The sequence below is a fragment of the Candidatus Zixiibacteriota bacterium genome, assembly GCA_036480375.1.
Taxonomy (GTDB): domain Bacteria; phylum Zixibacteria; class MSB-5A5; order GN15; family JAAZOE01; genus JAZGGI01.
Window position 1 is genome coordinate 1 of sequence record JAZGGI010000034.1, and the last position, 57,671, is coordinate 57,671.

The 57,671-nt window shown below is 44.4% G+C and carries 44 protein-coding genes and 2 pseudogenes (1 of these 46 running past the window's edge); 32 read left to right on the forward strand and 14 right to left on the reverse strand.

Translation table 11 applies throughout. The features are described 5' to 3' along the window. Window positions 1-217 precede the first annotated feature (217 nt). Window positions 218-2,260, forward strand: coding sequence for a DEAD/DEAH box helicase family protein (locus V3V99_10800; GenBank protein ID MEE9443140.1), 2,043 nt, complete (start codon window positions 218-220; stop codon window positions 2,258-2,260). Then, on the forward strand, window positions 2,241-2,492 hold the full coding sequence (locus V3V99_10805; GenBank protein MEE9443141.1) for a hypothetical protein: 252 nt from the start codon (window positions 2,241-2,243) through the stop codon (window positions 2,490-2,492). Before V3V99_10800 ends, V3V99_10805 begins: the two co-directional genes overlap by 20 nt. A 345-nt stretch (window positions 2,493-2,837) precedes the next feature. Here V3V99_10805 and V3V99_10810 read toward each other — a convergent pair whose 3' ends face one another. From V3V99_10810 to mazG, 3 genes are all read right to left on the reverse strand, one after another. Beyond that, complete coding sequence (locus V3V99_10810) at window positions 2,838-5,012, reverse strand: vWA domain-containing protein (protein MEE9443142.1); 2,175 nt, start codon at window positions 5,010-5,012, stop codon at window positions 2,838-2,840. Between the two features lie 83 nt (window positions 5,013-5,095). Further along, the gene (locus V3V99_10815) at window positions 5,096-6,076 is read right to left on the reverse strand and encodes a polyprenyl synthetase family protein (GenBank protein ID MEE9443143.1); all 981 of its coding nucleotides are present in this window, start codon (window positions 6,074-6,076) and stop codon (window positions 5,096-5,098) included. Window positions 6,077-6,178: 102 nt separating this feature from the next. Beyond that, the gene (mazG, locus tag V3V99_10820) at window positions 6,179-6,961 is read right to left on the reverse strand and encodes a nucleoside triphosphate pyrophosphohydrolase (protein MEE9443144.1); all 783 of its coding nucleotides are present in this window, start codon (window positions 6,959-6,961) and stop codon (window positions 6,179-6,181) included. 170 nt (window positions 6,962-7,131) lie between these two features. Here mazG and V3V99_10825 point away from each other — a divergent pair, with 170 nt between their 5' ends. The 8 genes and pseudogenes from V3V99_10825 (at window position 7,132) to V3V99_10860 (ending at window position 15,043) form a co-directional block, all read left to right on the forward strand. After that, a complete protein-coding gene (locus V3V99_10825; protein MEE9443145.1) occupies window positions 7,132-7,260 on the forward strand; it encodes a hypothetical protein in 129 nt (42 codons plus the stop codon). A 398-nt stretch (window positions 7,261-7,658) separates the two neighbouring features. After that, window positions 7,659-8,141 (forward strand): DUF5680 domain-containing protein, encoded by a 483-nt coding sequence (locus tag V3V99_10830; GenBank protein MEE9443146.1) that lies wholly within the window; start codon window positions 7,659-7,661, stop codon window positions 8,139-8,141. 471 nt (window positions 8,142-8,612) lie between these two features. After that, complete coding sequence (locus V3V99_10835; protein MEE9443147.1) at window positions 8,613-9,536, forward strand: TlpA disulfide reductase family protein; 924 nt, start codon at window positions 8,613-8,615, stop codon at window positions 9,534-9,536. Window positions 9,537-9,760: 224 nt separating this feature from the next. Continuing rightward, window positions 9,761-10,012, forward strand: a complete 252-nt coding sequence (locus V3V99_10840) for a hypothetical protein (protein ID MEE9443148.1) — start codon at window positions 9,761-9,763, stop codon at window positions 10,010-10,012. A gap of 75 nt (window positions 10,013-10,087) precedes the next feature. After that, window positions 10,088-12,472 carry a TonB-dependent receptor gene (locus tag V3V99_10845; GenBank protein ID MEE9443149.1) on the forward strand — a complete coding sequence of 795 codons (2,385 nt, stop codon included), beginning with the start codon at window positions 10,088-10,090 and terminating at the stop codon, window positions 12,470-12,472. Between the two features lie 74 nt (window positions 12,473-12,546). Continuing rightward, window positions 12,547-12,690: pseudogene (locus tag V3V99_10850) on the forward strand (transposase). A gap of 73 nt (window positions 12,691-12,763) precedes the next feature. Beyond that, window positions 12,764-13,789 (forward strand): DUF1028 domain-containing protein, encoded by a 1,026-nt coding sequence (locus tag V3V99_10855; protein ID MEE9443150.1) that lies wholly within the window; start codon window positions 12,764-12,766, stop codon window positions 13,787-13,789. Window positions 13,790-13,792: 3 nt separating this feature from the next. After that, window positions 13,793-15,043 carry an NAD(P)/FAD-dependent oxidoreductase gene (locus V3V99_10860; GenBank protein MEE9443151.1) on the forward strand — a complete coding sequence of 417 codons (1,251 nt, stop codon included), beginning with the start codon at window positions 13,793-13,795 and terminating at the stop codon, window positions 15,041-15,043. A 44-nt stretch (window positions 15,044-15,087) separates the two neighbouring features. On the opposite strand, the gene V3V99_10865 is transcribed toward V3V99_10860, so the two are convergent. From V3V99_10865 to V3V99_10890, 6 genes are all read right to left on the reverse strand, one after another. Further along, entirely contained in the window at window positions 15,088-16,833 is a 1,746-nt protein-coding gene (locus V3V99_10865; GenBank protein ID MEE9443152.1) for a M14 family metallopeptidase, read from the reverse strand. Then, window positions 16,830-18,842: a M14 family zinc carboxypeptidase gene (locus V3V99_10870; protein MEE9443153.1), complete on the reverse strand. Its 2,013-nt coding sequence runs from the start codon at window positions 18,840-18,842 to the stop codon at window positions 16,830-16,832. The genes V3V99_10865 and V3V99_10870 overlap by 4 nt, the downstream gene beginning before the upstream one ends. Window positions 18,843-18,967: 125 nt before the next feature. Next, window positions 18,968-20,605, reverse strand: a complete 1,638-nt coding sequence (locus V3V99_10875) for a hypothetical protein (GenBank protein MEE9443154.1) — start codon at window positions 20,603-20,605, stop codon at window positions 18,968-18,970. A 32-nt stretch (window positions 20,606-20,637) separates the two neighbouring features. Then, entirely contained in the window at window positions 20,638-22,302 is a 1,665-nt protein-coding gene (locus tag V3V99_10880; protein MEE9443155.1) for a hypothetical protein, read from the reverse strand. Further along, entirely contained in the window at window positions 22,292-23,077 is a 786-nt protein-coding gene (locus tag V3V99_10885) for an ABC transporter ATP-binding protein (GenBank protein ID MEE9443156.1), read from the reverse strand. The genes V3V99_10880 and V3V99_10885 overlap by 11 nt, the downstream gene beginning before the upstream one ends. Before the next feature lie 196 nt (window positions 23,078-23,273). Then, entirely contained in the window at window positions 23,274-25,889 is a 2,616-nt protein-coding gene (locus V3V99_10890; protein MEE9443157.1) for a TonB-dependent receptor plug domain-containing protein, read from the reverse strand. Window positions 25,890-26,169: 280 nt separating this feature from the next. On the opposite strand from V3V99_10890, the gene V3V99_10895 reads away from it, so the two are divergent. From V3V99_10895 to V3V99_10925, 7 genes are all read left to right on the forward strand, one after another. Beyond that, the gene (locus V3V99_10895; protein MEE9443158.1) at window positions 26,170-26,694 is read left to right on the forward strand and encodes a CBS domain-containing protein; all 525 of its coding nucleotides are present in this window, start codon (window positions 26,170-26,172) and stop codon (window positions 26,692-26,694) included. A gap of 41 nt (window positions 26,695-26,735) precedes the next feature. Continuing rightward, a complete protein-coding gene (locus tag V3V99_10900; protein MEE9443159.1) occupies window positions 26,736-28,265 on the forward strand; it encodes an SLC13 family permease in 1,530 nt (509 codons plus the stop codon). Between the two features lie 109 nt (window positions 28,266-28,374). Continuing rightward, window positions 28,375-29,682, forward strand: coding sequence for an NCS2 family permease (locus V3V99_10905; GenBank protein ID MEE9443160.1), 1,308 nt, complete (start codon window positions 28,375-28,377; stop codon window positions 29,680-29,682). Between the two features lie 169 nt (window positions 29,683-29,851). Further along, entirely contained in the window at window positions 29,852-30,412 is a 561-nt protein-coding gene (locus V3V99_10910) for a hypothetical protein (GenBank protein ID MEE9443161.1), read from the forward strand. A 78-nt stretch (window positions 30,413-30,490) separates the two neighbouring features. Further along, window positions 30,491-31,225 carry a dockerin type I domain-containing protein gene (locus tag V3V99_10915; protein ID MEE9443162.1) on the forward strand — a complete coding sequence of 245 codons (735 nt, stop codon included), beginning with the start codon at window positions 30,491-30,493 and terminating at the stop codon, window positions 31,223-31,225. A 133-nt stretch (window positions 31,226-31,358) separates the two neighbouring features. Further along, a complete protein-coding gene (locus V3V99_10920) occupies window positions 31,359-31,781 on the forward strand; it encodes a hypothetical protein (protein MEE9443163.1) in 423 nt (140 codons plus the stop codon). Beyond that, window positions 31,769-32,962 (forward strand): hypothetical protein, encoded by a 1,194-nt coding sequence (locus V3V99_10925; protein ID MEE9443164.1) that lies wholly within the window; start codon window positions 31,769-31,771, stop codon window positions 32,960-32,962. Before V3V99_10920 ends, V3V99_10925 begins: the two co-directional genes overlap by 13 nt. 25 nt (window positions 32,963-32,987) lie before the next feature. Here the strand turns inward: V3V99_10925 and gatD are convergent, their stop codons facing one another. Together gatD and gatE are read right to left on the reverse strand one after the other, a co-directional pair. Then, window positions 32,988-34,370: a Glu-tRNA(Gln) amidotransferase subunit GatD gene (gatD, locus tag V3V99_10930; protein MEE9443165.1), complete on the reverse strand. Its 1,383-nt coding sequence runs from the start codon at window positions 34,368-34,370 to the stop codon at window positions 32,988-32,990. After that, window positions 34,367-36,358: a Glu-tRNA(Gln) amidotransferase subunit GatE gene (gatE, locus tag V3V99_10935; protein ID MEE9443166.1), complete on the reverse strand. Its 1,992-nt coding sequence runs from the start codon at window positions 36,356-36,358 to the stop codon at window positions 34,367-34,369. Before gatE ends, gatD begins: the two co-directional genes overlap by 4 nt. Window positions 36,359-36,636: 278 nt before the next feature. Here gatE and V3V99_10940 point away from each other — a divergent pair, with 278 nt between their 5' ends. The 6 genes from V3V99_10940 to V3V99_10965 all read left to right on the forward strand — a co-directional run bounded on the left by V3V99_10940 (window position 36,637) and on the right by V3V99_10965 (window position 42,178). Next, window positions 36,637-36,846 (forward strand): hypothetical protein, encoded by a 210-nt coding sequence (locus V3V99_10940; protein MEE9443167.1) that lies wholly within the window; start codon window positions 36,637-36,639, stop codon window positions 36,844-36,846. A 190-nt stretch (window positions 36,847-37,036) separates the two neighbouring features. Beyond that, window positions 37,037-38,323 carry a hypothetical protein gene (locus tag V3V99_10945; GenBank protein ID MEE9443168.1) on the forward strand — a complete coding sequence of 429 codons (1,287 nt, stop codon included), beginning with the start codon at window positions 37,037-37,039 and terminating at the stop codon, window positions 38,321-38,323. A 123-nt stretch (window positions 38,324-38,446) separates the two neighbouring features. Next, complete coding sequence (locus V3V99_10950; GenBank protein ID MEE9443169.1) at window positions 38,447-39,904, forward strand: trimethylamine methyltransferase family protein; 1,458 nt, start codon at window positions 38,447-38,449, stop codon at window positions 39,902-39,904. Beyond that, window positions 39,904-40,611, forward strand: coding sequence for a vitamin B12 dependent-methionine synthase activation domain-containing protein (locus tag V3V99_10955; protein ID MEE9443170.1), 708 nt, complete (start codon window positions 39,904-39,906; stop codon window positions 40,609-40,611). Before V3V99_10950 ends, V3V99_10955 begins: the two co-directional genes overlap by 1 nt. A gap of 21 nt (window positions 40,612-40,632) precedes the next feature. Further along, window positions 40,633-41,265 carry a corrinoid protein gene (locus tag V3V99_10960; protein ID MEE9443171.1) on the forward strand — a complete coding sequence of 211 codons (633 nt, stop codon included), beginning with the start codon at window positions 40,633-40,635 and terminating at the stop codon, window positions 41,263-41,265. Window positions 41,266-41,290: 25 nt separating this feature from the next. Next, entirely contained in the window at window positions 41,291-42,178 is an 888-nt protein-coding gene (locus V3V99_10965) for a homocysteine S-methyltransferase family protein (protein ID MEE9443172.1), read from the forward strand. Window positions 42,179-42,246: 68 nt separating this feature from the next. Here the strand turns inward: V3V99_10965 and V3V99_10970 are convergent, their stop codons facing one another. Continuing rightward, window positions 42,247-43,200 (reverse strand): DUF4097 family beta strand repeat-containing protein, encoded by a 954-nt coding sequence (locus tag V3V99_10970; protein ID MEE9443173.1) that lies wholly within the window; start codon window positions 43,198-43,200, stop codon window positions 42,247-42,249. A gap of 406 nt (window positions 43,201-43,606) precedes the next feature. Between V3V99_10970 and V3V99_10975 the strand changes: the two genes are divergently transcribed. The 8 genes from V3V99_10975 to V3V99_11010 all read left to right on the forward strand — a co-directional run bounded on the left by V3V99_10975 (window position 43,607) and on the right by V3V99_11010 (window position 53,443). Beyond that, on the forward strand, window positions 43,607-46,981 hold the full coding sequence (locus tag V3V99_10975) for a C10 family peptidase (GenBank protein MEE9443174.1): 3,375 nt from the start codon (window positions 43,607-43,609) through the stop codon (window positions 46,979-46,981). Between the two features lie 137 nt (window positions 46,982-47,118). Beyond that, on the forward strand, window positions 47,119-47,619 hold the full coding sequence (locus tag V3V99_10980; protein ID MEE9443175.1) for a nitroreductase family protein: 501 nt from the start codon (window positions 47,119-47,121) through the stop codon (window positions 47,617-47,619). A 219-nt stretch (window positions 47,620-47,838) separates the two neighbouring features. Further along, complete coding sequence (locus V3V99_10985; protein ID MEE9443176.1) at window positions 47,839-49,488, forward strand: SpoIIE family protein phosphatase; 1,650 nt, start codon at window positions 47,839-47,841, stop codon at window positions 49,486-49,488. Continuing rightward, a complete protein-coding gene (locus V3V99_10990; GenBank protein MEE9443177.1) occupies window positions 49,488-49,676 on the forward strand; it encodes a hypothetical protein in 189 nt (62 codons plus the stop codon). The genes V3V99_10985 and V3V99_10990 overlap by 1 nt, the downstream gene beginning before the upstream one ends. Further along, window positions 49,633-49,872, forward strand: a complete 240-nt coding sequence (locus V3V99_10995; GenBank protein MEE9443178.1) for a hypothetical protein — start codon at window positions 49,633-49,635, stop codon at window positions 49,870-49,872. Before V3V99_10990 ends, V3V99_10995 begins: the two co-directional genes overlap by 44 nt. Before the next feature lie 191 nt (window positions 49,873-50,063). Then, the gene (locus V3V99_11000) at window positions 50,064-50,762 is read left to right on the forward strand and encodes a succinate dehydrogenase cytochrome b subunit (protein MEE9443179.1); all 699 of its coding nucleotides are present in this window, start codon (window positions 50,064-50,066) and stop codon (window positions 50,760-50,762) included. Further along, window positions 50,759-52,672 (forward strand): fumarate reductase/succinate dehydrogenase flavoprotein subunit, encoded by a 1,914-nt coding sequence (locus V3V99_11005; GenBank protein MEE9443180.1) that lies wholly within the window; start codon window positions 50,759-50,761, stop codon window positions 52,670-52,672. The genes V3V99_11000 and V3V99_11005 overlap by 4 nt, the downstream gene beginning before the upstream one ends. A 9-nt stretch (window positions 52,673-52,681) precedes the next feature. Beyond that, window positions 52,682-53,443 (forward strand): succinate dehydrogenase/fumarate reductase iron-sulfur subunit, encoded by a 762-nt coding sequence (locus V3V99_11010; protein MEE9443181.1) that lies wholly within the window; start codon window positions 52,682-52,684, stop codon window positions 53,441-53,443. A 448-nt stretch (window positions 53,444-53,891) separates the two neighbouring features. Here the strand turns inward: V3V99_11010 and V3V99_11015 are convergent. Further along, window positions 53,892-54,158, reverse strand: a pseudogene (locus tag V3V99_11015) (transposase). Window positions 54,159-54,622: 464 nt separating this feature from the next. On the opposite strand from V3V99_11015, the gene V3V99_11020 reads away from it, so the two are divergent. Continuing rightward, complete coding sequence (locus V3V99_11020; protein ID MEE9443182.1) at window positions 54,623-56,998, forward strand: ABC transporter permease; 2,376 nt, start codon at window positions 54,623-54,625, stop codon at window positions 56,996-56,998. 249 nt (window positions 56,999-57,247) lie between these two features. On the opposite strand, the gene V3V99_11025 is transcribed toward V3V99_11020, so the two are convergent. After that, window positions 57,248-57,671: the 3' end of an Ig-like domain-containing protein gene (locus V3V99_11025; GenBank protein MEE9443183.1), read on the reverse strand. It continues 1,733 nt past the right edge of the window; 424 of the gene's 2,157 nt are visible here — the last part of the coding sequence; the start codon falls outside the window, past its right edge; it ends in the stop codon at window positions 57,248-57,250.

Consider the following 57,671-nt stretch of genomic DNA (forward strand, 5'->3'; position numbering starts at 1 on the left):
AAATGTTCACATGTGGGAACCTGCCCGAAAGAGCGCTGCGCTTATTTTTGGATGGGCTGCAGATCGTGCCGATAGATGATTTGTAGAAGTTATCCTTCCCAAGTCTGAAGACTTGGGGCACCCGGGAGAAGTAATCACATTTCTCAATTTTTGAAATAATAACTTGACACATTTATTGTCATTTACTATCATTTGCTATCACAAAGGAGATTTATCAATGGATAATATTGAAAAAGAATGGCTTTCTATAGAGGAAGCAGGAGCGTACTTAAATCTGGGGAAAACCGTCATTTACGAATTAGCGCGCGAGGGACGAATTCCCGCTAGCAAAATAGGAAAAAAATGGACATTCGAAAAAAAACAGCTAGACGAGTGGCTTAGATCGAATCAGCCAGTTGAATCATTTTTCGTTTCTTTAGATGCAAACATTGACTCTAATTTAAATTTACGCGAACCGCAAATTGAGGGCTACATTTCCACATATGAGTTTTTTCAAGAGGGCCAATCCAAAGCAATTATTCAAATTCCTGTGGGTTGTGGTAAATCTGGTTTAGCTTCAATATTACCAATTGGATTAGCCAGAGGTAGAGTTCTGGTCATTGCACCAAATCTTACAATAAAAAACACCCTATACGAGTCAATGGACATTACCAATAGGCGAAAATGTTTTTGGCGCAAGGTTAAAGTCTTGTCTAATTCTCAAATGTCCTCTGGACCCTTAGTCTGTACCTTAGAGTCCGGCAATATATCGGTGGCTGAAAAAGCACATATCATAATAACCAATATCCAACAGCTAGCAACTAACGGCGATAAATGGTTAGCTCAATTCCCTGATCGCTTCTTCGACATGATAATTATTGATGAGGCGCATCATAGTGCGGCTTCCAGTTGGAAAAAAGTTCTTGACAAATTCCCCGACTCTAAGGTAGTACATTTAACTGCGACGCCATTTCGTAGCGACCGTCAGGAAATAGATGGCAAATTAGTGTATCGTTACTCATTCAGAAGCGCAACACTAAAGGGATACATAAAACGACTAAAGGCAAGTTATATAGCACCCAAAGAAATTGAAATATCTTTTTCAGATGACGAAAATAGAATATATACACTTGAGGAAGTACTTGAGTTAAAAGAGGAGGAATGGTTTAGTCGAAATGTCGCACTTGCGAAACCATGCAACCAACACATTGTTGACAATAGTCTTGCCAAGTTGGAAGACCTGCGGATAACAGGTACTAGACATCAACTTATTGCTGTAGCATGTTCTATAAACCATGCCAAGGAAATCCGTTCTTTGTATATCGAACGTGGCTACAATGCCGAAGTTATTCATAGCAAACTTACTACTGACGAAAAAGATGATATTATGAGAAACCTCTATAATGGCACTCTTGACTGCATTATTCAGGTACAAATGCTTGGCGAGGGTTTTGATCATCCTAAACTAAGTGTTGCAGCTATTTTTCGCCCATTTCGCACCTTGGCACCTTATATCCAATTCGTAGGTCGAATTATGCGTGTAGTTGTACAAAACCGCCCATCGCATCCTGACAACAATGGTCACATTGTTACACACCTTGGCATGAACTTGGATCAACGCCTTAAAGAATTCAAGCAGTTTGAAAATGATGATCAAGCTTTCTGGGAGAAAGTTATCAGCGGTGCAGAACCTGAGGTACCCAAAAGTGTGCGGGAAGGTTCGGCAAGACTGTCTGCAGATGAAAGCGATGTTGTAATTAGTGGCGAGATCGTCGATGCACTATGGGAAGAGGATTTTGCCGATATGGATGAAAAGTATATCATAGAAGATTTACGTGAAAAGCTTAAGTCTTTAGGATTGGATCCTTCAATAGCGGAAGAAATTATAAAGCAGGCCAAAGGCAAGACAATTTCCCAGCGGAATGCTTCTGAAGCGTTTCCAATATTACCCCAAAAGGAATGGGAAACACTGAAACATCAAGTTTATGAACAGGGTAAACGCCTTGCCAAGATTCTCTTGAATAATATAATGCTTGAAATGACAGGCGTTGAGATTCCCTACAAATACACTACCTTAAAGATAATGGGGCCAAATAACTTCGTTTCTGCGGTCATGATGGTGAATAATGAGATAAACAAACGTTTGGGCAAAGAGCGGGCGGAGTGTAGTTCTGAGGATTTTAGATCAGTACTTGACCCAAAGGTTCTAGATGAAATACTTAAGATTCTGGTTAGAAGAGTTCATAAAGCAAGGAGTGATTATGAGCAAAGGGAAACCTAAGGGTCCAACCCCTTCACTTATTTCCGGTACTAATGGCACACCAAAAAGAGCAAGCGTTAAAAGAAAATCGGCTTGCAAACGCTGTAAGACAACGCTAGAAAAGGGTACTACGTGCATTGATATTCCTCAATCTGGACGTGGAGTTTCTAGCAAAAAGCGATATTGCAATGACTGTTTTAAAAATATACTTGAGAAAACAAAGAGCGATTTAGAAGAACTTAGTTCATTGTGATACGTGGCCTGTCCGAAAATTAAGCGAAGCGTATTTTCGGGCCGGGTCCCACATAAAGCATTTACAATTATTCAACCAATCTAACGTGTTTTCGGAATTCATCCTCATATATAAGATGAATCATATTGCAAATACACAATCATCAGTAAGGGCTCGTCGCGACAAGCCCGCCATATATGTCGCAACGAATCTTCGGTTCGCTCGCGAGCGAACCCTACGGGGAAAAAAACAGGCATGCGCCTGTCGTAATCACCACCGACTTGATATGACCAGAAACGTTAATCTGAGGAAACAAACCCATTTTAGAAGCGAGTAGTGCCGGATCCCTGCGATCCCGCCAATATTCTACAACAACTGCTTACTTTTGCGAATAAACCATTCCAGAGAAAGCGAAACAATTATGATAATTAAAAGAACCAAATGATCCCAGAGGCGAATATCGTCGGTTTCCGTGACGCGGGTCGGATAAGCATCAACAGCGTCGATAATCGGCTGCAAATCCGAATACGGCGCGAATACTCCCCCGGAATTGACCGCCGCCCGCTCCAGATTGGTCCAGTTCACGTCGGCAAAAGCCGTCTCACGATCAATATCATCGACGGCAAAGCGGCCCTCAAACCGACCCAGCCTGACGTTTTCGGCCATCAATTCGGCCCGGAAGGAATACTCCCCCGGCGCCAGGATACCGGCTTCCGAACGATACGCGCCAACTTTCGTAATATCTTGAATAATTCTCGCCCGCGTGGTATCACCGGATGCCGAAACGATAATCAATTCACCGGATGCGTTTTCAATCGGCCGGAACCCTTCGTCATGAGCCGCTCCGGAGAAAATAACCTCTTCCCCGTCCTGGAACACCTCGGATTGCGGTTCAAAATTAATCCGGTCGGTTTCATCGCCGATCGTCAGCCATCTGATAGAGGAGGAAAACAATTCCTGATAAACCGAGGCGTCGCCTCCCACCCCGAACGGATAAAACGACCAGTGCCAGAACGGCAAAACGGCCGAAGCAAGAATTTTCCCGGCGCCCATCCGCCGCAGGGCGAAACCGCATCTGCGGTCACGACTGTATTCGCCTTCGGCATAGGCCAAAGCCACGCCCGTAGAACGAACGGAATCTACGATTACGACCGAAGCAAAAGGCGGCTGATTTGCCCAGGTGTTTTCAATCTCTTCCCGCGAATCTCCCAGCTTAGCCGCCGGATGAAGAATCATCTGCGGATCGGGAATCATCAAATATCGACCGTAATTTATCTGAGCCTCAGATACCGCCAGCGGCATCAGAGATTCGATGCGGCTTCGCGAACAGCTTTTGGCGTACTCCTCGCCCATGAGGACAAACAGTCCACCGCCCCGGTCGGTGAGATAAGAAACGAATTTATCATAATGTTGCGACAATCGCCCCAGATTGGGATCAATCAGGATAACGGCATCATAGCTGTTGAGTTTTTCCGTCGTGTTGGGGAATCTATCCCCCAGTCTGTCCCCTCCGGCGGCATCAATAACCGAGACAACCTCGATATCTTCCCGGCCCCGCAGATAACGATTCAGAAAAGCGTATTCCTGATTCAGGGACGAACTGTACAGAAGGACATTAACTTTGCTTTTGAGAACTCGTACGGCAAATTTCCGGCGATTATTGAGCCGATTTTGCTCACCGGAATCGCCTGTAATCTCAAGATCAAGGATCATTTTCCCCGGCGCCGCCGGAGTAAACGTCAGCGACTTTTCGGCGGTCTTGCCGGAACCGGGCGGCGGTGCCGAAGCCTGAACGAGGGTTTGATTACCTTGCAATAGTCGTACCTGAAGCGATCCGGAAACCTGTCCCTGCTGCGAAATGATGGCTTGAATTTCAGTCTGGCGACCGGCATAGATTACGTTATTGTATTGCACCTCGTTGAGCGCGATATCGTTTTTCTCAATTGAATCGCCGACCGCAACGGTATAAATGGGACGATCAAAACCCCGCGCCAAATCGGCCAGATTTTCTCCATCTGTCCCACGGCCGTCTGAAAACAAGAAGATATAATCATGCCGGTCGAGTGTGGTTGATTTTCGTAGTTGATTGAGAGCCGTCCCGAAATCGGTTTTCCCGCCGTTAAGATTAATTCCGGTCCTGGTGACATCAAGAGATTCAGCAAATGAATAATATTCCAAATCGAGGCTGTCAAATAGAATGACAAGTTCATTGCGAGTCAGAATTTCATCGACTAATTCCCGTTTTGTCTTATCGGAATTGATATTAACCGGTTGATCCATCGAATTGGAACAGTCAATAATGACGGCAGCCCTCTTATTCTTTTGATATCTTTCGGTTATTGTTAGAACCGGTTGTGTCAATACCAGAAACAGAGCGATTAGCGCGGTGACTCGAAGCACAATCAATATTGATTTAGATAAAAGAGAAAGCGGAGGAGTTGTTTTGCGATAATACAGGTAAGTTATAATTAAAAATATCGCACACAGTAAAATGCTTAACCAAAGATATGTCCCCAGAAAATCTATGCTATAATCGGTCATAATTATTTCTTATACGCACCAGCTGCATATCGGTTTAGAATTGATTATTAAGTGAATATAATTCTTGAAGGGAGCGGCGGCAATTAATTATCACGGGCAACGGTAAAATCAAGAATTTGTTTGAGGGTTTTGCGGTAAATATTATTTTTCATTTTATCGCATGAATTACCGGCTCGCTGGGAAAACTTATGCGCGGCACGGTAGGCATAATCAATACCGCCCCGCTCGGTGACAAACCGGAGAATTTTATTTATTCCGCGCTTGTTAATTCCGTTGTTGAGTGATTTTGTTATTTCACGGCAGGTCTTTGCTGATGAGTTGGACAGCGCATATATCAAAGGAAGAGTTACCTTGCCTTGAATTAAGTCACTTCCGACCGATTTCCCGGTTTTCCGGGTATCACCGACATAATCGAGCAAATCATCGGCGATTTGAAACGCGATTCCAATATTTTCGCCAAAACTGTAAAACCGTTTTCTTTCTTTGCCGTCGGCCCTCTTCAAAATCGGACCGGCTTCACAAGCCGTCGCGAATAAAGAAGCGGTTTTATCTGAAATGATTTTCAAATAATCTTTTTCGCTCAACTCGTAGTTGGCCACTTCCTCAACCTGTCGAAGTTCTCCATAGCTGACTCGTTCGGTGGCATAACTTATAGATTGTATTAATTCCTGCGATTTTGTTTCGACCAGTATTCGAAAGGCTCTTGAAAAAAGGAAATCACCCATCAAAACCGAGATTAGATTCGTCCAGCGATGATTAACCGAATCCTGTCCCCGGCGAATGTCAGATTCATCGACGACATCGTCATGCAGCAGAGTCGCGGTATGAATTAATTCAATGGCCAGAGCGGCGTCAATCATTTTCGGGGAAGTGTACCCCCCTCCGCGGGCGGATAAGAATAGAATAACCGGACGAAGCCGTTTCCCCCGGGCGGACATGATATGTTTTATAATACCGGATATCAACCTGGAATTGGCCGAAAGAAATTTATATAGCCTTTGGTCGAAGGCTTTCAAATCCCGAACAACGGGTTGAACCATCTCCTGTAAATTGGCATTGGTCATATCATCCTCAGTCGGGCATAATAATACGCGTCCATAATAAAGTCAAACCGATTCGATAAGTTTTGACATCGGTTTATTTATTCTTATTACGATTAAAAGGCCTCAACTTTTGGCCTGGTTCCAAAGTTTTTCCATTTCCTCTAAATTTGTCTCCGAGAACTTTCTCCCCTGAGACTTAAGAGTTTTCTCAATAAATCCAAATCGTTCGATAAATCTATCGACAGTGCGCCTCAGAGCGTATTCGGGGTCAATTTTCAATTTGCGTGACAAATTAACCAACGCGAAGATTAAATCGCCCAGCTCATGGGTCATGCGTTCTTTATCGTTTTCATTAAATTCTTTTTCAAATTCGGCGGATTCTTCTTTAAGCTTATCAAAAATATCTTTGGCATTGTCCCAATCGAAACCGACTCCGGCCGCTTTTTCGCCGACCCGATAAGCCAGCAGAAGCCCCGGCATTGACCGAGGAATTCCGGAGAGAACCGATTCTTTTTCATTACTGTCAACTTTGATCTTTTCCCATTGATCGCGAACCTGATCAGGATTTAGGTCGCGTTTTTCGCCAAAAACATGAGGATGTCTGCGAAGTAACTTCACGCAAATATCCGAAGCGACATCGTCGATATTAAATCGCTTTTCCTCATCCGCGATCTGGGTGTGAAAATAGATTTGAATTAACAAATCTCCCAATTCTTCCCGGAGCCTACCCGACGATTCACTTTCGATAGCTTCGACGACTTCGTAAGTTTCCTCAATCAAATAGGGCAACAGGCTTTTATGCGTTTGCGCCTTATCCCAGTTGCAGCCGTCTTCGGCTCTCAGGCGGGACATTATCTTCCGTAACCGCTCCAGAGGCGGTAAATTATCAAAATCGTTATGCGCCAATGTTCTCTCCTTTAATGCCGATAAGCCTATACAATACGTATAATCGAACAAAAAGCCAAATCGAATTTTTATTTGCTGACTGTTCCGACAAAGTGATAATGTCCTAAATGAGCAAAATAGAAATGTCCTCATGAGAGGCTATAATGGGTTCCCAAAATTTAGGGAGGATTATGGCCGGCGAGGATATTGTCAGGATGAGTTTGAGGGAATTGGGGAGGTTGAAGGTGGTTCATATTAAGGCAAAGCTTCGAGAAAAACTAATAAAGATTAGAGAGCAAGCTGGTATTGAAAAAAACTGACAACTCTCCATTCTCTTTGTCACACGTTTGCCAGTCAGCTTGTGCTGAACGGGGTTGATTTGCCAACAGTACAGAAGCTCATGGGCCATTCTGATATCCAGACAATGATGATTTACGCCCATCTTTCTCCAGATCATCTTTCTAATACGGTGAATAAGTTGGAGTTCTGATTTGAAATGACCGTCAGGCTCATAACCCGAAGGTCAATAGGTCATATTCTTCGTTTATATGTAGGTTTACACGGTTGATTGCCATCAAGAGATATTATTGATTTAGGTTGGATTATCTACTCGCAAGGAGTTTATTGATTCTGAACAAGATTTATTTATTCTTGCATTTTGATAAACAGATCGGGAATAGTGCGTGTCGTAGATTAGATCTTGGAAAGGATCAACCATATGGACAAAATAGCTCTCATAGCGTTCATCGCCAAAGCACACAGACATACTTATGCGGCCCCAAAAGAAGTACGGAAACGACATTTATGCGAGATTCCGGTATCGCAAGGCCATACAGATCATGAGTATTCAGAGTGTGACTTGAGATATCATGATTCTTATGCGGGAAGTACTTGGGCTCCCGAAAGAGAGGTTGTCTTCTATAAAGAAGATCCTATCTGGTGTATGGCATATCAAGGACAAAATAATTCGGAGTATGGTGAACAGTTTTTTCAAGAACAGGCATTCCCTTTTCTAAAAAGAGCTTTAATGAATTTTGAGGATGATATTCCATTTCGGGGGCCAAGAGAGTTCTCTGAGGGTGATTTCAAGTATACTTTTGAAATGCATGGAGATTACGATTATTTCAAAGGCCAAGAGAGAATTTTCTACAAGGGAGACAGTGTCTTTTTTCAAGATGTTATGGGCTCGTTAATACGATAGGCGTGCTGTTATGGTCGCCAACTTCCCCTATCGTGTGGGCGCACGTCTATGTTAACATACACCTCCTTCTAACATTTTTCAACATAATTAGCCAAAACAAGAGATAATGCGAGAAAACACCAGACAAAAGGTTCAAGCTAAGTTGTTGCTGTTATTACCTGTTAGTATCTGGTGCTTTCTACTGTTTGGACCTATGTACAGGCTCATAACCCGAAGGTCAGGGATTCAAATCCTGCCCCCGCTACCAAACTTAAGCCCCTGAAGTTCAACGGCTTCGGGGGTTTTATTTTGAGTGGGATTTCCTTCCAGATAAGAGGGCAGAACCAATGAAGGGTTTTGCTAAACTCTAACTAAATGAAACTCCAAGAACACCATGTCGTATAAGAGAAAGATCTATCAACTCGCGACAGCAATGAGGACGAATGGATGAGCATTAATGGTCATATGAAAGCAAGAGTGAATCTTGTATTGGTGGTATGTATCTCTATTGCCTGTTCCTGCAGTGGTGACACGCAGTCACCCAAGACCAAACAGCAGGCGGAAGATCGGATAGTTCAACTGCTGGCCACTCTTGATCAAAACTGGGATAATGACGAATATCAGTTGGTTCTAACCAATCTGGAAGAGATGCTGGCGCTTGCCAATCGATACTCTATTCGTCAGGATCGTATTCTGAACTGGACTGACAAAAAGCAGTTTATGCTACAGAAGTTGGGTAGGTATGATGAAGCCCTGACCGTCGCATTTGAATTGGAGGAGCTTTCACAACAGCTGGAGAGCAGAAGGTCCCCCTGGAATTATTTGAAAATTGCAGACAGTTACCTGGGTATGCAAGATCTGGACAGCACCATAGCTTGGATCGAAAAGGCAGTCTATGATCGGGGATTTATCAAGTACAGGATCTTCGAAGATGAGAAGTGGGAGCAACTGCAATCATACGACAACTTCCAAAAAGCGATCAGACATATGAAAGATATAATCGGGCTGCAACACCCGGCCAAGGATTTTACAGTTTCCTTACTGGACGGTGAAGAATTCGAGTTGTCCGCCAAAAAAGGAAAGGTAGTTCTAATTGATTTCTGGGATGTTGCCTGCCCGCCCTGTATTAGGGCCATGCCGGAATTAAGGGAATTACACAATCAATATAGCGAACAGGGCTTGGTAATCATTGGCATTAGCTTAGATACCGATAAAGAACTCTTGCGTGGATTTCTTGAAGAAAACGACATTCCCTGGAAGATCACCTGCACTTATGATGGTTGGAAGGATGCAACGGCAATTCTTTATGGTATAAGTTCTACTCCCTCCACATGGTTGATCGACCGCGAGGGCGTACTACAGTATCAAAACGTGAGCGGAGAGGAACTAAAGAACGCAGTGGAAGAGTTGATTTAGAGATGACACTTCGTGTATGGCTTCAAACAAATTGGATAATTGACACCGAAATCTTACATACACCTCTTTCTAACATTTTTCTAACATAATTAGCCAAGATAAGAAATAATAAGAGAAAACACCAGACAAAATACTTAAGCTAAGTTGTTGCTATTATTGCCTGTTAGTGTCTGGTGCTTTCTACTGTCTGGACTTCTGTACAGGCTCATAACCCGAAGGTTGTCGTGGAAGAGAGACTTAATGGCTCTTTACATATCAGCCGCGGTGGGGGTCAGTCTGAAGTACCGGGAAATCTTAGAAATACCGAAAAAAATAACTCCTTCCAGGAGCAATCGGGGGTCCGGAAAATCCCATCTCCCGGCCATGAATCATCCCTGGAGGAGGTCGCCAAATTTGAAATCTATTGCACGAATGAAGATGGGTGCTCAATTAACAAAACAGGACATTTCTATTTGGCCTTAACAGGAAACGAGTAAATTATTGACCATTCGAAGAAATTCTTGTATACTCATAATACTAAAAGGAACAAACCGCGTTTTTGAAGCCCCTATATGCGAAATCTCGGAGTAATATGTATTCTCGGAGTGCTGCTTTTAAGTACTCCCGGTAGGCCCGAATCGGGACTACAGGTCCAGCCTGGAGGTCTCATTGGTACCGTAGTCGATACCCTCACGGGAGAACCGCTTTCCTGGGCCACGGTCAAACTGGTCGGTACCCAGAGACAGCTCAAGGCCGATGCTTCGGGCCGATTCGAATTTGCTAACTTGGCACCGGATTCCTACTCGCTTAGGGTCAGTCGCGTTGGCTATGAGTCCAGAATCCTGACGAACCTCACCCTAGCATCCAACCAAATCACCCAGATTACAGTTGAATTGACGCCAAAAAAGGTTACGGTCAAATCGATAGTCGTTATTCCCGGTAGCTATTCCATCATGGGCGAAGAACCGGTTGTACATCAGACGCTTTCGCGGGCGGAGATCGCCACTGTTCCCCAGGTGGGCGACGATTTTTTCCGGGCGGTCAGAAGACTGCCCGGCATGTGCGGCACCGACTATTCCTCCAAGTTCGAGATCCGGGGAGGCGAATTCGAAGAAGTTCTGGTGACTCTGGATGGCTTGGAGATATCCGAGCCGTTCCACATGAAAGATTTCGATGGGGGTGCGGTCAGTGTTGTTGACGTGGCCACCGTGGAAGGTGTGGATCTCATGACCGGAGGCTTTCCAGCCAGATATGGCGACAAAATGAGTGGTGTTTTCAATATCCGTTCAAGGAGTATTCCGGTCGACAAAACCAGAATCTCAGCAGGATTCAGCCTCTCAAACTTCCGGGCTCTGGCTGAAGGCTCGTTCGGCAACGGACGAGGCACCTGGCTGATGTCAGCGCGTCGGGGATTTATCGATCTGGTGCTCAATCTAGTGGGGGCAGCCGATGATCTGAAACCTCGCTACTACGATTTCTTTGGAAAGGTCGCCTACCAGGTGAATCGCAATCATGTTCTGAATTTTGACGTACTGCACGCCCACGATGATCTGAACTTCTTGGAAGATGATATGGATACTCTGATTTCCGATTATGGAAACACTCACGCCTGGATAAATCTTCATTCGATGTGGCACCGGCGATTGATGTCCAGGTCAATCGTCTCGGTAAGCAGACTCAACCACAACCGACGCGGCCAGGAGATCGATGACAATTTCAACCTTCCGGAGCACATCATCAGCGAAGAGGAGAGCAGTATCTGTATCGGCCTAAAAACGGACTGGCAGTACGAGGCCTCAGATCAGTTTAACCTGGAGTTTGGATTGCACGGTCGGTCTCTCCGGGCGAGACAGGACTATACCAGCCGGAGCTTCACCTACGAACTCAGATGGCTGGGTGATCGTTGGGGGCCTTACCTGGCCCAGGTCGATACTACCCTAGTCGGTTTGAAACCGTACGGCCGCAAATTCGCAGCCTATTTCTCCGGTCGGTTCAATATCGACAAGAGCCTGATCGCCGAGGCCGGCTGCCGCTACGACTATGCGTCGCATACCGGCGACGCCCTTGGTTCTCCCCGGGTTGGCCTGATCTACCAGGTTAACCCTCAAACTTCTCTTCGAGCGGGATGGGGCAAGTACTACCAGACCGAGGGTATTGAAGAGATATCCATCGTTGATGGTGAGGATCGGTTTCATCCTGCCCAAAGAGCCGACCAGTATGGAGTCGGCTTGGAGCACCAGTTCGAGAGCGGCACCCAGCTCAGGGTGGAAGGCTACCTCAAGAAATACAGCCGTCTACGCCCCGATTATCGAAATTCGCTGAGCAGCCATGAGCGGTTTCCGGAGCGCAGATACGATCGGCAGGCAGTCATGCGGGAAAGTAGCACCGCCCGAGGAATTGAGATTTACCTCAAACGCGATATTGGTAGTAGGCTTTCCTGGTACGTCAGCTATGCCCATGCCAAAGTTGAAGACAGTGTTCGGTCCATCTACTTTCCGCGAACCGGAGTCGAGGATACTTATGATCAGGTCCTGAAGTCGCCTCGTGACGTGCGCAACACGTTCTATTTGGATCTGATCTACAGGCCCGGACCGTCATGGCAGCTAAACCTGGCCTTCCAGTATCACACCGGGTGGCCTTACACCAGTCTTCATCTGGAGCGCGTAGAGATCTCACCGGGTACGGTGATCAACTACATAGTGCCTGATAAGGAATGGAATGCTCGGTTCGAGCCGTTCCATCGACTTGATTTCCGACTCAACCGGTTTTTCGATCTGGCTGGAGGTCGACTCAATATGTTCCTGGAAGTACTGAATGTCTACGCGCGGGAAAACGTCCGTGGCTACAGCTACTTAGTTAGCGGTGAAGGCGATGACGCAGTATTGCTTGTTGAACCGGAAGATTTCTGGTTCGGAATCTTGCCCTCGCTAGGGGTTTCGTACGAAGTCGAGTTCTGATCAGGTTATCCGGCCAGATGATCAATCGCTTGAGGTGGATCGAATTTCACAGCCCATCTGTCACGAAACGTCATGCTGATATTTATAAATCGCGATGGCCGATAGAATTGTTCTTCAAATGGATCAAGCAAAACCTGAAAATCAAATCATTTTTAGGAACACCCCCCAATGCTGTTCTGATCCAAATCTGGATAACCATGTGTTACTATCTGTTATTGACCCGTATCACAATTATCGCTATTTTAACCGGACAATAGTGAAAAAAGATATTAATTATGATTGGAGGTTATCATGATAAATGGAGCTCAAAAAATCAAAACAACAGTAATATATATTTTATGCGCCTTGTTTTTGGCAATCATATTCAATGGTCTTATTCTGGCCGAAGAGAGCAGGAACGCGATAGAATTGCCTCAATCGGTTTCAACTTTTTCCATAGTCGCCTGTGATCCCGCCACCGGCGAAATCGGCGTCGCCGTGGCATCTAAATTCTTTGCTGTCGGCAGCGTCGTACCCTGGGCCAAAGCCAACATCGGAGCGGTCGCCACGCAATCTTACGCTAACACCTCGTTCGGATACAAAGGACTGGAATTGCTGGGATTGGGGTTCACTCCGAATCAGACCATGGAAATCCTGCTTAAAGATGATGATAATCCGACCCAGCGTCAGGTCGGAATCGTATCCCCCGATGGCAAATCAGCTACCTACACCGGGGAAAATTGTCTTTTCTGGGCTGGGGGAAGAAATGGCCTTAACTATGCCGTTCAGGGCAACATTCTTACCGGCGAGGATGTCGTTTTGGACATGGAAAAAGCATTTTTGGAAACCGCAGGAACCCTGGCCTCCCGCATGTATGCCGCATTGGTTGCCGGTAATGAAGCCGGCGGGGATTCCCGGGGCAAACAATCGGCGGCGATGTACATCGCCAAAGAAGGCGCCGGGTACGGCGGATATATTGACAACGCCATTGACATCAGGGTTGACGATCATCCGGAACCGTTTAAAGAATTGGGGCGCCTCCTGCAAATGGCGGAAATGAATTATGACTGGAATGTCGCCTGGACCGCGTTTTCAGAAAAGAGATTTGACGATGCCCTCCCCCCGATGGAAAGAGCCGCAAAATATGATCCGGCCTATGCCGAAGTATTTTATGATTTGGCCGTTATTCGACTTGCCGCAGGAGATACCGAAGGGGCCTTGAAGGCTTTGAAGACCGCGCTGGAGCAAAATCCCAAATTGAAAAAGCAGATGGTCGTGGACGGCGATCTTGACGCGCTAAGAGACAACCTGGATTTCAAAAACCTGATCGCTCCCTGATATATGGATCGTCGAAAAATTATTATTATCGGTGCCGGGGCATCGGGTCTATTGGCCGCTGGAACCGCGGCCTCGTCTGGCGCGGATGTTGTCGTGCTGGAAAAAATGCATCGCCCGGGGCGTAAGCTTCGCATTACCGGTAAAGGCCGATGCAACCTGACCAATATCGCCGATATACCTGATTTCATTTCACATTTTGGAAAAAACGGGAAATTTCTGCGTCAGGCTTTCGCCCGTTTTTTTTCTTATGATCTGATAAAACTCCTGACCGAATTAAACGTTGTCGTTCAAACCGAAAGAGGTGGCCGAGTCTTCCCCGCCGGAAATGACGCCCGACAAGTTGTTGACGCCCTGACCGAATGGGTAAAATCTAAAGGCGCCGTAATAAAAAAGAAATATCCCATAAACGAAATTATTATTAAGGGCCATCGTGCCATTGGTGTTTCCGGTAAGACAGATATGCTTGCCGACGCTATAATAGTGGCCACCGGCGGCAAATCTTATCCGGCAACAGGCTCTACCGGCGATGGGTATGACTTCGCCGCGTCGGCCGGACATACAATCGTTCCGCTTCGTCCCGCTCTCGTGCCTATCGAAACTAAAGGCAATACGGCCGCGCGTTTGCAGGGCCTGAGTTTAAAAAACATATCCGTTTCGGTTTATATTGACGGCCGAAAAAAATATTCAAAATTCGGAGAAATGATTTTTACGCATTACGGCGTGTCCGGCCCGATAATTCTATCATTGAGTAAATATATTGTTGATGCTCTGCGGGATAAAAAAGAGATTGAAATATCAATCGACCTTAAGCCGGCTCTTGATGAAAAGAAATTAGACAATCGTCTATTACGTGATATTAAGCAAGGCAGTAAAAAACACTTCCAGAATATGCTTAAGGGGTTACTGCCTCAAAAACTCATCTCCCCATTTTGTGAATTGACAAATATCGATTCCGATAAGACAATTCAACAAATAACGGTCGAAGAGAGAAAACGATTAAGAACACTTCTGAAAGATTTTCGCCTCAAGGTTTCCGGTCACAAATCCTACGATGAAGCGATTGTAACAGCTGGTGGAATTGCTCTCAAAGAAATTAATCCGCTAACAATGAAATCGCGAATAATAAGTAATTTGTATTTTTGCGGTGAGATTCTCGATCTTGACGGAGAAACCGGCGGCTATAATTTGCAGGCCGCCTTCTCCACCGGATATTTGGCAGGTATATCAGCTGCATCTTTAGCGACTGAAAAATAAAAAAAGGCGGGTACTAATCCGCCTTTTCCTGAAATTATTCTATTTTACAAATCAATATTCAGAGTTTGATTCCTGGCCTTTACGGCGTCAAATGTCACCGTAATTTTCCCGTTGCCCTTGACAATCCATTCAATATTCCGAGTGCCAAACGACGGAACATTGGAAAACAGTATCCAGGGACGATGATCGACATAATTGACTCGATCGTAAAGTAAGTCGGAAACGAATCCGCCGGCTACGATTTCAACACCCCGACCCTCTATCTTGAAAATATCCTTGCGAGCCAGATTGCTTCTCATTGCCTTATTCGACAAAGTCGGAATGGCCTTGGCATTATTGACGGCCACTCGCACACGCTTCAAGCCATCACCTAAATCCTTAACGTCAATCAATTCAAGCGAAATTTCAGGTGTATTCTGAGCCGTGAAAATAACCATAGCCGCATTTCTATGCGCCTGTTCCAATAATTGAAAAGGCGGCGTGATACGACTGGCATAAGTTCTCCAACCACCGATTTCAATTTCACCAAATTGCGGATGATCGAATTTCTTCCATTCCTTAAATAAATTCCCCTGATAAACCCGGTCGCTGAAAAGTAATTTCTCCCGATCCCGATTCGTCTCGTAAGTACTACCCCAGTAATCCGGAGTTTCTTTTTGCACTTCAATTGGGCGATATGTCATTTGTTCGCCGCCCATATAAAGTTCGCCCACAAAACCAAAGATACCAAATCCCGAATACATAAATTCATCAAAATCACCATGGGTTGTATACATATCCACACTACCTATGATATAACGATACCCGGGAACAATTTTCTCGCCTTCTCCTCCCAGATAATCATAAACGGCAACGTCGCGCGGCGAATACATCCCCGCCAGTTTGGAACCGGGACCGCGTACCCACATCCCGCCGGAGTTATGAAAGGCAAAGTCAAAACAGATATTTGGTCTGGTCAAAATAAAATTTGTGATAGCTTCATTTGGTTTGGCCGACATGGGAAAATCACCGGCGCCGCCCTGAACATACGGCGGCTGCCATTTGAAGCCATAATTGCGATTCATATCAAGATATCCGGGCGTGTCCTCATTGATGCGTCCATCGCCATCATTATCGATTCCTTCCCGGCCAAGCCGGCGCCATTCGCCCTTTTCCCCGGGCTTAATACGCACCATAACTCGGGGATCATCGGGATGTGTTTTCCAATTCCCCTGGGGATCGCGAATCCGCATCCGGAGAATTTCACCGTCACCGTCGAGATCGTCATAATCATCCTCATCCGCCAGCCCATCGCGATCATCGTCGTAGGGTACGATAGCGCTTCGGCCAATACCATAATTCTTATGTTGAGACATCAGCCGTTCGCGATTATCCACATTGACAATGGGAACGATATAAAAGACTCTGGAGTCGACCAGTTCCGTGATGACTTCATTAGAACCGTAAGAATCAAGTAGATACCAGGCGAGGTATAAGCATACTTCTGTAGCCTGTATTTCATTCCCGTGAATAGCGCCGTCAACATACACGGCCGGTTTTTCCAGATCATTACCGGTTTTGGAATTGTTAATTGTAAACAGCCATATATCGCGCCCTTCTTCACTTTTGCCTATCGAGCGCAGCTCGGTAAAATCAGGGTAGGCCTTATTTAGCTGCTTTAGGGCATCATAAATCCCTGCCGCGTCATTATAATGATCAAAAGATAAATCGACCTTTCCGGCTATTCCCGCGGAGGCCAAGAGAGAAACAGCGCCGCATATAAGTAATATCCTCAATAATTTCGAAATCATTGGGCGCCTCCTTTCAGGGTTATCGACCGGGAATCTTCGCCGAGGCTGGGTCCCGATGCTTTCAATGCAATACTCTTTCCGCCGGGCGCCTTGATAACCCACCTTACCTTTTCATAACCGCCAGAACCGGCCATTATATCCAATCCGGTGCGAGCTTTCCCCTGCAGCAATTCAATATCTTTATTATTGATAGTAACCACCACCGGAATCGGGCGGCCGCAGCGTTTGCCTTGATAGGTTGGATAAGGCAAAAAACCGTTATTGACGACCCATGCCTCAACTTTCCAAACCTCGGATGACAATTTTTCGATATCCACCTTTTCAATCTTAATCGAAGGTGTCATCGACGCCAATTTTCGTAAGAAAGGCAGTTGCCTGGCAATAAGCTCATCTACCTTGTCAGCCGGAGGTAGAACGGTCGAATAAGGAATCATTCCCCCTATTTCCACTTTACCCAGCGTCGGATGGTCATATTCGGTCCAGGCAACAAAAGCGTCTGGATTAAGAGCATAAAGAGCTTCTTCAGTATCGGAACCGCCGTCATCATCATCATCATCCTTTTTCATCCGGCTAAGCATTTTAGCCATTCGTTTGGTATCCATCCGGCCGCTTTCCAATCCCTTGATGATTCTTTCAGCCGAATATTGATCCGGAGCGCCTGCTTTCTCAAGAATTTCCGATATCTTCTCTTCGCCCAACTCGATAAATTCCTCATTCGACATCTCTTCGATATCATCGGGAGTTATCGCGCCGCTGTCGGCCTCATCCTTTTTCTTTTCGGGTTTAAGCAAAGTCCAGAAATCCATACAGAACGTCGGCACCCCATACTGGTAATAAGCCCATTCTTCGACGCTACCATTGGAGAACTTTGGCTTATCCAAACTCTTGGCGTCAAGCTCAGCCTCTTTGAGAAAATCTTCATACTTCTTAGTAATCTCTTTCCAATATGGAATATCGTTTTTATTGGGATTAACCGCCGCTCCCAAACCAAGAAACCGCACGACATCATCCTCGGTCATATCATCATCTCCAAAAGCCGACTTTGCCATCTCGACTATTTCAGCCATTTCGTATTTTTGTTCCGGATCGACCCCCACTCGGCGAGCCATCCATCCCGGCAATTTATGCTTCCCTCCGGCAGCTTCAGTCCGATTGGAACTGACCGGAACGGCATGAAGTGTGTTGCTTCGACCCAGGACAATTACCATCGCTATTTCAGGATGATCAAAAGCGAATCTCAGTATTGCGCGCGTCTCGGCTTCGGAGGCTGCGAAAAAACCGTCGGTCTTGGTATAATGTTGGAATTTATGCGGGAAATTATGCCCCGGGTTGACGCCTCCCGGCCCATCCTCATTTATTTTACCGTCTTTGTCATTATCCAAACCTTCAGGAAATAAACGGTACATGCCGATTTCACCCTTTTCCCCCTTTGCTTTCTTCATGAACAGCGGATTGCTCGAAACCGGAATCCATCTGCCCTCCGGATGTTTCTGGCGCATTTTCGTAATAAATCCATCACCATTCAAATCCTCGGGGCCGTCCTCGTTAGTCGCATCATCCTTATCATCGTTAAATGGTTTGGCATTCTGGAAATTGGTATAACGAGGATTGTCAAAGAAACTGGCATAACCGTCGGGATTACCCATTGCCACTATATACCAGGCATGAGCGTTTAGTTCTTCTTTCCAATCCCCAACCAGTAACTCGCTCAATTTGACGGCCGCCTCGGTTGCGATCGGATAATTCGCTTCCATATTCGCGACTACCAAAATTGCCGGTTTTGTTTTCTTGTCCGCATTTAATTCCAATAATAGAAAATCTCGGCCCCCTGGTGTCACGGCCAGATTGTGCAATTCAGCCACATCCTTATTATCCCTGGCGATTTTCTGAAGTTCAGCACTGACAGCCTCCGGGGCACGATATGCGTACTCTTCAGCCGCCGACAAAATACTTCCAGGGAGACAAAGGCAAAACATCGCAATTACGCTCATAAACTTTAATTGCCTCATTACACCTCCATTTGAACAAGTGTGCGATTTTGTGAGAATTTATTGTTGTTAAATACGAATTATTTTCAGCTTTGGCAAGGGAATGACAGAAATTAGTTTCCAATTCGAGAAGTGACAAAAACTTATCAATCTATAAATTCCCACTCGGTATAGAACTTTCTGATACGACGATTCCGACCATGGGATATCAGCCAGTTGATAACCGCAAAGCAACCGACCAATACCCCCCAATGCCAATATTCTTCAAATCCCTTTATTGATATCCAGGCAATGGGCCCGCCAAAAATCAAAAGGCTGGTCAATAACGATTGCATAAACTTACCCATTTCGCTACCGACCGCGCTTTCGCTGGCAAAAGGCGGCTTGATGCTGAATACCTGTGACATTGAAAGACTCGTGAGTGAAATCAATGTCAATGCAATCGTCATCAGTAAGGCATGCAATAAATTCCCCAACATAATTGTGTACAGAATAAGCATAATTATCGCGACCGGGATAATCGTAATCGTCGCCGCGATACGCCCCATGGATAAAATCAGGCGTAAACGATCAAGTGGAGTGCTAAAAAATATCCACGACGCCCGCCATTCTTTCGAAACCGTAAAAATCGATAAAATCATGCCCGGCGCGATAACTGCCACAAAGCAAAATAAAGCGGTTGTCATGCCCTGGGTTTCCGGGAGAGGATTAAAAGGATCCTTGACGTTCGTTCCGGCAATGATATAACTCAGGATCATATAAAAAATTATCAAAGGGAGAAATCCTAAAATCCCCATCCGGAATTGAACGTCATGCTTGAAATTTGCACGGGTCAATTTAAGTAAGGCTTTATCTTCAAAATGAGATACTCGCAATATATATTTCCCCAATATTCCAATTTTTTTTCCCGAAGAAGCATCGGTCGATTCCCATCTACTGTCGGATAATGATTCGGCATAGGTTAGTGATAAATAAGAAAAGGCGAACTTCGCTATAATCAGAGTAAGAATCACTGCCAGAATTCCCAGTCCGAACAAATTCCAATCCCAATTCTGAAAAATTATCTTATACAGGCCCGCGAACCAAAAAGACGGCAAAAACTTTATCCACGGAATTGTATTGATATCAAAACCGGCTTCAAATTTTTTAACCATTCGTGGGATAATATTCATGCCCAAATACACGCTTAAAAGCATGATCATATGAAAATAACCTATCCAACGCTCAAGTTTCTTTTTATGCACTATCTTTATGATCCAGGTATATAAATTCATCATCACCAAGGCGGAAAATACGGTACAGGTCCAGAACTGAATCAATATCACCGGCACTTCGGGAAAAATTCCATGCCGGAAAGCCGCGAATATGGTCGGAATCACTGATACCGTCAGAGATAACATCGTAACGTATATCAAAAGATGCGTCAGTTTTGCCGTAAAAAACGTTTTGGAGTTTACCGGATGTGGCGCCAGTACGGCATGATCGGTCGGTGAAATAATAATATTGCTAAATTCCAGTAACACCTGAAGCGAAATAAATATCATCACTCCCGTTGAAGCCAATACCAGGCTGCTGAAGAAATCAGGAATGGAAACAACCAATAATCCCAAATATAGTGATATAAAACCATTGACGATTAACAGGTACACCATGCCGGGGATTTTTCTTTTTTTCTTTGATTTACGAATGGCATTAAACGGATTGGTCCCGCCCCGCCAATCGAGTTTCAAAGATACTCGCAGCATTGCTTTCAGTTGATGTCTGTCTAAAAATTGTTTCGACATTCAATCAGTCTCTTAATTAGTTAGACTACTTCTTAGCCCAAAAACTGCCATGCCAATATTTTCTTTCTAACTCTGCGGCTTCTTAAATAAACCAGAATTTGTCGTAAGACCATTAAACCAATCAATATAAAGAACCAGTTTAAATAATTGGCGTAACCTACTCTGATAAAGATTATTAATGGAACGGTTGAACCGATAAGCCAAATCATAAACGGTCCCATAACGGAACCTATCAAACCTCCTGAAGCGGGTTTCGACGAAAAGGGAAGCTCTACGACTATTAGATTGAGAAAGGCCAAAGCGCATAATCCGTATGCAACCAGATTGATAGTATGCAGAAAAGCATGAAAGGGATTCCCAATCAATATTATGTAAATCGCATATTCCAATATAGCCAGCGGTAAAATCGAAACCAGCATAACCAAATGAGAAACTGAATTAACGAGTTTCATCCGATCAACCGGAATTGAAAAAAATACCCACGAAGCCTGCCAGTCTTTGGAACCCACTATTGCCGAACCAATCAAAAAGGGCAATAGTCCCATGGCCAGGGTAAACAGTATATGCAGCATGTTGGCTCTGTTCTTATCCACGGCAAATAGGTCCGACGTTTCCCCTCCATGCAACACTAACCCCAAAAGCAGATAAATTATTGGAATCCAGACGGCCGACAGGATTCCCAGCCGGAATTTTATATCATGCTTATAATTAGCCCGGGTAAGGGACAGGATCGCCAAATCTTCATGGGTCAATACTTTTCTCAGCCAGCCGACTCGTGATTTTCTTCTTGCTTTTGGTTCCTCTACAGATTTAGTCCATTCAGCGCGGCCAATCGATTCGGCGTAGGTTATTGATAAATAAGAAAGAGCTATCGGTGTAAGAACCAGGAGCATTCCATATCCGGGTAGGCTCCAGAGAAAATTGCCTATTGACCATCCATCGATGAGCATAATAACCGGTGCGGCGAACCAGTAAGAAGGAAAATATTTTATATTTCCCTGCATAAATCCAAGAATATCCAAATGACGGAACTCTTCATTTCCGCTCATGTTCGTCATCATCGTGATCCACGACAGCGATACGAAAAGCACCATTACCGTTTGCATATATCCCAGCATCCGTTCGAGACGGCGCCGATCCACAAATTTCAAAACCAGAGTATAAGCAATCATCATTAAAATCGACATGAAGAAGACCGAAAGCCAAAAATTTAAAATCAGGACGATCACATGCCACCAGATTCCAAACCTTAAAAAAGCAAATATGGCCGGTATAATCGACGCCGCCAGAGACAGCATTGTGATGTATGCCACCAAATGGCATAGTTTGCTATAATAAAATGTTTTTGAGTTAACCGGCTTAGGAGCGATGATATTGTAATCATCGGGAGCGACAACGATATTACCAAAATCCATAAGTATCTGAAGGCCGATCAGAAACATCATCCCCGAGGCGGAAATAACCAATCCCGAAAAATAATCAGGCGTCCGCAAAAATACAATACCCATAAACAAGGACATCAAACCGGTTAAACCTAAAACGACCAGCATACCCGGAACGCTTTTGTTTTGCTTTCCCGTGCCGTAACCGACAAAAGGATTACTTGCCCCACGCCAATCAAGCTTCAATCCCGTTTTGAACAAAACCCAGAATTGATGCTTATTTAATTTTCGCGATGTCGGACTGTTATTTTGCATGGTTGTCGTTGGAATTGGATATGATGTTCATAATGTCTTTGGCTCGGCTATCAATATCTTTTATCCCCGTTAACACGTTGAAGGCTCGGTCGAGGCTTTCATGCCCCGTTTGCTTGATTATCTCTTCCGGCGTTCCCGCGGCCAACTCTTTGCCGTCCTTGACAATTAAAATTCTATCAACCAGACGCTCCACAACCTCAAGTATATGCGAGCAAAATATCAGGGCCTTTCCTTGCCTGGCTTGATGGCGGAGAATTTCTTTGAATATTGAAACAGCGTTGGCATCGAGTCCCGAAAAAGGTTCATCGAGAATAATCACATCCGGATCATGAAGCATCGCCGAAATAATTAAGATTTTTTGCTTCATCCCCTTCGAATATTCGCGAATTAATTTATGGGATGACTCCCCCAGATCAAGAGCTTCCAAAAGCCTGTCAGCTTTTTGATGAATTTCTTCTTCCGGGAGGTGATGCAGATTGCCGATAAATTCGAGATATTCGTAACCTGTCAGATTTTCATATAGGGCGCAGCTTTCCGGAACGTATCCAATTTTAGCCTTGTAAGAATTATCTTCCGCCGAAATCTTTTCGCCGTCGAATATAATTTCGCCGGCATCGGGCTTAAGCATGCTCAGAATCATCTTAATCGTCGTCGTTTTCCCGGCTCCGTTGGGACCCAGAAGGGCGAATATCTCACCTTTTGAAACTTCAAAAGATAATTCATCGACCGCTTTCAATTCCCCGAATGATCTCGATACCCGTTCAACCTTTATCATAGAATTCATCCTCCGCATCAACTTTCAATTTTATATCAATAAATACTCGCCCGCTCAAAGTACTTTACGCCGAGGCTACTAATTTGTTTCTTTCCGGCGATTTGATTAGTAGATATACTAAAAAAAATGGGGCGATATTCAACAAATATCACCCGGTTTAGTATTTTTTATTTTGATTTTCTATTTGAGTTATTATCTAAAACGAAGTTCTCAATCCAAAATATATAATCCTTGGCTGACCGTAATTTAAAGGATTTCTTTGTTTCAGATTATAACGATAAACGAATTCTTCACCATAAGTAAGCCCCGTAGATGAGTCAATTATCCAGTCTATTTCGGCCCGTTCTATTCCCTCATCGGTTGATAAATACCCGGTATTATTCGGCTCACCGGTTCCGCTATAGACATGAACGATGTTTTCCCGACTGAAGAGATTTTTCACAAGCACAAACGGCGTCATCTCAATATCCCAGAGTTTGAATGTTTTTTCCAGTTTCATGTCAATATAATATTGACTGGGTTTATTCTCAGAGTTCATTTGATCGGTTGGTTGAATCCATATGTTAGTGAATCCCACCGCATCGTACGGTAACATTGGTGTATAAGGAGTCCCGCTATTGTACTGAATGGCTACAGTCAATTGAGAATTCTCAAACGGCTGTGAGTTTCCAATTTTTAAACCTTCATTATTATGGGTTTTTAGGCTTATAATTGCATTTAAATTATGCCGTGAATCATAATCAAGAAGAATTGTTTGGATTGGTGTAGACGCGGGATTTTTCCAAGCAACATTTTCTGTCAATTTGGCAAAAGATTTTGGCCCTTCCAATTTACTATATGAATAGCCAATATTTATACGAAAACCCCACGACACCTTTATAGAAGCAGAGAAATCAATTCCTTTTGAAGTAGCATGAATTGAATTGTCAGTATTGGATACAAAATCATAGACATTGGGTACAGCTGGCGCTTGATGCAAATATGCAATTTCATTAAAAAACCTATTCCAATATCCCAAACACTTTACCATAATTTCGGGTCTGATATAATATGTAATCTCCAACCCTCGTTCAGTAATCTTCCACGATTTTAAATTTGGATTTACAAATGGATAATATGAACCCGCTAATACTCTCCGCCACAAAAAATCCAATCCCAAATATAAATTACCATATTCCGGTCGCTGATACCGAATGGCATAATAGAACCGTGGATGCAATTTCTCAGATATGGAATATCCTATCATAAATCGAGGCGATATCTTTGTTACGCTTTTTGTTTTATAAAAATCATCTTCGTCCAACAAATGATAGTCGGTGCCACTTGGGTCAAAGGGCCTTTCGGGATCTAGCATTGAGTACGAATTATAATCATAATAATCCGTTCGAATCCCTAGGTTGGCATAGAAGTTTTTTATTATGATTTTATTTTCAATGTATAGCGCTAGATTTAGAGGTTTCTTCATTTCGTTGACATAACTCAATTCATTAATTTCATTGCCATAAACATCATACCCGTAGCGATTAATTCTATGCATAGTTGATATTGATTCCTGATCTTGCGTAGCATTTAAATTATTAAAATACCGGACCGAGTAGCGATTATATTCAAACCCAATCTTAGCTGTATTCCAGGAATTCATATGCCGTTCAAAGGAACCTTTTAGCCCAGTATGAGTGGTTTTATGGCGCAGAAAGTCTTCCCAGTAAGAGGGGAAAAATCCCAGCAATGTATCTACCGGAGTACCAGAATAATCGGGATACAATTCACCGACGAATATTGTATCGCCCTCCCTGAAAAGAAGAAAAATGTCGGCATAAGGATTGGCCAATTCTACAGATCGCAGCGTATCGTTCAGCATAAAATCTAACGTTCTATAATATGACGCATAATCATCATATATCACACCATCGCCGCAAAACCGTTCGCTGACAAAACGATATCCCTGCACCGAATATTCCGTCGATTCATTCAGGCAATGCGACAGTTTTATCGAATAACTCTTATTGTCATCTTCGTATCGGGGAGTATGCTGAGGTTGGAGCAAAAACTCAGGCCGGTATTCCTGCCACTCATCCTGCATTATATCCGCAGTCGCGGTAACGTGAATATCCGATGTCGGGAAATAATCAATGCGGCCATGATATGACCAGCCATTCTGCCAATTATTGGGCAAACGCTTATCTCCGCTCGGCGAGAATTTTTCGGTCATCACCGAAGGACTGCGGTCAGCCATAAACCGCCGTTCGATAAGTCCCCAGAACCTGACATTTTTTGATTTTGTAAGAGGTCCGTTCAAACTAACCGTGTACCAGTTGCGGTCATATCCTCCTCCGCCCAAATTATCTGACATTGATTCGACCATGCCGCCTATAGTCTCCCCGCCCATAGGAGATTCGATGCTGACAAATCCGGCGTTGACGTTGCCGTATTCAGCCGATATTCCTCCCGTCATCAGACTCATTGAACCGATCACATGCGGACTTATTGTCGCGGTAAGGTCCCCCAAAAGCTCATTGCGAACCGGTACGCCATTCAAATAATACCCGAAATGAGTATGCCGCGCCCCTCGAATATGAAGTTCATCCCGATTCAATCCTGTGGAAGGAACGCCAACAACTCCGTTCTGCAAAAGGAGAATATCCTCCAGTGTACGTACCGGAAGAGATGAAATATCTTTTGTTAACTGATTAATCGCCAGTGAGTCTTCTTCACTTTCGTCAGCAATAGTATCAATGGATAGCGCAAAAATAATTCCCCATAAGATTAACAATGAAAATGTTATTCTGCCAGAGCCCCCGCTCGAATTCACTCGCAAATTAAACCTCCCCGAAATAACTCCCGTCTTCAAATAGTTACAACATAAATAAAATTTATCTAAAAGCAACCTCTGCCCAAAAGAAATTTAATTATTCTGCCAAAAACCACCCTCCAATCTTTGTTGACCTGCATCATACGACTTGCTATATTGGTCGCTTAATGGGAGAAAGCTTTTTTATGTGGGACAACAAAAGTAAAACCCGTATCACCCGAGCGGATTGTTTTCTTACGCTTCTTTATATACTGAGAGAACTTAAAAACAGGAGTGCGCAATGATATCTAAACGCGCCGGGGAAATTATGATTCCCCTTGAAAATTACCCCCATATTCCCTACTGGTTCACACTCAGGCAGGCGGTTGCGGAACTGGAGAAATCCGAATTGACTCACAAAGACCGCACATCTCTTCCGCGGGCCCTGCTGGTATTTGACGAAAAATATCAATTACTCGGAATTGTCCGTCGGAGAGATATCTTTCGCGGTCTGGAACCGAAATTTTTGAGAACTATGGCCGCCCCTAAACGGGGCCAATTATTTGACGTCGCAATCGATCCCGACCTGGTCGATTTATCTACCGGCAAAGTGGCCAAAGCCATGCAGGAACAAGCTGAGCAGCAGGTCAGCGAAGTGATGCAGCCGATAGTGGCGACCGTTCATTTCGAGGATCACCTGGCCAAAGTAATTTACAAAATGGTCAGTCACGAAATGACGATGTTACCGGTTCTCAAAGATTCCAATGTGGTTGGTGTTGTCCGCAGCGTTGATGTATTTCACGAAATTGCGAATATTTTGTTGTAGAGGCACCGAACGTTCAATAACGTAATCTCGCAGGAGCTGCCATGAATGACGAGTTGAAACCAAAAGGAAGAGCGCCCCTGGGCGCAGGCCTGCCCGAAGCGCCGCCAGACATTCACGTCGTCGGTGTTGCTCGCCGAATAGATTACCGGCGCCTTGCTTTTATCGCTCTGGGAATAATTCTCTTTACCGCAATATATATGTCACCCGACTGGCCCAATGCCGTCAGTCCCCAGGGAGAACAATTCGTTTTGTCTCGTGAAGGCAAAGCCGCTTTGGGTTTGTTTTTGCTCGCCGCCACCTGGTGGGTTTTCGAAGTCATACCTATCGGTATTACCAGTATCGTGATCGGGGTTGTTCAGGCAATCTTTTTGATAAGATCCGCCAAAGTCGCCTTTAAAGATTTTATGGACCCGTCGGTTTGGTTTATCATCGGTTCGGTGGTTATAGGGATGGCCTTTACGCGATCCGGCCTGACCAAGAGGATGGCCTACAAAATGCTATTGGTAGTTGGTGAAAAAACGAGCATGATATACCTGGGCACTTTTGTTATGACGGCCGCTCTGACTTTAATCATGGCCCATACTGCCGTCGCCGCCGCCATCTATCCGCTGTTGATGGCTATTTACGCTCTATACGACGATAGTAACCGACCTACCAAATTCGGCAAAGGCCTATTCATGGGCATGGCTTTTGTCGCTGGCGCGGGAAGTATCATCACCCTGTTGGGCGCCGCCCGTGGAGCGGTGGCCATCGGATTTTTTCGCGATATTACCGGCTACGAAATTACCTTTTTCCAGTTAACATATTATATGCTTCCCATCGGCGCTCTCATGGTCTTTCTGCTATGGGGATTTTTTATGATATTCCTGAAACCGGAACAAAAAACTATCCCCGGCCTTCGGGAACGAGCCGTGAATCTAAATAAGCACTTGGGCAAAATTACCCGTACCGAGAAACTAACACTGGTGATCGTGGGACTGACAATTCTTACTATCAGCGTTCGGAAATTTATACCCGGACTTGAAAATGTTGACAAAAGCGCCATTATCCTGACATCCACGGCCCTCTTTTTCCTCTTCAAAATATTAACTATTGATGATCTTGAAGAAATCCCCTGGAATATCGTGCTGCTGTTTGGCGGAGCTATGAGTATCGGTTTTTGTCTGTGGCAAACCGGAGCCGCCGAATGGCTCGCTATTCAATGGCTCGTTATCCTTCAGGACTTGGGATGGTTCGCTTTTGTCATAGGCATAGCGTTCTTTGTATTGATAATGACAAATCTAATCATGAACGTCGCCGCCATCGCTATTACCATGCCGGTCGCCCTGACCGTGGCGCCTTATCTCGGCGTCGCCCCGGAAGTCGTCCTATTCGCTTCCCTGGTAGCGGCCGGAATGCCTTTCTTACTTCTCGTTGGAGCCGCACCTAACGCAATCGCCTATGAAAGCAAGCAATTTACCAGCGGAGAATTTTTCAACTATGGTATCCCGGCCAGCATCTTACTAATGATTGTCATAGCTCTTTTTGTGAGATTCGTGTGGCCGGCAATGGGAATGCCGGTAACGTTATAGGCGCATTAGTTAAAGCAATACTTAAGGGTCGGCCATACCGACCTTTTTTAATGCTTGATATAGAGCTCATATCTATTTTAATTATTGATAGTGATAGCGGGGATATCAAATGGATTTTATAAAATCATACTTCAAATTCGATGAGCTCGAAACCAATTACAAAAATGAAATCATCGGCGGGGCAACGACATTTATTACAATGGCCTATATTATTATCGTTAATCCCAAAATTCTCGAGGCAGCCGGTATCCCTTTTGGCCCCTCAATGGTGGCTACGATCCTCAGCGCATGTCTGGGAACTCTGGCGATGGGCGTCTATGCACGGCGGCCGTTTGCGATCGCTCCCTATATGGGTGAAAACGCCTTTATCGCCATTACCGTCGTAAACATTCTCGGTTATAGTTGGCAGACCGCCCTCGGGGCCGTATTTATTGGCGGCGTTATCTTCACTTTGTTAAGTATCCTTGGAATTAGAGGCTGGTTAGCTCGCTCTATTCCCAATTCATTAAAAATCTCTTTTGCGGTGGGAATTGGGCTTTTCCTCACTTTCATAGGCCTTAACCAAACCGGTATCGTGACTTTGGGCGTTCAGGGCGCACCGGTTCATGTTGGTGATTTATCCACGATATCGATTCTTCTGGCCATTATCGCGTTTCTATTAATCGGCTTTTTATCCCTGCACAGAATACCCGGTGCGATGCTGATAGGCATTATTCTTGTGTCGGTCGCCGCTTTTAGCCTGGATATTGCCGAACTCCCGGATACCTGGATAAGCATGCCCCCCAGCCTTGAACCGATATTCCTGAAACTTGACATTACCGGGGCTTTACAATGGGGATTCTTTTCAGTAATCCTGACTATAGTCGTGATGGATTTCGTTGACACTACCGGAACATTGTTGGGCTTGGCGTATAAATCGAATCTTCTCGATGAGAAAGGAAATCTGCCGGAAATTGAAAAACCGATGATATGCGATTCACTGGCTACCGTTACCGGTTCATTACTGGGAACTACCACGACCGGCACGTTTCTTGAGTCGGCCAGCGGAATCGAAGCCGGAGGCCGTTCGGGATTCGCATCGGTAATCACGGCCATGCTGTTTTTATCGGCATTGTTTTTCGCTCCCCTATTCACCGCAATTCCACCCTGCGCCTATGGAGCGGCTTTAATATTTGTCGGACTCTTAATGCTCACTCCGGTTACGAGACTTCCGGTAAATGATCTTAGCGAACTCATCCCGGCTTTTTGTGTAATTGCGCTCATGAGCTTCACTTTTAACCTTGGAATCGGTATTACGGCTGGATTTGTGGCCTATCCGCTCGTGAAGATTCTCGCCGGGAAATTCCGCGATATCAAACCGGGCATGTGGATTCTCGGCGCGATTTCACTCTTATTTTATATAATGTATCCCTATTGAGAGAAATATCGTAAGCTCTTATTCCCCTCGTAGATATGCCCGATTGAAGAATATTTTTATCTTGCTAAAGAGAACTAAAATAGTATATTATCCGCATAAAAAGAGATCAGGCCGGCCCAAATTAAGGGCCGTAATAGAAATTGAGCAAATACTTTTCGGAGATTAAATCATGGCAAGAACATTCATTATCGCGATGTTCTCATTTTTTCTTGTCTGTGGAGGCGTGATTGCCGATGACTCCCGGTATGCCTCAGAAGTTTCTTACAACGAAACCAGGGATAAATCAACAGAAGTGCTTATTGCCAAAGATTCGCCGTCAAAAAAATCACTCAGCGCAGATTATGAAGGTACTCTTCGAGTTTATATAGTTGAACCGATTTCGCGCTGGAGAGACTACAATTACACATCATATAATTATGGATTTCTCGGTTTTGCCATTTTTGATACGATATCAATGCCGTATCAAAGCAGTCTTACGGATACCATTGTGTGGAACGGAGCCTTACGCGGATATGGCGATATATTTTATGCCAATATTAAGGTCGTGGCCGCTGTATTTAATGATAGCGGCGTTTTCAAAAATTCTGATCCTCAAACTGGCTATGGCCCGTTTAACGCCTTTTACGCCGATGCCGTTACGGGCGCCTATCCCGGTCAAACAGGAACAGATGGACCAAGTGGCAGCTATTCACACTCCGTCCTTGTCGAAGAGGGTACGGCCACCACGTGACCGACCTGCCCCTACGCTCGTGCAGCGTTACAGAATATAGAATCCGCTGGATATTATATCTATCACGTAGCTTTCGTCGTGAACAAGAACAGTGCCGCCAGCAATTACATGAATGGTCTGTATAATCTTTATTGGACACCGACTATTTTCTTTGACGGGGGGCATGATTTTGTTGTCGGGACAAGCCAGTCAGCAATGCAATCTGATATTAACACAGCCGGTCAGCGAGAAGTTAATGACATCGATCTTTCGGTCAGTCTTGAGTGGCTTGGGGAATCGAATCTTGAAATAATTGTCTCCGTTACCAACAACCAGTTCATTAACCAGACACCGGAAAGACCGATGGATATAACCGGACCGGACATCGGAATTACTTACGGAACTTATGATATAGCAGCCCAGACATCCGATCCTGACGGGCAGGATCTTTGGTATAAGTTTGACTGGGGCGACGGCAACGTTTCCGATTGGACGGGGCCGGTAGCATCGGGTCAACAGGCGAACGGGGCTCACGCCTGGAATATGGCCGGGAGTTATAATTATCGTATCAAAGCTAAAGATGAAATGGATGCCGAGAGTTATTGGTCGCCGAATCAACAAATAACCGTTTACAATCGTGGTGACGCCAACAGTGATGACGGCGTGAGCGTTGGAGACGTTGTTTATATAATCAATCATGTCTTCAAAGGCGGTCCTCCCAGCGATCCCGAGGGAAGGGCCGACACGAATTGCGATAATAGTGTTAATGTGGGAGACGCGGTCTTTTTGATAAATCATATATTCAGACAAGGCGACCCGCCTCATTGTTTATAAAAAAAATCTGTTTTTCTATTCAGGGATTGGTGTCGAGCCAATCCCTGATTCTTTTTGGAACAGGTATTGCCAAAACCGCAGGCATTGGATACGTTAACGAAGCAAAAATGAATTATTGACGCGGGATGTTTTAATGAAGTCGTTTTTGATAGTTATCATGGTAACTGGCCTAATTCAAATGGGAATCCCGATATATGCCGAAGATACAGTGGAAACGCTTTATATGGATTATGTCGATTTTGACGGTGATGGAATAAACGATAATATCCGAGACAATGACGGAAACGGCATCCCGGATGATTTTGAAAGGAAGAGCTCTGAAAACAAAATTGCCCCGAGCATTCTTGGCCAATCATTAAATCAATCCCTAAATAATAATGCCTCCATTGATTTGTACTTAAATAATCGTGAAGCTTTTGGCGCCCGCGAATTTCATGTCCTGTGCCATTCCAGTCATCGAGTAGGATTCACATCCGGTCAGGGATTCGGAGTCGGTAACGGTATTGGACTGGGTAACATTGCCAGCGGCTGCGCGGGAGGCGTATGCGGTATTTAGCATCAATTCTCCCCGCTCTGCTTTCGATTTTTGTTTTTTTTCCTCTGGCTGTTCAGGCGCGAATTTCGTTCGATTTTTCCGCCAGTACCAAATCAAGCAGTAATCTGCTTCAGGACAGCAGTACGACCTACGATGCTTTTTCAATAACTTCCGCGACAGTTGAATATATTCCTCTTCCCTCACTGAAAGTATCTATTTCGGGAAGGCAAACTTATTACCGGGAAACAATTGGTCTGAGTAATATTTTTGGCAGAATTAACGTCACATACATTCCCCTATCTGAAAAATCACGATTTTCCCTTTACCTTAACGCCAACATAAACGGACGAAAATATCATAATGATTTTAGTGGAGTCGATAATAATTTTGGCGGGGCAGTATTAATCGCAGGCTATCAGCTCAATCCCCGCCTCTATATTCGAGGCGGAATATCTTATCGCTCCACCGTTTATATCAATACCGACAGCGATTACAAGCGTGATCTTGATTTTATTCTGGGATTGAACGCTATTCTTCCGGGACAAACCAGTTTTGATTTTGAGGCGGGGTTCGGACGGACCAATTATTCTTTTAAAGACGCCAATTTAACAGGAGACGGATGGCCGTTATCCCGACCCGATTTGCCCGAGCCTATTCCCTATGATGATATGTGGATAAAAGACATACCGGATACCAAAGACAACCTGTGGTTGTTGTATTTTTCGCCTCGCCTATCCCGTTCGCTCGGCAAGAAAAACGGCGTAAGTATAACTTACACTGCTCAGAATTTCCAAAATTACCGGGGCGGATTCCTGTGGGATATTTCAACCGGATACTTATCTCCCTGGGCTACCGTCTGGGAAGGTCAAAGCGTGTTGGTTAATATTAAATCGTTTGCGATACGCAGACTAATTATAAACACCGGTTACGGCTATTGGAATAAACAATTCCTGACTACTTCCAATCGTTACAACGAACAGGGTGATGATCGAACCTATTGGGAAGTACGAACCGAAGACAAACATCGAGAGGATATCGTCAATCGTTTCTTTTTTAGCGTTCAGTTACCGGTCAAATTAAACCATGAATATTTAATCGAACCGGTATTCAATATTGAACATTCCAATAATAACTCGAATAAACTCCTTTACGATTTCAATGATTATTCAATAACGACCGGCGTGTCATTAAGATTTAAGTAGTTTTTCTCAGGCCGAATAAATTTCACTAACGAATATTCGACTTCAAAAAATCTCGTATTTCCGGGGTACCACCCTGGTATATTAAATAACCGTCATAAGGTTCCCGCTCGGTGATATCTCCGCAAATAGGCGATAACATGATTTTTTTAACTTCTTCCAGATCATCGGTTTGCCCCATGGCCCAGCCAAGTTTGATATACGCTACTTCAGGAAGCATATTTTCGGTAGGAATTATTCCCTTACTCATCAGGTCGCGTCCGGTGTCATAAACGAACATATGGACATAACCCCACAGCGTCTGCACTGTCATATAAATCGCGACGCCGGCTTTGGTAGCCCGCTCAATTGCCGGATAAACCGGCTTATTGACATGCCCTAATCCGGTCCCGGCAATAACGATCCCCTTATAACCGTTATCCACCAGGGAATCAATTATATCGGGATGCATGTTGGGATAATAATAAACCATCGTTACGCGCTCTTCAAAAACCGGCATGACGTTAACATTTCTGTCTTTTCTTCTGCGATTATAATCATTGCGAATAGGTGTTATTTTATCGCGATCGACTGTTGCGATAGGAATATCGCCAATCGTTCTGAATGTAGAACGATAAGATGAATGCATTTTCCGAACGCGCGTTCCTCGATGCAATAGTCCGTATTGATCCGAAGTTGGTCCGAACATACTAACGACCACCTCGGCAATATCCGATTCTCCGGCGGTTTTGGCGGCGTGCATTAAATTCAAAGCGGCATCCGAAGACGGCCGGTCGGATGAGCGTTGAGAACCCACCAAAACAATCGGGACCGGTGAATTTTGTACCATATATGACAGGGCCGCCGCAGTATGATGCATGGTATCGGTGCCGTGACCGACAACAATTCCGTCAATGCCGTTTTCAATCTCTTTACCGATGGCTTTGGCCAGAGCGATATACTGCCTGGATCCCATATTTTCGCTGAATACGGCAAATAACTTCTCGGTGCTCAAATTACAAATATCAGCCAGCTCCGGAACGGCTCCGTACAATTCGCCCGGAGAAAAGGCCGGAATCACCGCCCCGGTCCGATAATCAAGCCTCGACGCAATCGTCCCGCCGGTTCCGAAAAGCTTTACTTTTGGCTTGCCTTCGCTATACGGAAATTCCTTTTCCGGAATTTTATAATGAGCTTCCTTGTATCCCGTCTCCCGCATGGTTTTTATTGTATCTACCGAAATCCCGACATTATATCCGGTCGCCAGTTTCAAAACGATATGCCGATCATCATCATTTTCCGCCCGGGGCAATATTATTCCCGAAAAATTTCCCCGAGTAGTCTCAATCGTAGCCTCTCCCCAAACTCGCATATTGAATTTTTTCAATGCCTCCAGAGCCGCGCCTTTGTATCCTTTGAATATATCACTCATTTCGCGCACTCCTTTTCTACCGCAATCGCGATTTCTTTGAGGGCTACATTTCCTATAGCCATCTTTCTTAAATGCCCCATTACCCAGTCATGCTTCGCCCGCGTTGAATTATTGCGTTTTATAGAGTCGAATTTTTTAATCAGATTCGGAATCAGGCTGACAATAGAATCCCGTTCGCACATTTTATAACCAATAACGTTTAAGATAGAATCGAAAACCATCTTGGGATGAGCATATAATCCCGGGAGCATCACTTCGGCGATTTCAACATTTAATCCCTGAGAATTAATAAACTTAAACATGCCGTAAATGGCGTAATCATTAAAATCCGCCGATGGTGTGATTTTACGTTCAACGCCCCGAAATGTATGACCGAACAGGGTTCCGACATATCTGGGTGGAAGATTAAAATCTTTAATAATCTTTTCAATCAGCCATACGAGATTTCTTCGCAATAAATAACCGTATGTATCTGCCGGTACATCCCATTCCCGCAACTGCCTTACCCTATCTCGAACCGAAACCGGTAAATCCTTTTTAATTCTCTCAATATGCTCATCTTCTATAGGTATCGGAGCAGAATCGGTATCGGGGTACATCCTGTCCGGACCGGGCAAAACTCGTTCGAAAATAGTCGTACCGTCAGCTAATGCCTTTCTCGTTTCATTGGGCACTCCATTAAAAGCCAAACGGCATCTCTCCTCGATAGTCTCGATTGCCATTTTGATATCATCCGAGTCACCCCAAAGGATTAACTGGGCGTCCTTATCATCAGCCCCAAGATGACTTGCCAATTTATCCCACACCGCTTTATTTACCGTTTCATTTCCGGATAATTCCGGAATCTCTTCCGAATGAATCATATTTGGCTTTTCGATGCAGGCGATTACTTTCAAACGATCGCTCAATTCATTCGCGAACTTTTTCCCCGGTTGAGTGAAAAACGACAATAAGCCTTTAAATCCAGGGAGGTTGATTCCGATTATCTGTAAATTCTTTTTTCTGATGTCATTCAAAACACCTTTTAACGGTACGATATTGTTTTGGATTAAATCAACGAACGACATTTTCCAGTCATCCGACGCGATTTTTAAGGATGCAAGCTTATCTTTAATTATCAAAAGCGCTTTTTGTCGAAAAGCTTCGTTATGAGTTAGCTCAGGTATCCATTTAATATGAGCCACGCCTTTAATCTCCACCCTTGTACCGCCGCGCACGCTGACGTTTACGTCTTCTCGAGCGGCTCCGATACCGGTGCGCACATTGTTGGTGCTTCGGGCTAAATACCGCAAATAATGAGCGGCCTGCGCTACTTCATCGGGTGTTTTCATATCCGGCGCCGTAACGGTTTCGATAAGCGGTATCCCCAATCGATCGGTCGTGAATGTCCGCCAATGTCCTTCGTCCAATACCTCGCGGCACGAATCCTCTTCCAGACTCAGCTGAATAATACGAATATTCTTTTCACCAAGAGGAATCTCGCCTTCGATACCGATAATTGCCGTTCGTTGAAATCCGGTAGGAATTGATCCGTCCAGGTATTGTTTACGCGTAATATGTAACTCCCCAACAATATTGGTACCAAGAAGTAAAGCGATGCCAATAGCTTTATCCAGGGCTTCCCTGTCAATAGCGAACGGCGGGGTATCGTCGATATCATACGTACAAGCCGATTCATCCTTGATACGATAGATAATATTCTTGCGAGTTTTGAATTCCATCAACGCCGTGCCGTCGTATTCGCCCAATTCACTCAGGGTCGGACGCATATGTCGGATCAGTTCGGCGTCGTAATCATCACCATTTTGATATAATCCCGCCGGACACCGGCAAAATAATTTTTTCACCGTCATCAATTGCTGATGTATCTCAAGACCGCTATTAAATCCCAGTTCCTGATAAGTTTCTACCGTCGCCTTCGCTCTCGACACATATCCAACCGACAGCATGGGTTTTTTATAGTGATCATTGGTGTTATTATTATTCATTCTGTTTTCCTGCCGCTAATAGCCCTTTTTATAATCTACAATTATCCGGCCCGCAAATTAAATTAATCTCTCACCAATATCAAGTCCTTTCGACATCTCGATTGAATGGTTATCTAAGAGCCAAATATTGATTTATATATCCATACCGGGAATCATCCATATCTGAATGAAGTATGAAATTATTTAAATATTTTAAAAAATGATTGTGTTTTTTTGTTGACATGTTTTTACAAAATCAATACGGTTAGGTCGAGTTAATCATAATAAGGAGGATTTTAATGCCGAAAGCGAAAAAGAAAGTCGCAAAGAAAAAACCAGCAGCCAGGAAAAAAGTTGCTAAGAAAAAAGTAGTCAAGAAGAAAGTCGTCAGGAAAAAAGTGGCGAAGAAAAAAGTCCGGTGCGCTGCTAAGACAAAAGATGGCAAGCGCTGTAAACGCATGGTTGCTCCTCCCGCCAAGTATTGCCATCTGCACAAGAAGAAAAGATAGACTTCTTCGGATTTTCATAAAAAGCCGGCTTTCGAGTCGGCTTTTTTATTGATCCCTTTCTATCAATAATCAATAAATTCTGGTTTTTTTTGAGGATTCCCGGCCCATAATAAATTATCCCTTCCTGCCGACAACATTAATATAAGATAACAGGGGATAAATACGTTTTTCAAAACAGGGGTCGATTGCATTGTCTAAATATACCAAATTCGCTTCGCTGCTGATATACGGCGGCACTTTATGTTTATCGGTTTTATCATTCTTTACGACTTTCTACGGTCTAAAAATCATATTAGAACCCCCGCTGGCCCTGGTTGGTTCGCTGGGACTTCAAATTGCCATGTTGGGTATAGCCTGGAATTTAATGAAAATAAGGGAAAACCGTATTTCATACGTCGCCGTGTTTACAATTACAGCCGTCTTCTCAATTTTTTTCTCATTTGCCAATTTCGATTCATCTCTTAAGGTGGATCTTCGCGAGACCGAAGCGCGCAAAAATTATTCGGAAGCTGTCCGACCGTTATTGAATGAATATATCCAGAAGGGCAGGCAGGCTTCCCTGAAAGGCGACTATCAGGTCGAGCGGCTCAATACTCTCATGCAGATGGAAGAAGAAAAAGGCTGGGCTACCGTCGTCGACGAAGGCACTCAGGATGAATTTATTCAATCGGTTATTGACGGCGCCCGCCTCATGATCGATTCCTGGCGCGCCTCGCAAGGGACCGATTACAGACAGGGCAGCGGCCGCGGTATTATTACCGAATACCTCATTAACCGGCATCAGGAGGCCACCAATTACAGGCAGACTATTCAATCATATATTGAAAAGATTGATGCAACATCTCAGGCATTTTCAAGCGATCTACCCGTTCGTGAACAATTTTACCTGGCCAATACCGTCTGGATAGAATTCCCCGCTAATGTCGTTAATAATCTTACTCAATTGAATTATTCGCCACCTGCTCCTCCCGATCAGATAAATTTCACGGAACGGCCAACCACTCGTCAACAGGCTTTTATGCTGGTTATCAATGATCTTCTTATAATGGATAATCTGGCATTATTTGCCCTTCTACTGGCTATCGCCATAGATGCCGTCGTAATCCTTATTGCCCTCGCGGGCAGTTACGCTTTTGATGATGATGAGCAGGTATTTAATAAAGCTCGCCGCGACGCCACTGAAAGAATTAAATCCATCCTGTCGGGAAATGAAAAAGATTTCGCCGGAGTCCTGCGAAAAAACATTGAGCAATTTGAACAGGCCAGTGAATACGGAATTCAGCTTCATAAAATGCTTGAAAACTACGAAAACAAAAAGAAAAAATTCAGTATGACTATTACTCACCCTAAAGAAAAAGACAAAGAAATAAAGAAGCGATTTCGTTTAAGTAACATTGTTAAGCATCAAAATGTTGAAATAACCGAAGCGCCTGAAAAGGACAACGATAAACCTCAACGAAAAAAAATCGTGATTTGATATTTAAGATTTAGTTAAGATCGCCTCTCAGGCGGTCTTTTTTTTATCCATGAATTGACATTTTCGTATCTTACTCGTAATTTGCATAATTAGATATTTATCAATACAGTATGGAGGGTATTTATGCGACCCATATTAAAATTCCTCGATGATACTCTGATAGAGCAGATAATATCCGAAGCTCGTGATGTTCTGTGCAAAATCGGAGTCACTATTCACAACCCCGAAATCGTGTCAATGCTTTCGGATTATGGCGCTCACATATATGATTCGGGACACAAAGTAATATTCAAAAATGAATTAATCGATAAATCCCTTGCCACAGCCCCCTCTTCTATTAAGTTGTATGACGTCATGGGTGAAGAGGCCGCCGATTTATCCGGCTATAACATAAATTACACTCCCGGTTCCGCGGCGCTTTTTATTCAGGATCACGGCTCTAATGAATTCAGGAATCCTGACACGGCCGATTATGTCAAGTACGCCAGATTAATGAGTCAATTAAATCATATTTCCCTGCAAAGCACCGCCATTATACCAGCCGACGTCAATGAAAAAATATCTGACAGTTATCGTCTCTTCCTGAGTTTTTTATATTGCGAGAAACCGGTCGTGACGGGAACGTTCACAATTGAAGCATTTGAGATCATGAAAAACCTTCAACTGGCGATTCGCGGCGATGAAATAAATCTCAAAAAAAAACCGCTTACGATGTTTTCCTGCTGCCCGACATCTCCCCTCAAATGGAGCGACGTTACTTCCCAAAACGTGATTGATTGCGCCAAATATTCAATTCCGGTGGAATTTATTGCCATGCCTCTATCCGGATTAATATCTCCGGTTACGCTGACCGGCACGCTGGTTCAACATACGGCCGAAACCTTAAGCGGCGTAGTCATAAGCCAGCTCGCCTGCCCGGGCGCTCCGATCGTGTACGGCGGCTCCCCGGCCATATTTGACATCCGGTACGAAACAACTCCGATGGGAGCGGTCGAAACCCAAATGATTGATTGCGCCTATAGTGAAATCGGCAAATATTTCGGACTTCCGACTCAGGCCTATATCGGACTCAGTGATGCCAAACAACTCGATGCCCAGGCTGGCCTGGAATCATCTATGGGTGCTACTCTGGCCGCTCTGTCGGGTATAAACAGCATATCCGGACCCGGCATGTTGGATTTTGAAAGCTGTTTCAGCCTTGAAAAATTAGTCGTCGATAATGAAATTTGCGGCATGACCCATCGAATGATTCAGGGTATTGAACCAAAGGAAGATTTCCCCAGCCTGCCGCACTTCGAGGAACTTCTCAAAGACGGCCATCTCCTCATTGCCGACCATACCCGGAAATACTTGAAAGAGGAAATTCATTTTCCCGGTCGCGTTATCGAACGGGCCAATCGCGCCCGCTGGGCTGAAGAAGGTCGATTAACTTTAGGCGATCGAGCCAATACCGAAATTAAAAAACTGATTGATAATTACATTCCTTCCCGCCTTTCCGCTGAAATTAAATCCGAGATGGAGAATTTAATGTTATCCGAGGCGAGAAAAAACGGCATGGATAAATTACCGGAGCGGGGTTAATGCGGGAAATAATCAATATCCCGGTGGATAAAATTACTCCTGAGATATCTTTAATCCTGCAAGGACAAGGTATCCCGGATGAAAGCGAAGTCAAATCTGAAATTACTGATCTGGCCAAAATCGCAAGGGATATTTTTATTCGTTGGACCAGATCAAAACTGTTGATTTCTGATATTACCCATGAAGATTTCGAAAAGATTTACTATAGTACCGATTTCAATGAATCACCCGCTCCTATCGAGGATATTTATCCCCGCGCCGATGAATTATCCATCTTCGCCCTGACTATCGGTCAGGATATATGCGATGAAATATCCGGTCTCTTCGCCAAAAATGATTTCGCCCTCGGTTCAATGCTCGATACCGCGGCATCGGCTGGAACCGACCTGGCCTCAGATTTTGCCGCATCCTGGTATCAGAATAATGTAATCGGAAACACAAATGCAAAACAAAGGCGAACTTTATGCTATAGTCCCGGATATTGCGGTTGGCATGTTAGTGCCCAGCGAGCGCTATTTGCTTTTCTTAAACCTGAAGAGATCGGTATCACTTTACGTGAAAGCTGTCTGATGGAACCTCTGAAATCAATTTCGGGTGTTTTGATATACGGCTCCGATAAGATTCATTTATTCGAAAACCAATATTCTTTTTGTGCGCAATGCCCAAGTCAGCCCTGCCTGGAAAGAATGAGCAATATTGAAAATTAAAAACAGGATTTGGAGATAGAAATGGACTTGCTCGAAAACATTTCGCTATCGCTTCAACGAGGGGAGTTTGACGAAACGGCCGAACTGACCACGCAGGCGGTCGAACAAAAACTTCCGCCCAAACAGATTCTCGACGACGGATTGATCGCCGGAATGAAACTCGTCGGAGAAAAATTCAAATGCCACGACATATTCCTGCCTGATGTTCTACTTGCGGCTAAAGCGATGAACGCCGGTCTGGATATCCTTAAACCGCTATTAATCGATGAAGATATGCCGTCGCGGGGTAAAGTCGTCCTCGGAACGGTTCAGGGAGATTTGCATGACTTAGGAAAAAACCTGGTCGGCATTATGCTTAAGGGTGCCGGTTTTGATGTCATCGATCTCGGCAATGATGTCTCACCTCAAAAATTTGTCGAGACCGCACTCGAAAAAAACGCTCCGGTTATTGGCCTCTCAGCCCTCCTCACGACAACCATGCCGGTTATGAAATCTGTGGTCGATTTAATTAAGGAAAAAGGTTTAGATGGAAAAATCAAAGTAGCCATCGGCGGAGCCCCGGTGACTCAGCAGTTTGCCGATGAAATCGGCGCCGACGCATACGGCTTTGACGGCATCAACGCCGTCGAATGCGTCGACAGATTAATTTCATAATATGTCAGGACTCGGAGGAAAATAGTTGGAGCCTATTCTTGAAAGATTGAAATGCGGAGAAATAATTGTCGCCGATGGAGCCATGGGAACTATACTTCAACGCCACGGAATCGATATCAATCAATGCGTTGAATCGGTAAATCTGGAAAATCCGCGATTGCTTGAACATATCGCTTCGGAATATCTGAAAGCCGGCTCAGAAATTATCCAAACCAATACTTTTGGAGCCTCTCCCGCAAAACTCGAAAACTACAATCTTCAGGATAAAACCGAATCAATTATTGAATCCGCGATAAAATCCGTGCGCAATGTGGTTGGAAATAGTGCCCACGTCTCAGGTTCGTGCGGCCCGACCGGAAAATTATTAAAGCCTTATGGTGATACCGAACCTGAAATTCTATATCAAAGTTTTCAGCGTCAAATGCGATCATTTATAAATTCCGGCGTCGATATTATTTGCGTCGAAACCATGATTGATATTTCCGAAGCGATTCTTGCGGTCAAAGCCGCTCGCGAGATTTCCTCCTCTGTTCCGATCATGGCCACCATGACTTTTGAAAAAACGCCTCGGGGTTTCTATACCATTATGGGTGTCGATATAAATCGAGCCTGCACGCAATTGAAAGAAGCGGGCGCCGATATCGTCGGATCGAATTGCGGAAACGGCCTCGATTTGATGATAGATATTGCGAAGGAATTCAAATCTCAATCCGATATGCCGATATTAATTCAATCCAATGCTGGTTTGCCGGTTATACAAAACGGCCAACCCGTCTATAATGAGCCCCCGGAATATTTCGAACACAAAATCCCCCATCTCATCAAATTGGGAATTTCTATAATTGGCGGTTGCTGTGGAACCACGCCGGAACATATCGCGGTAATTCGAAAATTAGTCGATCAGCACAAATAATAAACCCGCCCAATTTGAATTCACCAGGCCGGTTTTATTAAACAATATAAAATGTTTTATAGAGTATTCTAATCTTCAAGAATTCTGATACTGCCTCCGGAAGTTCGTAAATACAATTCGGGTCCGCCATCGCCTATCTCACCCCTCAGGGATGATTTTTTCTTGCGTCGGCTGGAAGAAATATCAAAATCCGATTTGACCCTGCCCGAACTTGTACGGGCATCCAAATACACATTGATATCGGGAGATAAATAAACCGTTATTCCTCCGCCTGATGTCGTCAGACGACAATCACCCCGAGGCTGCTCGCTAATCCGGGCGTATATCGAACCGCCCGATGTCGAAGCGTCGATTTCTCCCATTACTTCTTCTACTTCGATGCCTCCCCCGGAAGTATGAGCCGACACTTCGCCCTCAACATGACCAATCTCTATTGAACCTCCCGAAGTAGAAACATCCGCGCGGCCTTTACAACTTTCAAGTGTAATACTCCCCCCCGATGTCTTGCCTTTTACAGGACCGGAAATATTGTCAAATCGAAGTGATCCGCCCGAGGTCCGCACATCAACCTCGCCCTCCAAATCGCCGATATGAATGCTTCCCCCCGATGTTTTGGCATATACGTTATACTTTTCCGGAACCGTTATTATAAATTTCGCCTGTAACGATCGGCGCGTTCTTGTGCCAAATATATTCCATCCGCGCGAATCGTTGCCAAAATACTCGGCGTAAATCTCAACCGCGTTACCGTCCTGATTGAATTCAACCTCGAAATCATCGAACATATCCTGCGCGCGATCCTCATCCCGGGTTTTTGAATCGAGGATAATTTCTACGCCAATGTTGCTTTGATTGGACGCCTTAACCTCAATAGATCCAATTTCCGTGTCAATCGTCAATTCGCCACCGGGGGAAACGTTAAAATCTCGCGTAATTTCTTGCTTGATACCGGCCAGCGTCATCGCCGAGAACGCAATCACGATTATTAGAGACGCAATAAAAACTTTTCTAAAATCTGACATATCGAGAACCCTCCTTTAATACGCTTCTTCAATAATATTAGACAATGCCAGTCAAATAAGCGTTGCCTGTTCTTTGCCGATAGCTTCTTTGTTTATCAATACGCAATTTATGACTCAGGTGTTTCGCCATAATCCCAAATAATGGATAATTCCATCCAACTCCTTTTCCGACAATTTTTTAGACCAAAAGCAACAAAACTATTGTCAAATGTTTGAATTTGGGTATATTTAGGCTAAAGAGGGCCAACAATTTCTGCAATGGAACTGCAACATGAACCGCCGTTCAAAGTTACTAACTTTTTTATCGAAGATACAACAGCGTGTCTTGGACGAAGAGTTTGCCGATAACCTATAAGGTATTGGCAGCGGGATAATTGCAGGCATCTTACTTGTGATGGGAGCACTGATGTTAAAAGAATTTTTACAGCACACGCGTAGATTTTTGATAGCCAGTCTTGTTGTTTTGGCTATTCTGATTTCATTTTCAAATTCCGCTTATGCCACAATAGCGACTGAGAATGAAATGGATCAGGTTTGTAAAAATTGGCTCAGCCAGGTCGTTAAAGAACTGGGGAGCTGGGGCGGTAGTTTATATCCGGAAATTGAATATTCGCAGGATATTATAGAAAACGATACTCTATTGGGAAGGTATTACTCTATCTCTCCCAGCGGCTTTATAGTAATTCCGGCTCTTCGTGAATTGGCGCCGGTTAAGGCTTATTCCGAGGAAACTTCATTGAATATCGACGATGAAGGGGGTATGGCTTTGATGTTCAGGCAGGTCTTAAAAAGCCGCATGGATATTTATACCGAAGTTTACGGAAGTCTTGAAGCCGAACAAACCGGAACAGAGCTTCTGTTCGATAGAAAAAACGAACAGGCCTGGGACGAATTTACTGTTTCCGAAAAAGAATTCAACCAGACCATGAACAAAGGTCTTCTGGGCGCAACCGCAACTGTCGGCCCCCTTCTAACGACCTCCTGGCATCAGAGGTCCCCTTATAATCTGGATTGTCCTACCGGATACCTGGGGCGAACATGCCTGGTCGGTTGCGTATCAACTGCCGCGTCTCAAATTATCTATTACCATAAATGGCCGCCTGAAGGCACTGGCGATCATTCTTATTACTGGGTGGGCGATTATGAGGATTGCGGAGGAACAACTCCCGGCCAGACGCTTTATGCAGATTTTTCCGATCCCTATACCTACGACCATTCCAACGCCAGCGTTGCCGAAATTTGCTATGAAATGGGTGTCGCTTATAACATGAAATATGGCACCTGCAAATCAGGAGCTTTTACGTTAAATGGTGATTATATATTCCCTCAGTATTTTCAATACGATCAATCAGCACGCCGTGTAAATAGAGAAGATTATTCTGCCGACGAATGGTTCGATCTTATTAAAGAAAATATTGATAAAAACCGTCCTACACTTTACAGAATTTATAGTCACGCCATTGTCTGTGACGGCTGGCGCGAAATCGGTACTACCAAACAGTACCACATGAATTATGGCTGGGGTGGCAGCCAAAATGCATGGTTCACATTGGATAATCTTCATTGCGATTGGAGTGAAGAATGCGGTCCTGACAAAGAAGGTATGGTTGTCGATATCATCCCCCTCAACGGCGCTCCTTATTTGGAAAGCCACGAACTATCCGATGCCAGTTCCGGCGACGGCGACGGGATTCCCGAAGCCGGCGAAACTATTGAGATGTATTTCACCATTGCCAACTACGGCGGGGTCCCAATTGAAAATATCTATGCCACTCTTACTATCGATGACGGTACGTTAAATATCACCGACGACGCATCATTCATTTCATCGATACCCGCTTTTGACTCAGTAACCAGTTATGGTGACCCTTTTATATTTGAAATTCCTGCCAATTACGTCTCCCGTATTGATTCCTTTTTTATTGAGGTAACCTGGAACGATGGGCAGGATTCCGATAAATTAACCGGCACGTTTATTATAGGAAACATATCCGTACTTCTCGTGGATGACGATAATTATAAAACCTATGAAGACTACTACAAGGAGTGTCTTGATAAAATCCGCATGCCCTGCAGTGTTTGGACATATGCCAACCTGAATCCTCCCCCGGTTGAGGAGCTTAATAAATATGATTTAGTAATATGGTTTACGGGAGATGATCGCGCTACTACATTGAATTCGACAAATATCGGCAATATAAAAAGCTATCTTGACGGCGGAGGAAACCTATTTCTTACCGGCCAGGGTATCGCCTCTCAACTCGCTACAGACGATCCCGTTCTTTTGAATAACTATCTAAAAACCGAATATCAATCCGGCGCGTATTCGCCGATTATAATTTCTGAAACCGCCAGCCAGCTATTGAATCCTGATGATACGCTTGTTATTTATAATATTGGAAATACATCCGGAGCCAATAATCAAACTAATACTGAACGAATTACTCCTGTCAATGGAGGTATTGCCCAGGCACATTATGTAACCGGCGATCATTATTCCATTATATCGTACTCCGGGGCCGATTTCAATACGCTGTTTTTCGGTTTTGGTTTTGAAGGAATTAGCCTTGATACCATTCGTTTTGTCTCGCAGGATAGCATGGTGGTCTATATTTTGGATTTCTTCGGCACTTCCGGTCCTCCCTCGCCTCCAAGCGCGACCGGCATCAGTGTCGCCCCCGGAGACCCGGATCACATGACCGATCACGTTCCCGAATTTTCATGGTCTTATTTTGACGGTGATTCGGCTCCTCAATCGCATTATCAAATTCAGGTTACCAGCGATTTGAACTGGTATTTTGTTGATATGTGGGATACCGGTCCCGTCGCGGGAAGTGAGACCTCAGTTACTTATTTCGGAAGTGAGTTATTTGATGGAATTACATATTATGTCCGCGTCAGAGTCTCCAACGGCTTATACTGGTCGGATTGGATTTCAACAAATTTCGCCATGAACGGCTTGCCCGGTCCTCCTGTAGGTTTATCTCCTGATAATGAAGGAATGGTTACGTCAAGCAGCCCGGAACTTTCTCATGACGCCGCCCCCGATCCGGACGGGCTGCCCGTGGATTACAGTTATGAATTATATTCCGATATAACGATGACCAACCTACTCGCTTCGGCTGACGATCAACCTCAGTCTTCCAGTCCGGTCACATGGCAGGTTCCCGTTTCCCTCGGAGAAGACCAGACATTTTACTGGAGAGTCCGCGCTGATGATGCCCTTGAAGATGGCCAGTGGTCGGAATTAGCGTCATTCTGCGTCAATGCCGATAATCAATCCCCGGCGCCATTTGAACTGACAAGCCCCGACAGCGCCGTTATCATGGAAAACCTCCTGCCGACTTTCACCTGGACAGCTTCCTCTGATGCTGATATCAACGACGAATTCACCTATATGCTCAGGTATTCCAAATGGAGTGATTTTGCTTCGCCTAAATCATTTTATGACCTGACCGCAGAAGAGTACACTATAACTACACCATTGGAATATGGAATAGATTATTACTGGAAAGTTGTTGCCACCGACCTGCTGGGAGCCGAAACAATCTGCTCTAATATTCGAATTTATATAACGATGCTGGAGGGCGACGCCAACGCCGACCGAACAATAAACGTCGGCGACGCTGTTTTTCTAATCAACCATGTATTTAAAAGCGGTCCCGCACCTGTTCCTCTAATCATGGGCGATGCAAATTGTGACGCTGAGGTTAATGTCGGCGATGCCGTCTATCTCATCAATAACGCCTTCAAAGGCGGCCCCGCCCCCGGATGCGACTAAGAATGCTTTTACATCAATCGAAATAAATCATAAAAAAAGGCCGGTCAACCCCGGCCTTTTTTTTACACAATTAAATTGCTTGCCTCACTTGAATCAAAGGGATATTAATATTTCAAAGGAGAAAAATTATGGACGCAATCGAAGCGATTCTCAGGCGGCGGAGTATCCGCCAATATACTGGGGAAAAAATATCGGAGGAAATAATTGAAACCCTGCTGCGAGCCGCGATGAGTGCCCCTTCGGCCAATAATATCCAGCCTTGGCATTTTATAATAATCGACGACCGAAAAACTCTCGACGCCATCCCCAAATTCCATCCTTATTCAAAAATGCTGACGCAAGCCCCTCTCGCGATTTTAGTATGCGGCGACACAAAAGCGGTCATGAAACCCGAATATATCTATCTCGACTGTTCGGCGGCCACGCAAAATATTCTAATCGCCGCTCACACTTTGGGTCTGGGAGCAGTCTGGCTGGGGATTTATCCGAGAGAAGAACGTATTGAGGGAATAAAGAACTTAATGATGCTGCCGGAACATATCGAGCCGATTGCTCTTATTTCATTGGGTCACCCGGCCGAATCCAAAGAACCATCAAACCGATTTACAAAATCAAAAGTGAAATACAATCACTGGTAATCTTTGTGGATGCAAAACATATTTATAATAATCCCCCCCATAATACAACAAAGATAATAAAGATGTCCCAGGCAATTTTCCCCTTACACTCGAATTAATTCATTTTTGTTGCGTATAATATGAACTATTGCTTATTGTCAGAAAGGGATGCCGGTTATTTGCCAATTAACAGACCGAAACAAAATCAAGACTGGTAGATAGAAATAAAGAAATTTTTCTATGATTAGACTTATTGGCACCGATGAAAGTCGTTATTATTCCTGGGAGCTTACTCCCGGCGAATATGTTATCGGTCGTAAAGCCTCCTGCGATTTCACTATCCCGGATAATACCATTTCCCGTCAACATGCTCAAATAACTATTGAAGATGACGGTCGCTTAATATCAATCGAAGATTTAAACAGCCACAACGGCACATTTGTCAACGGTGAGCGCCTTAGTGAAAAAACGAATATCAAAATAGGCGATCGCATTCAATTTGGATGCACCGATTTTAAAATACAATCCGGTGATGACAACGATTTTGGCAAATCCGGATCCGAACCTCGCTTCTCGGGCACAGCCGATGCCGAGAATTCAGTGCTAATACCCATGTCCGAAGCGTTAAAACCTCTCCCCTCACAAATTACTGATTTACCTGAACTTTTGCCGACACTCTTTGACATGGCCAAAATGCTTGTTCTCCCGGAGCCTCGCGAAGTCATGCTTGAAAAATCATTGGAGCTAATAGGCAAAATTATCCCCAACGAGCGTTTGGCCGTGCTCCTGACTAAAAAAGATCATACTCAGGTATATACAGCCGCCTGTTGTTTATCGAGCGGCAAAGAACCCGGATTTTTCTCACTGTCACAGACTATCCTTAGTGAAATTTTAACCAACAAAAACGCCATTGTAATTGACGACGCTGGTGCCGATCCGCGGTTTTCAAGCAAAGAATCAATAATTAAATCCGATTTGAAATCGGCTATGGCAGTGCCCCTTTTTGATGAAGACGCCGTATTTGGAATCCTCTACGCCGATACGACTAATCCAATCAAACGATATAACGACGATTACCTGCGCCTTTTCGCAACTGTCGGAAATATTATCGCTTCCAAACTTTCCAATTACAATCTTCTCCATGAACGGCAGGAAAAACAAATATTTGAAGCGGAACTCTCGCGGGCATCATTGATTCAGGAGACATTAGTAACAAAGGAAATTCCCGAATTCCCGGGATACTCAATTCAGGCCGTGCAGGAACAATGCCGGGCCGTCGGAGGCGATTTATACGATTTTACTATATTACCCGACGGCCGTCTCCTGTTTCTCCTGGCCGATGTCAGCGGCAAAGGAATGGGCGCTGCCCTGTTAATGTCTAATATCCTGGCCTCTTTCAGGATTCTCTATGACGATACCGGATTCGATCTGACACGAGCGGTAAATCAAGTATCGCTTCAAATGTTCAATCATAGCATGGCCGATAATTTCGCCACTCTGTTTATCGGCTTGATAAATTCCCACACGCACGAATTGTGCTACTTAAACGCCGGACATAATCCGCCGCTGTTGGTAAAAGAAAATGGAAATCTTGAATTTCTTGAAGCTTCAGGAACTATGATTGGCGCCTTTGATTTTAGCTCCTGGACTGAAGACAAAGTTAATTTGAACCTAAATGATACTTTGATTGTTTTCACCGATGGTATTACCGAAGCCGGCTTTGACGATGAGGAATATTCTGATGAAAGGCTTGAAAAATTAGTTATCGAAAACAGAAATTCCCAACCCGACCAGTTATCGCGTATAATTATGAAGGACATAAATAATTTTATGGGGGATGCTCCCCGGTCGGATGATATAACTATGATTATTATCAAAAGGGGCGAATAATGCTTGAAACCGGTCAACAAATAGCGCATTTCAAAATTGTGAAGAAAATCGGCGCCGGCGGTATGGGTGAAGTCTATCTGGCCGAAGATACGAAATTAAAACGCCGCGTCGCCCTGAAAATCCTGTTGGCTGAATTTTTCGGGGATGATGAACGAAAAAGCCGTTTCCATCTTTTCCGAATACTTTGAAAATCCGGGAATGACATCATCGGGTAGAACCTATCTTAAAGTACTCTACCATCTCGCTATTGCCTATGAAGGTCTAAACGAAACTGAAAAAGCGAATGAAGTTTACCGCGAAATATTAAAATTCTGGGATAATACCGATATCCAAATCAAATATATTGAATATGCTCGAGAGTATCTGAGTCGGGAAGTTAGTTAAAAATTCAATATCTATTCGGTAAATTGAAATTTTCAATGGGGCGAGTCAATATTTCCCCTTTTTGACTTGCCAAATAAAGATTCCTCAGCCATATTGTCCGTTAATCTGGGCAGGGTACGGTTGAAATTGACCGTCTATATAGCCCTATAAATATTGAATTAACATAATTCTACCTGGAATGGAGTGGGTCAATGGCTTCCCTAACGGCAGTCTTTTTTTCCTCGATTGGAAAAAAATTCATCAACGCCGTTTCCGGTTTTTTCCTCGTAATATTTCTATGTATCCATCTTTTGGGCAACATTACACTTTTAACCGGAAACGCTGACGCGTTCAATGCCTACGCCCATTTTCTTATGGGCTTGGGTATATTAATCTATATCTCTGAGTTTGGGCTGGTGCTATTTTTCGCCCTGCATATCATCACCGCCACTTCGGTCTGGTGGGATCAGCAGGTGGCTCGACCGGTCGCTTACAAGAACTCTAAATCTGCCGGAGACACCAGCAAAAAAACATTATCGTCCAGTACCATGATATATACCGGGGCGATAATTCTGGTTTTTTCGATACTTCACCTGATAACCCTGAAATATGGTCCCGGTGTTGCCGAAGGTTATACAACCGATATCGACGGCGTGGTCATGCGCGATCTCTATCGCTTAACAGTAGATGTCTTCGCGCAGCCCTGGTACACCGCCTCGTACGTTCTGGCAATGATCCTGATGGGGTTTCATCTCAGGCACGGCGTCTGGAGCATGTTCCAATCGCTGGGTTTGAATCGCCCCAAATTTACATCATTCATGTTTAAGTTCGCGATCCTGGTCGCTTTCATTCTTGCCTTCGGATTTATCGTGATTCCGGTCGTACTTTATCTGAAAGGGGGTGCCTTATGAAATTAGATGCCAAAATTCCCGGCGGTCCCCTGGAAGCCAAATGGTCGTCATACCGCGGCCGGATAAAACTGGTTAATCCCGCCAATAAGCGTAAACATACCTTAATCGTCGTCGGAACCGGCCTCGCCGGTGGAGCCGCGGCGGCTTCCCTCGGAGAGTTGGGATACCAGGTTCTAAATTTCTGCATTCAGGACTCTCCCCGACGGGCTCACAGTATCGCCGCTCAAGGCGGAATCAACGCCGCCAAAAATTATCAAAACGATGGCGACAGCGTTTGGAGATTATTTTACGATACGATAAAAGGCGGCGATTTCCGAGGCCGTGAAGCCAATACATATCGGCTTGCCGAACTGTCCCTTAATATCATCGACCAATGCGTCGCTCAGGGCGTTCCTTTCGCCCGCGATTACGGCGGCCTCCTGGCCAACCGTTCTTTCGGCGGCGCGCAGGTCTCCCGTACCTTTTATGCCCGAGGCCAAACCGGACAGCAATTACTTCTCGGAGCTTACGGCTCTTTGATGCGGCAAGTTGACGCCGGAAATGTCAAAATGTTCCCGCGCCGCGAAATGCTTGATCTCGTCCTCGCTGATGGTAAAGCGCGCGGTATTACCTGTCGCAACCTTATTACCGGTGACATTGAATCTTACGCCGGAGACGCTGTCTTACTCTGTACCGGCGGCTATTCCCCGGTCTATTATCTTTCCACCAACGCCGTCAATTCCAACGGCTCAGCCATCTGGCGCTGTCACAAAAAGGGCGCCCTGTTTTCAAATCCTTGTTATACCCAGATCCATCCTACCTGTATTCCTCAGGAAGGTGACCATCAATCCAAACTAACCCTGATGAGTGAATCGTTGCGTAACGACGGACGGGTTTGGGTGCCGATGAAAGAAAGCGACGATCGTCGTCCCAATGATATCCCGGAAAATGAACGCGATTATTACCTGGAGAGAAAATACCCCAGCTTTGGTAATCTCGTTCCCCGTGATATCGCCTCCCGCAACGCCAAAGACGTTTGCGATGAAAACCGTGGAGTCGGCTCGACGAAAAAAGCGGTTTTCCTCGATTTCCGTGATGCCATCAAAAGACTGGGCAAAAACGTCATCGCCGAACGATACGGCAACCTCTTTGACATGTATCAGAACTTAACCGGCGATAATCCTTACGAGGCGCCCATGATGATTTATCCCGCTCCCCATTACACTATGGGCGGCCTTTGGGTCGATTATAATTTGATGAGCACTATTCCCGGCCTGCATGTTCTTGGCGAAGCCAACTTCTCCGATCATGGCGCCAACCGCCTGGGGGCATCGGCGCTGATGCAGGGCTTGGCCGACGGTTACTTCGTCATTCCATACACCATCGGCAATTACATCGCCGGAACCGATCTCCCGAAGGTTACTATCGATCATCAGGCCTTCAAGGATTCGGTTGGTGAAGTCAATAAGGAAGTTGATAAACTTCTCGCGATCAAAGGCAACAAAACTATTCGCGAACTGCACCGTGATTTGGGTGATGTCATGATCGATAAGGTCGGCATGTCGCGCGACGAAAAGGGCCTCAAACACGCTCTGGAGGTGATTCCCAAAATTGGCGAGGAATTCTGGAATAACGTCAACGTTCCCGGCAGCAGCGATGATCTCAATAAGAGTCTCGAAATGGCCGGACGCACGGCCGACTTCCTCGAACTTGGAGAACTCATGGCTCGCGATGCTCTCATGCGTAAGGAATCATGCGGCGGGCATTTCCGAGTTGAGTACAAGACCGAAGAAGGCGAAGCCCTCCGCGATGATAAGAAGTTCACATTTGTATCTGCCTGGGAATACAAAGGTCCCGGTCAGCCGCATGAAATGCATAAAGAAGAGCTGGAATTCGAGCGTGTTACGCCATCCCAGCGGAGCTATAAGTGAGGTGTTATCATGACTGAAAAAAAGAAAATAACGGTGCATCTCAAAGTCTGGCGGCAAAAACGAAATGAACCTAAAGGCCGTTTCTCCAAATACACGGTCAAGGATGTTTCGCCCGACAGCTCTTTTCTGGAGATGCTTGATATACTCAATGAGGATTTGACCAAAAACGGCGAAGAACCGGTCGAATTTGACAGCGATTGCCGCGAAGGTATCTGCGGAACCTGCGGGCAGGTTATTAATGGTGTCGCCCACGGACCGCAAACGGCAATTGCCACCTGTCAGCTTCATATGCGCAAATTCAAAGACGGCGAAACCATAACGGTCGAACCGTTCCGGGCTAAATCGTTTACTCAGATAAAAGACCTCGTTGTCGACCGGAGCGCCTTTGATCGCATCATCTCCAAAGGCGGCTATGTTTCGGCCAATGCCGGTTCGCCCCAGGATGCCAATGCCCTGCCAATCCCTAAAGACAAGGCAGAATTGGCGATGGATGCCGCCGCCTGCATCGGTTGCGGAGCCTGCGTCGCTTCCTGTCCCAATGCCTCGGCGTCGCTGTTTACCAGCGCCAAGATATCTCAGTTTGCCCTTTTGCCTCAGGGCCAGCCGGAAACGGTCATGCGCGTGCGGCAAATGGTGGCGCAAATGGACGGCGAAGGATTTGGCAATTGCAGTAATCATGGTGAATGCGAAGCGGTCTGCCCGAAAGAAATTTCAATCGGCAACATCGCTCGTATGCGTCGTGAATTCTTCAAAGCCGCCCTGGCCAGATAGTAAATCTATTATTAGTGTAGTGGCAGGCTCAACCGGGCTTGTCACTGCATTACAAATACCTAAATAGAGTTTAGGCGATTCCGCGAAAGTCTCAACATCTTTCACGCAATAATCAATTACAAATCGAAAATCCAGAGAGTTATCCACATATTTTGTCCCGATAATTCCTTGTAATCTTATATCTCCTTATTGATTACAACGAATTGGGTTCGTTTTGTCCTTTTTAAATATTGTGTTATAGTTCCAGATTTATTTCCCAAAGCCAAAACCCTGTTTATAGCTATTATTAAACAGATGCAACATGATTGCCGGAACATCTTCATAATTAATAGGAAATATTCGGAAATAGAGGACTATTAATAGGATTATTGTTAGCCCTCCAAGCGGGAACTCACCGTTCTCCCGTCTTGCAGAGGGGGAACAATGGGCCACCGGTCAACTGATCATTCTCCTGACGTAAACCGCCAACCTCATTGCTGTTTGCTTCACGGACGGTATCATCCTGAAGACGTCGCTTACCTGCTTCCAAAAAGTCCTTGCTCCAACGATAATAAAGATTCGGGACTATTCCTTCATGGCAACATAGTCCGGATATGCTGACTTTTCCCTTAAGTCCTTCCAACACAATGCGAATCTTCTCCTCGGTGGAATACTTACGCCTCGTCTTCCGCCTAATCTCACGAACAACTGATTCTGATGATACTTTCGGACTCATAAATAACTCCTTCTTTTGATAGTTAATTATACCAAAAGCATCTCTTAATTCTAACAATAAATCAGTACGATTGGTTTTGACGGGAAACAGTACATTATGGTGGCGCGTCAAGTGTGCGTTGGTGAACAGCTGATGTTCCAAAAGCGGACGGTTCTAAAATGGGTAACTTACTTAGCGGTATGTGTGACAATGTGTTATGGGATTGGCATATGATTTGCTTACACTTACGTGATGGATGAATTGCCTGAGCGAAAACGTATTGATTGAGGCTGATTCTGATGGGCATGGACAGGGAAATCATACCGCCAATATCTCCCGATGGGGAAAAGTTGTTTTACAATTCAGACGGAGAGTTGTATTGGATCTCTGTAGCAATTATTGAAGCGCTAAGGTCCAAAAACTAAAAATGAAGTGACTGAATCATGTCAAACACGACCAGACTTTCAATAAGTTGAGGATTACCAATGTTAAAAAATTATTTGAAAATCACCTTTAGGAAATTAATTCAGCAAAAAATGTATTCCATTATAACCATTTCGGGTTTGGCAGTTGGAATAGGTGTCTTTTTAATATTTTTTGCTTTTTACTCATGGAAAATGACCCCCGATTCCTTTCACAAAGATATTGATAAGATATACAATATCGTCCAGGTACTAAATTCAGGGAGTGGAGAACGGCATACAGCATATATTCCTTTTCCCTTAGCATCATCGCTAAAGGATGATATTGCGGAAATTGAGGATTTCACTCGGTTCTACGATCCGAGGAAACTAGTGGTCAACTATGAGAACAAGAGATTTTATGAGGATCAGGTTCTCTTTGTTGATCCCAATTTTCTATCATTTTTTACTTTCAATATTGTTGAGGGTAACACGGAGACTTTGTTTTCTAATCCCCAGTCTGTTGTGATAAGTGAGACTATTGCGGAAAAATATTTTGGTGATGAACCTGCTGTTGGAGAAGTATTAACTCTCAATAATGAAAAGGATCTTATTGTTACAGGAATATTCGAAGACCTGGAAAAGCAACAGTCAGCATCATCTTTGTATGGGAATATCATAGTTCCCATTAGTGTTGCACAAACCCTGTATGATTCACTTGATGATTGGGATATTAGTGCTTTAACCGGATTCATTCGACTGCAAAGTAACGCTGATCTGAAACAAGTTGAGAATAAGCTGGGATTATTACGTGCAAAATATTATGACAATTCCACCAACTCCCCACGGCTTATATATCTTTTCCCAACCAAAGGATTGGTAAACACGGCACCGCATATTGAAAGGTTTGCCAATTACTCTCCGACAACCGGAGCCACGATTATGCTGACTCTTGGATTCATACTCCTGTTGATTGGAATTTTCAATTATGTGAATCTATCTACAGCCCGTTATACTGAGCGCGTGAAAGAACTGGGAGTTCGTAAAGTTGTGGGAGCGGCTAGATCTCATCTGGTTAAACAATTCTTAGTGGAATCCGTGCTTACAGCTCTTATTGCATACCCTCTGATCATTATTATATACGATTTAGTTTATTCATTCTTAAGTTCATTAACTCCCCTCATGCCTCTGCTGTCATTTTGGGATAATGAGAGGTTAGTATTTGCATCCTTAGTAATAACACTTGGTTCGGGTTTAGTGGCAGGAATTTACCCGGCAATTTATCTTTCATCTTTTCGTCCGGTTCATATTTTCAAGGGTGGAATTAGTATGGGTAAAGGAAAGAGTAGAGTTAGAAAAGTACTTGTTACTCTTCAGTTCTCTATTTCGGTAATACTGGTTGTACTTGCATTAACCATGCAGAAGCAATCAGAGTTCATCGCCAGTGTTGATTTGGGCTATAGCAGACAGGGCATGATCGCAGTTACTCTGGAAGATAAAACAAATGATTCTTACCCAATAATAAAAGAAAGACTTAGGAATGTTCCGGGTGTTCTAAATGTTAGCGCAGCAAGGTCTACACCTGGAAATTGGCAAAGAAAAGAAAATGTGATTCCCGAAGGTATTGACCCTGATAATGCATTAAATGTTTATTTCTATGGGGTTCATTATGATTTTTTTGAAACCATGGAAATGCAAATTACAGCGGGAAGATCATTTCAAAACGATTATCAGGAAGATATTAGTGTAATCATTAATCAATTGTTCGCAGATCGTCTTGATTGGGAATCCCCGATTGGAAAAACTATAAAAATTGGTGAAGAAACATACAACATTGTAGGTGTTGTAAATGATTGTTTGTTCGACAACACATTTTGGCCTATGAAACCCACTGTTTTCTTCTTTGAAAAGGACAATCTGAACAATATGCTGATAAAAGCCGAAGATGAAAATAGGGCCGCAGCAATTATTGATTATGTTAGAACCCTCTGGGCCGAGCTTTCACCAAATGTCCCGTACAACCATGTTTATTTGGATGAGTATTTCATTCGTGTGAATGGTGATGCTTTTCTTTTACCAAAAATCCTGGGTATGCTTGGTCTGCTAGCTGTTTTATATTCGAGCTTAGGTCTGTTAGCTCTTTCTTCTTATGCTGTAAGACTTAGAAGGAAAGAAATTGGCATCCGCAAAGTTTTAGGTGCTTCCTCCCCTGTCATAATTACAATGCTTTCAAAGGACTTTTTGAAACTTGTTATGTTGGCAAATATTATTGCGTTGCCGATCGCCTATATAGCATCACGCAGATTTCTTGATTTTGCATTCTCAATTTATATCCCGGCTGAAGCCAGCATATTGGTATTTGCAACATTAATAACATTATTCATTGCGTTAATAACAACAGCTTCACAAACACTAAAAGCATCTCAGACTAATCCTGTAGAATCCTTGCGAACTGAATAGTGAGCAGATATGATGTACTGCAATACGGGATTTGTATTCGGCCGGGGCCGGATGCCTTCATGAGGCTATTCCCGCCCCCTGAGCAAAACTTAATCCATCATAATCATTTGATGAGGAAAATTCCTGCGGAACCCAGGACAAGTATGGCTGAATGTCCCATTCCAAATCCTCTGGCTGTCCACCAGGATCAAGTCGTATATTAAATCATAGAATTATCAATTCCCGACACGCTCTAATATTTAAATACCTTTATCGCATATGAGCGGGCTGTGCCGCATCAGTTTTATTTAAGATGTTCAGAACGCGTTTGGTTCTATTAACTCTATCAAAATCGCTTAGACCTAAGCTTGATTGACTGCCTGGTGATTTTTCTCTCAACCAATTGATTATATAGGTAAATGCCTCCTGCATATTCGTCTGTTCAAATGCCAGAGGAGTAAATAGAAAAGCCGACGACCTGAAGTATCCTTTATCCTGTCTTACAGCCGTTGCCATTCCATGAAACGGCGAGGTATCCCCATCCTTTGAAACGTTGGTATATATCGCTTCCGCTGATGAGCTAATCTCAGCCCCTCCAACTTCCGGTAATCCGTACATTAAATGCTCTGGGCTAAATATCCATCTTCCATATCGTGCATCTAATAAATCGAAATCTATTGTAACATCAGGTAAT

What these genes read in the sequence shown, in the direction of transcription:
- V3V99_10985 (MEE9443176.1), top strand. Translation starts at nt 47,839, where the DNA reads ATGATTAGACTTATTGGCACCGATGAAAGTCGTTATTATTCCTGGGAG.
- V3V99_10920 (MEE9443163.1), top strand. Translation starts at nt 31,359, where the DNA reads ATGAAGTCGTTTTTGATAGTTATCATGGTAACTGGCCTAATTCAAATG.
- V3V99_11020 (MEE9443182.1), top strand. Translation starts at nt 54,623, where the DNA reads ATGTTAAAAAATTATTTGAAAATCACCTTTAGGAAATTAATTCAGCAA.
- V3V99_10880 (MEE9443155.1), bottom strand. Translation starts at nt 22,302, where the DNA reads ATGCAAAATAACAGTCCGACATCGCGAAAATTAAATAAGCATCAATTC.
- gatE (MEE9443166.1), bottom strand. Translation starts at nt 36,358, where the DNA reads ATGAATAATAATAACACCAATGATCACTATAAAAAACCCATGCTGTCG.
- V3V99_10975 (MEE9443174.1), top strand. Translation starts at nt 43,607, where the DNA reads ATGTTAAAAGAATTTTTACAGCACACGCGTAGATTTTTGATAGCCAGT.
- V3V99_10865 (MEE9443152.1), bottom strand. Translation starts at nt 16,833, where the DNA reads ATGATTTCGAAATTATTGAGGATATTACTTATATGCGGCGCTGTTTCT.
- V3V99_10950 (MEE9443169.1), top strand. Translation starts at nt 38,447, where the DNA reads ATGCGACCCATATTAAAATTCCTCGATGATACTCTGATAGAGCAGATA.
- V3V99_10885 (MEE9443156.1), bottom strand. Translation starts at nt 23,077, where the DNA reads ATGATAAAGGTTGAACGGGTATCGAGATCATTCGGGGAATTGAAAGCG.
- V3V99_10805 (MEE9443141.1), top strand. Translation starts at nt 2,241, where the DNA reads ATGAGCAAAGGGAAACCTAAGGGTCCAACCCCTTCACTTATTTCCGGT.
- V3V99_10825 (MEE9443145.1), top strand. Translation starts at nt 7,132, where the DNA reads ATGGCCGGCGAGGATATTGTCAGGATGAGTTTGAGGGAATTGGGGAGG.
- V3V99_10905 (MEE9443160.1), top strand. Translation starts at nt 28,375, where the DNA reads ATGGATTTTATAAAATCATACTTCAAATTCGATGAGCTCGAAACCAAT.
- V3V99_10990 (MEE9443177.1), top strand. Translation starts at nt 49,488, where the DNA reads ATGCTTGAAACCGGTCAACAAATAGCGCATTTCAAAATTGTGAAGAAA.
- V3V99_11005 (MEE9443180.1), top strand. Translation starts at nt 50,759, where the DNA reads ATGAAATTAGATGCCAAAATTCCCGGCGGTCCCCTGGAAGCCAAATGG.
- V3V99_11010 (MEE9443181.1), top strand. Translation starts at nt 52,682, where the DNA reads ATGACTGAAAAAAAGAAAATAACGGTGCATCTCAAAGTCTGGCGGCAA.
- V3V99_10895 (MEE9443158.1), top strand. Translation starts at nt 26,170, where the DNA reads ATGATATCTAAACGCGCCGGGGAAATTATGATTCCCCTTGAAAATTAC.
- V3V99_10800 (MEE9443140.1), top strand. Translation starts at nt 218, where the DNA reads ATGGATAATATTGAAAAAGAATGGCTTTCTATAGAGGAAGCAGGAGCG.
- V3V99_10940 (MEE9443167.1), top strand. Translation starts at nt 36,637, where the DNA reads ATGCCGAAAGCGAAAAAGAAAGTCGCAAAGAAAAAACCAGCAGCCAGG.
- V3V99_10815 (MEE9443143.1), bottom strand. Translation starts at nt 6,076, where the DNA reads ATGACCAATGCCAATTTACAGGAGATGGTTCAACCCGTTGTTCGGGAT.
- V3V99_10960 (MEE9443171.1), top strand. Translation starts at nt 40,633, where the DNA reads ATGGACTTGCTCGAAAACATTTCGCTATCGCTTCAACGAGGGGAGTTT.
- V3V99_10875 (MEE9443154.1), bottom strand. Translation starts at nt 20,605, where the DNA reads ATGTCGAAACAATTTTTAGACAGACATCAACTGAAAGCAATGCTGCGA.
- V3V99_10810 (MEE9443142.1), bottom strand. Translation starts at nt 5,012, where the DNA reads ATGACCGATTATAGCATAGATTTTCTGGGGACATATCTTTGGTTAAGC.
- V3V99_10845 (MEE9443149.1), top strand. Translation starts at nt 10,088, where the DNA reads ATGCGAAATCTCGGAGTAATATGTATTCTCGGAGTGCTGCTTTTAAGT.
- V3V99_10830 (MEE9443146.1), top strand. Translation starts at nt 7,659, where the DNA reads ATGGACAAAATAGCTCTCATAGCGTTCATCGCCAAAGCACACAGACAT.
- V3V99_10925 (MEE9443164.1), top strand. Translation starts at nt 31,769, where the DNA reads ATGCGGTATTTAGCATCAATTCTCCCCGCTCTGCTTTCGATTTTTGTT.
- V3V99_10955 (MEE9443170.1), top strand. Translation starts at nt 39,904, where the DNA reads ATGCGGGAAATAATCAATATCCCGGTGGATAAAATTACTCCTGAGATA.
- V3V99_10970 (MEE9443173.1), bottom strand. Translation starts at nt 43,200, where the DNA reads ATGTCAGATTTTAGAAAAGTTTTTATTGCGTCTCTAATAATCGTGATT.
- V3V99_10900 (MEE9443159.1), top strand. Translation starts at nt 26,736, where the DNA reads ATGAATGACGAGTTGAAACCAAAAGGAAGAGCGCCCCTGGGCGCAGGC.
- V3V99_10855 (MEE9443150.1), top strand. Translation starts at nt 12,764, where the DNA reads ATGATAAATGGAGCTCAAAAAATCAAAACAACAGTAATATATATTTTA.
- gatD (MEE9443165.1), bottom strand. Translation starts at nt 34,370, where the DNA reads ATGAGTGATATATTCAAAGGATACAAAGGCGCGGCTCTGGAGGCATTG.
- V3V99_10995 (MEE9443178.1), top strand. Translation starts at nt 49,633, where the DNA reads ATGATGAACGAAAAAGCCGTTTCCATCTTTTCCGAATACTTTGAAAAT.
- V3V99_10870 (MEE9443153.1), bottom strand. Translation starts at nt 18,842, where the DNA reads ATGAGGCAATTAAAGTTTATGAGCGTAATTGCGATGTTTTGCCTTTGT.
- V3V99_11000 (MEE9443179.1), top strand. Translation starts at nt 50,064, where the DNA reads ATGGCTTCCCTAACGGCAGTCTTTTTTTCCTCGATTGGAAAAAAATTC.
- V3V99_10860 (MEE9443151.1), top strand. Translation starts at nt 13,793, where the DNA reads ATGGATCGTCGAAAAATTATTATTATCGGTGCCGGGGCATCGGGTCTA.
- V3V99_10910 (MEE9443161.1), top strand. Translation starts at nt 29,852, where the DNA reads ATGGCAAGAACATTCATTATCGCGATGTTCTCATTTTTTCTTGTCTGT.